Here is a 54,709-nt window from a genome sequence, read left to right as displayed (position 1 = left end):
CCCGCCTGCTCTGGATTCCCGCCTGCTCTGGCGAAATTCGCCGGGGCGGCGTTAGATGTGGTGAACAGGAGCGCCCCATGAGCCGCATCGAGATCAAGCCGCTGACCCCGACCCTCGGCGCCCTGGTGGAGGGGGCCGACCTGTCCCGCCCCCTGGACGATGAGGCCTTCGCCCAGGTCAAGGCGGCCTTCCTGAAGCACAAGGTCATCTTCTTCGAAGACCAGCACCTGACCCCGGTTCAGCACCGGGACTTCGCCGCCCGGTTCGGCGCCCTGCACACTCATCCGCTCTATCCCGGCGTGCCCGAGGCACCGGAACTGTTCATCCTGGACAACCACGCTGACAACCCGACCGACAACGACAGCTGGCACACCGACGTCACCTTCATCGAGACCCCGCCCATGGCCTCGATCCTCTACGCCAAGCATCTGCCGCCGGTCGGGGGCGACACCATCTGGTCGGACATGAAGGCGGCCTATGACGCTCTCTCGCCGGCTTTCCGCGAGTTCCTGAGCGGCCTGGACGCCGTGCACGACTTCGCCCGCGGCTTTCCCCAGCGCGGCATCGTCGCCAAGGGCGCTGGCGAGGACAAGCATGCCAAGGCCCTGGCCGAGCACCCGCCGGTCCTGCACCCCGTGGTCCGCACCCATCCGGAGACGGGCGAGGACGCCCTGTTCGTCAATTTCGGCTTCACCGAGCGGATCAAGGGCCTGCGCCGCAAGGAGAGCGACGCCATCCTGAACATGTTGTTCGAGCATGTGACCAAGCCGGAGTTCCTGGTCCGCTGGCGCTGGACGCCCAACGCCGTGGCCTTCTGGGACAATCGCATCACCCAGCACTACGCCGTGAACGACTACCTGCCCCACCGCCGGATCATGAACCGCGCCACCGTGCTGGGCGACCGGCCCTATCACCGCTCGCGCAAGCCCGCGGGCCTCAAGACGGCGGCGGAATAGACCCTCGCATGGACTGGGAAACTCAGAGCCCCTACCCGGACACCGGAATCCTGGCCGTGGGCGCGCGGCTGGCCTTCGGCGCGACCGTGCTCGCCATCGTCCTGGCGGTGATCGCGCCGGGCTGGCTGGTGCCCAAGATGCTGCGCTCCCACTACCTGGAGCATTTCGCGGCCTTCTACGTCGCCGCCCTGGCTGGGGCCGCGGCCATGCCGCGGATGCAGATCCGGCGGCTGGGTGTGGGCTATCTTCTTTTCGCCCTGGCGCTCGCAGGCCTGCAACTGCTGCACGGCGCGCCGTTCAACCTGGCCCTGAACAACTGGGTGGCGGACACCGGGGGCGTCACCGCCGCCCTCGCGCCCATCGTCGTCCAGCGCTTCCGCGCCCGCTTCGCGCCACGCTAGGAAGGCCGCCCGCATGCAAGACCCCAAGGCCCGGCTGGGCGTCATCGAGGGCTATTACGGCAAGCCCTGGTCCTGGGCCGACCGCGCCGCCCAGGTCACCGCCCTGAAGCCGCACGGCTATGGCTTCTTCACCTATGCGCCCAAGGCCGACCCCTTCCTGCGCAAGCGCTGGCGCGAGCCGCATCCGACCGAGACCCAGGCCGAGCTGACAACGTTCGGCGCCCACTGCGCCGCAGAAGGCGTCCGCTTCGGCGTCGGCCTGTCGCCCTTTGAGCTGTGGCTGGACTTCGGGCCTGAGGCCAAGGCCGCCCTCACCGACAAGCTGGCCGCCCTCGACGCCGCCGGCGTCCGCGACCTAGCCATCCTGTTCGACGACATGCGCGGCGATGTCGACGGCCTGGCCCGCATGCAGACCGAGATCGTCCACTGGATCGCCGAGCGGACCCGCGCCGACCGGCTGATCTTCTGTCCCACCTACTACAGCGACGACATCCTGCTGGAGGTGGTGTTCGGCAAGGCGCCGGGCGGCTATCTCGAAGACCTGGGCCGCGACCTCGATCCGCGCATCGAGATGTTTTGGACCGGCGAGGAGGTCTGTTCCCCCGCCTACAGCCCCGGCCACCTGGACCGGATCGCCGAGGCCATGCGACGCAAGCCGTTCCTGTGGGACAACTACCCGGTCAATGACGGCCCGCGCATGAGCCCCTTCCTGCACCTGCGCGGCATGACGGGCCGACCGGCCAGTCTCGCCCCGCGCCTGGCGGGCCACGCGGTCAACCCGGCCCTGCAGCCGATCCTGACCCGCATCCCGATGATCACCCAGGCCATGGCCTATGCGGAAGGCGACGCCTACGAGTACGGTCGCGCCACCCGCGCCGCCGCGCACCAGGTGCTGGGCCAGGAGCTCGGCGACCTCGTCGTCCGCAACCTGCTCTGGCTCCAGGACATCGGCCGCGAAAAGCTGGAACCCGCCGCCGAAGCCCGCCTCCGGGCCCGCTTCAGCGAACACGACCACCCCGGCGCCCGTGAGATCCTCGCCTGGCTGGACGGCTATTGGCGGGTCACGCGCGAGGACTTCGACGGGGCTTGAGGCCCGAGAAGCGGAAGTCGCTGATTTTCAGGAAGAAGTGGCGCGCCCGGAACGATTCGAACGTCCGACCCTCAGATTCGTAGTCTGATGCTCTATCCAGCTGAGCTACGGGCGCGCATTGCCTTACGGCGAGGGCGCAGTACCTAGTCGGGGCGCGCGGAAAGCGCAAGCGGGTCTGCGAGATTCTTTTTGCATCCGGTCACAGGTCCGACCAGGCGCGCACGCCCGGCCAAGCCGTCGCGGCGTGGACGCCGCGGGCCACGGCGCGGGCCAGGCAGTCGGCGGCGAGCGTTCCCAGACGGGCGACGGTGAAGTCGGCGGCCTCGCCCAGGGGCCGGCGGCCGGTGGACAGGGCGAAGACCACGTCGCCATCGAAGGGAGCGTGGATCGGGCGGATGGCGCGGGCCAGACCATCCTGGGCCATGATCGCCACACGCTTGGCCTGGGCCGGCGTCAGGATGGCGTCGGTGGCCACGCAGGCGATGGTGGTGTTCATCCGCTGGGCAGGGTCGGCCTTGGCCAGGCCCCAGTCGTCGGGGCCGGCGGCGAGGCCCGCAGCCCCCAGGCCGCCGAACTCGGCGTCCAGTTCAAAGGGCGCGGCCCAGAAGGTCCGCCCGCCGGGGGCCACGACGGAGCCGAAGCTGTTCACCGCCACCACGGCGCCCACCGTGTAGCCGTCGGCGGAGACGATGGAGGCCGAGCCGGTTCCGCCCTTCAGCCCACCCGCCATCGCGCCGTAGCCTGCGCCCGCCGTGCCCAAATCGAAGTCCAGCCCGGCGGCCGTCACCGCCGCGCGGCCCAGGTGGCGATAGGGCGGCTCTTCGCCCCAGTTGCGGTCGCCACCGTTGGCGACGTCATAGAGGATGGCGGCGGGAACCACCGGCGACGGCGGCACGCCCGGCCGCGCCACCAGGCCATAGCCCCGCCCCTGCGCGCCCAGCCAGCCCACGACGCCGTCGGCGGCGGCTAGGCCGTAGACCGAGCCGCCGGACAGGACGATAGCGTCGATGGCGTCCACCAGGTTCTCCGGCGCCAGGGCGTCGGTCTCGCGCGTGCCGGGTCCGCCGCCGCGCACATCACAGCCAGCGACCGCCCGGTCATCGGGCAGGATCACGGTCACGCCGGTGCGCGCCGCGGCGTCGTGGGCCTGGCCCACCTTCAGGCCGGGCACGTCGGTGATCAGGTTGCGCGTTCCGGGGGCGGCGGGCGGTCTTTCGGTCATGACCGAGCCAAGAGCACGAGCGGACGTTTGTTGTCCACGCGCGGCTCGCTATGGTGGGGCCATACTGTTCGAAAGGCTTATTGTCGTGTTGTCCTTCCGGTCCTTCGCCGCCCTCCTCGCGGCCGCCCTGCTCCCCCTGTCCGCCGCCGACGCCAAGACCCCGCCTGTCCAGGGCAAGGGCATGGTCGCAGCCGCCAATCCGCTGGCGGTGGAGGCGGGTCTGAACGTCCTGCGCAAGGGCGGGTCGGCGGTCGACGCCGCCGTCGCCGTCCAGGCGGTGCTGGGCCTGGTGGAGCCGCAGAGCTCCGGCATCGGCGGCGGGTCGTTCATGACCTACTACGACGCCAAGACCCGCAAGGTGACCGCCTATAACGGCCGCGAGACCGCGCCCAAGGCCGCCGGTCCGGACCTGTTCCTGGGGGCCGACGGCAAGCCCATGCCCTTCATGCAGGCGGTGACCAGCGGCCGGGCCACCGGCGTGCCCGGCGCCGTCGCCATGCTGCATCTGGCGCAAGGCCAGCACGGCAAGCTGGCCTGGAAGGACCTGTTCGTCGACGCCGAGCGCCTGGCGGATCAGGGCTTTGTGGTCAGCCCGCGCCTGGCCGGAATGATCGCTGGCCCTTTCCCGCAGGCCAGCCAGCCCGACGCCGTGGCCTATTTCACCAAGTCGGACGGCGCCAAGTACAAGGCCGGCGACCTGCTCAAGAACCCCGCCTACGCCGCCACCCTGCGCAAGATCGCCGCCGAAGGGCCCAAGGCCCTGCTGGAGGGCAAGATCGCCGAGGACATCGTCCGGCGCACCACGGACGGCCCCCTGCCGGGCGCCATGACCCTGGACGACCTGAAGGCCTATCAGCCCAAGGCCACCGAGGCGGTCTGCCGGCCCTATCGGGTCTATATCGTCTGCGTGCCGCCGGCGCCGTCGGGCGGCCCGGCCGTGCTGGAAGGCCTGGGCCTGCTGGCCAACACCAAGTTCGACAAGACCACCGCGACCTCGGTCGAGGGCTGGTACCTGTTCTCCCAGGCTCAGCGGCTGATGTACGCCGACCGTGATCGCTATTACGGCGACCCGGACTTCGTGGACGTGCCGATGGCCGGCCTGCTGGACGCCAAGTACCTGAAGGCCCGCGCCGCCCTGATCGCCCCGGACAAGGCCGGCCCCGCGCCGGGTCCCGGCAATCCCAAGGGCGCCGGCGTCCGCGCCCCCGACGCCACGGCCGAGCCCGGCGGCACCACCCACTTGGTGATCGTCGACGCCGACGGCAACGCGGTCTCCATGACCACCACGGTGGAGAGCATCTTCGGCACCGGCCGGATGGTCGACGGCTTCTTCCTGAACAACCAGCTCACCGACTTCTCCTTCGCCCCGAAGGACAAGGACGGCGCGCCCATGGCCAATGCGGTCGCCGGCGGCAAGCGGCCTCGCTCGTCCATGGCCCCGGCCATTGTGCTGGACAAGAAGAAGCAGCTGGTGGCCCTGGTCGGCTCCCCCGGCGGCTCCAACATCCTGGCCTATAACCTGAAGGCCCTGGTGGGCGTCATCGACTGGAAGCTGTCAATGCAGGAAGCGATCATGCTGCCGAACCTGATCGCGCGCGGCGACAACTACGCCTCGGAGGCCAACGGCTGGGCCCCTGGGGTGCTGGACGGCCTTGCGGCCAGGGGCGTGAAGATCTCGCCGGTCGGCGGCGAAGGCTCCGGCCTGCACGGCATCCTGGTTACGCCGCAGGGCCTGACGGGCGGCGCGGACCCCCGTCGCGAGGGGGTCGCGCGCCAGCCCTGATGCGCAAGGCCTAGGTTCCGTACTCAATAAACTTTCGCCAGATCGCCGTGAGGCGTCCTTCTCCCCTTGTGGGAGAAGGTGGCCCTGCGGAGCAGGGTCGGATGAGGGGTCTCTCAAACCTCTCCAGACGAGCGATGTGGGCAATTGCGGACAAGGTGGCGCGACCCCTCATCCGTCGGACTGTCGCCCGACACCTTCTCCCACAAGGGGAGAAGGAAACGGGAGGAGTTCCGCCGCCACGAACTCAATTGAGTCCGGACCCTAGGGCTTCAGGTACTTGGTCAGCCAGGCGTCGACCTCGCCGTAGAACTTGCGGCTGTCCTCGGGCTTGGTGATCCAGTGCCAGGCGTCCGGCCACACCAGCAGGCGGCTGGGCACCTGCTGGCGCTGCAGCACCGCCCAGGCCTCCAGCGTGTTGCCCAGCGGCACGCGATAGTCGCGCTCGCCGATCGACATCAGCATCGGGGTCTTCCAGTCGGCGCCGTGGGTGATCGGGCTCTGCTCGACCCAGATCGGCGAGCCGGCCCAGGGCGGGCCGCCATTGGTCAGTTCGCGGCCATAGTTGCCGTCGCTCTCGCCCCATTGGGTGAGCAGGTCCACCTCGCCGGCGTGGCTGATCAGGCAGCGATAGCGGGTGGAGGTGGCCTGGATCCAGTTGGTCAGGTGGCCGCCATAGGAGGCCCCGCCCGCGCACATCCGTGAGCCGTCCAGGAAGGCGTAGCGCTTCAGCGCCTCGTCGACGGCCTGGTCGATCTCCTCGGCTGGACCCTTAAGCGGGTCGAGCTTGATCGCCTGGCTGAACGTCTCGCCATAGCCGACCGAGCCCTTGTAGTCGCTCATCAGCACCACGACGCCCGAGGCGGCCAGCAGGTGATAGTTCCAGCGCAGGCCGATCTGGTCGGGGTTGGTGCTGGCCGGACCGCCGTGGATCAGCACCATGACCGGGTACTTCTTCTTCGGATCGAAGTTCGGCGGCGTCACCAGCATGGAGTGGATCGGCAGGCCGTCCTTGGCCGTAAAGGTGAAGTGGAGGGGCGAGCTCCAGTCGATGGCCTGGGCGGCGGCGACATTCACCGAGGTCAGGTTCACATGCCGCTTGGCGGCCGGGTCGATGCGCACGATCTCGGTCGGGTTCACCGAGCTGCCCCAGGCGCCGATCAGCATCGGCTTGGCGGCCTTTTCGGGGATCGCCAGGCTGGTGTAGCCGCCGGTCTTCGGGGCGATGACCAGCTCGGGCTTACCGCCGCTGGAGGCCACCTTGTAGAGGTTCTCCATCCCGGCCTCGGGGACCAGGACATAGGCCGTGCCGCCGTCCGGCGTCAGGGCGAATTCCGCCGGCTCGCGGTCGAAGTCGCGGGCCACGAGGGTGTGGGCGCCGCCGCCCGGCCAGGCCAGCCGGTTCAGGCGCGGCAGCTGGTAGATCTCCTGATCCTGCTCGGCGTAGGTGAAGTAGAGGAACTTGCCGTCCGGGCTGAAGGTCAGCTTGTCATAGTCGCCCTTGACCGGGCTGGCGGCGACCGGCTCGGCCCCGCCGGCGGCCGCCGTCCGATAGATCTGGTAGCCGACATTGGCGCGGACCGCGGTCCAGGCTTCGGTGGTGGCGATGAACACCACCTCCTTGCCGTCCGGGCTCCAGACCGGCTTCAGCGAGGGGGTCGCATCGCCGCCGAAGATCCCGGAAAAGCCATTGGTGGTGGCGAGCTTGGTCCCGGCCAGAATGTCCTTGGGCTTGGCGCCGGCCTCCAGGGACTGGACCAGTATGGTCGGCTGGCGGTCGTCCAGCCATTCGTTCCAGTAGCGGATCGGATAGCGCTCATAGATGCGCACATTGTACTTCAGCGCCTTCTTGTCGGCGGCGGCCTTGCGGTTGGCGTCATCGTCCGCCGCGCCCGGGAAGACCGAGCTCTCAAACAGGATCGCCCCGCCGTCCGGCCGCCACTGGGGCCGGGCCGCGCCGGTGGAGACGCTGGTCACCCGGCGGGCCTCGCCGCCATGGACGATGTCCAGCACATAGACCTGGCCCGCCTCGTCACCCTCACGCTTGGCGACAAAGGCGATGGAGGTGGAATCCGGCGACCAGACCGCATCGCTCTCGCCACCCTTGGTGTTGGTCAGCCGGCGCGGCGCGCCGCCGTCGGTTGAGACCAGCCACAGGTCGTTCACCGCCTTGTCGCCCTCATAGGCGGGCTCGTTGATGGCGTAGACCACCCACTTGCCGTCCGGACTGACCACGGGCGCGCCGACCCGCTTCATCATCCAGAGGGATTCGTGGGTGATCGGGGCCTTGGCGGGCGCGGTCGCGGCCAAGGCCTGGGTGCTCAGCCCGGCGCACAGGGCCAGGGCGAGCAGACGGGTCTTCTTCATGGGTGTCCCCCAAGTGCGAATGAACTGGGGGTTAAACTAGCGGCGCCCTGGGGGAATCACAGGCCCGGAGCGTCAGTTTTCCGCTTTCCGGCGTCGACGCGCCTTCTTGGGCGTCTCCAGGGCGGGCGCGGCGCCCGGCAGGCGCAGTTCGAACACGGCGCCCTCCGGCCCCGTCTCGGCCAGGCTCAGGTCGCCGCCGTGGCCCTGGGCCAGTTCACGGGCGATGGCCAGGCCAAGCCCCGCGCCGCCCGGCCGGCTGGAGCCGGCAAAGGGCTGGAACAGCCGCTCGCGCGCCCGCTCCGGCACGCCTGGCCCATCATCGGCCATCCGGATCACGGCCATGCCCGGCTCCTGGACGAAGCTCGCCCGCAGAACGCCGGGTCCGTCGCGGCCCGACTGTTGCTCGATGGCCTCGCGGGCGTTCTTCAACAGGTTGACCAGGATGCGGTGCAGCTGGTCGGGGTCGGCCATCACCTGTTCCGTCTCGGCCACCTCGTTGGAGAAGGCGTGGCCGCGGTCGAGGATGCGAGCTTCCTCGGCCGCCATCTCCAGGGCCTCAGCCAGGGGGGTGGGGCGCACGTCCGGCGCCGGCTCCTCGGTCTTGCCATAGGCCAGCACGTCCGAGGCCAGCTTGACCGCGCGGTCCAGGGCCCGTTCCAGGCGCGGCAGGGCCTGGGCCACCTGGGGGTCCTGCACCATGGCCAGGCGCTCGGAGGCGATCTGGGCGCTGGTCAGCATGTTGCGCAGGTCGTGATTGATCTTGGCCACCGCCTCGCCCAGGGCGGCCAGGCGGGCGCGGGCGTTCAGCGCCACCCTCAGGTCCGCCTGCATGCGGTCCAGCTCCACCTCGGCGCGGCCGATCTCGTCGCGGCGCCCGGAGGGCTCGAGGTGGGCCTCTGGGTCGTCGGGGTCGGCGCGGAACCGCTCCATGGCGAAGGTGATCCGCTGCATGGGCCGCACCAGGAACAGGTTCAGCGACAGAAAGACCAGCAGGCCCGCCAGCCCGGCGACAAAGGCGGTGACCAGGACCAGGCGGCCGACATAGGCGCCCAGGGCCTTCTTCAGCTCGGTGTCAGGGGCGACGATCTCGACGAAGTCGGCCTGGCGGAAGCGCGGCTCGGCGATCACCCGCACGGCGCGGCCCTCACCGCCGAACAGGGTCTGGAACGGCGCGGCGACCCAGGACAGGGGCGCCTGGTCGCGCAGGTCGACCAGATAGGGCGCGCGGGCCCGGCGCGGGCCCTGCAGCACCAGCCGGCGCAGGCCGTCGGCCTGGATGGCGATGGTCTCCACCCCTGCGCCCTTCAGGAGCTGGTCGGAGAGCTGCTGGTTCACCCCCCGGTCAGGCGCCACCTCGGTGGACAGCGAGGCGAGCTCGGCGGCCCGCACCCGGTCCAGCAGCCACTGCTCCTCGAAGGAGGCCATGGTGAGCGGCAGGGCCAGGGCGCCGGCCCCAGCGACAAACAGGGTGGTGAGAATCAGCAGGCGCGCCGACAGGCCGCCCGGCCAGAAGAAGCGCGTCCGGGACGGCTTCGCGGTCGCCTGAGGCTCAGGGGCGTCGGCCATGACCTGTCCCCGTTACGGCATAGCGCGGCCTTCGGCAACGCACCGCCGACTCGCGCGGGAGGCGAAGGTCCACGCCGGTCAGTTCGCGCCCACGGCGTCCGCCACGGCGCCGAAGCCGTCAGCGCGCAGCCGTGCGGCCAGGTCCCGGCGGATCCGGACCACCAGGCCCGGGCCGCCATAGACCAGGGCCGAATAGAGCTGGACCGCGCTGGCCCCGGCCCGGATGCGGGCGTAGGCGTCGGCGCCCGAGGCGATGCCGCCGGCCCCGATCAGGGCCACGCGCCCCGCCGCCGCCTGATGGAAGACGCCCATCATGGCCTGGGCCAGGTCGCGCAGGGGCGCGCCGGACAGGCCGCCGGTCTCGCCGGCATGCGGCGACTTCAGGGGCGGCCGGCTGATCGTGGTGTTGGAGACGATGATCCCCGACAGCCCGTGGGCCACCACGCTCTCGACGATGGCCTCCACCTCGCCGTCCTCAAGGTCGGGCGCGACCTTCAGGAACAGGGGAACCCGGCCCTCAGCGGGCAGGGCCTTGGCCGCCTCCATGGTCCGCCCCAGGAGTTCGTCCAAGGCCGCCTTGGTCTGCAGGGCGCGCAGGCCCGGCGTGTTGGGCGAGGAGATGTTGAGGGTGAAATAGCTGGCCAGACCCCACAGCCGGGTCAGGCCGGTGACATAGTCGCCGATCCGGTCCTCGGCGTCCTTGTTCGCGCCGATATTGGCGCCCACAACGCCCGGTCCGCGGCGGGCCAGGCGTCCGGCGAAGGCCTCCAGCCCGGCATTGTTGAAGCCCATGCGGTTGATCACCGCCTGGTCCTCCGACAGGCGGAAGAGGCGGGGCTTTGGATTACCCGCCTGGGGCAGCGGGGTGACCGTACCGCACTCCACGAAGCCGAAGCCCGAGGCCAGCATCGGCCCGAACACCTGGGCGTTCTTATCGTAGCCAGGCGCCAGGCCCACGCAGTTGGGCAGGGCGAGCCCTGCGACGGTGGTGGCCAGGATCGGTTCAGACGCCGGCGCGCGCGACCCCAGGCCCAGCTCCAGGGCGCTGATGCTGACCCCATGGGCCGTCTCGGCGTCCAGCAGGTGAAGAACGCGGGCGACGCCGTCGTGCAGCAGGCTCATGGCAGGATTCCGATCACCGGAGCGCCGTCGGGTCCAAGCGGCGCCTCATGCACGGCGCGGACATGGCGGGTCTCCAGCGGGACATAGAGGTGCGGAAAGAGATCGCCGCCGCGCGAGGGCTCCCAGCGCAGGGCGGGGCCGGCCAGGTCGTCGGCCTCGATCTCCAGCACCACCAGGCCGGACTGGCCGGCGAAGTGCTTGCGCGCCGTCTCCTGGGCCTGGGCGGCGGTGGAGAAGTGGATGAAGCCGTCGGCGTGGTCCACCGCCGAGCCGTCGAAGACGCCGGCCGCCCGGGCGTCTTCCCAGTCGGCGCGCGGCAGGATCTTGTAGATGCGTCCCAAGGGCTCAGGTCCGGTCGCGGGGATAGAAGAGGCCGTCATAGTGCGGCCGGCCGGCCGAATCGATCAGGAAGACCGCCGCCCCGCCGGTGGGAAATCCGGACTGGGCGCGCGACACCGGCCCGCCGCTGGTTCCGCCCTCCAGCATCATCCGCACCGCCAGCTCCTGCAGGCCCGGATTGTGCCCGACCACCAGCACCGTGCGGGCCGACGCGCCCGCCGCGTCCGCCAGCCGCCGGATCACCTCGGCCTCGGCCAGGTATAGCGGGTCCTCGAAGCGCGCTTCGGCGTTGGGAAAGGCCTGCGACATCGCCGCCCAGCTCTCGCGGGTCCGTACGGCGCCCGACACCAGGGCGAGGTCCGGGATCATGCCCAGCTCAGCCAGGGTCTCGCCCATGCGCGCCGACTCCTCGCATCCGCGGCTCGACAGCCGACGATCGAAATCGTCGCCCGTCGCGGAATCGCGTTCGGCGTCGCCGTGCCGTACGAGGATCAGCCGGTCCATGCGCTCTCCATCAGCCTGGAGAGGTACATAGCGGGCGAAATCCCGCGCGCGAAGCGCCTGAGCGCGATTAGGCCAGCCAGGAGGGCGGCGGCAGGCCCTGCAGGCGCCTCAGATCCACCCAGGTCAGGGCCAGCTCCCCGATCCCCATGAAGGCGACCACGATCAGCGGGGTCTCCTGGATGGCTCGCCAGTCGGCCACCCCGAGCACCGCGGCGGTGACCAGGCCGGACAGGGCCATGGCGGCGGAGAACCGCAGCTGGCCCTCCGTCGCCTCCTGGCGCGCGAGGTCGGCGATCCCCACCGCGATGGCTGCGAGGCCACAGAGCAGTTCCGCGCCGCCCATGGCCTAGAACGCCATCCGCACAGCGACCCGGGCGTCATAGGCCTGGTAGTCCTCGCGAACCTCGCCGCCGGCCTCGACCACCAGGTCGACATATTGGCCCTGGGCCCTCAGGGCCAGCCGCGCCACCGCGCCGCCGCCGTTCGCATCCGGCGCGGCGATGGAAAAGGCCGGGCCGCCGGCGACGAAGCGGGCGGTCGTGACCCCCGCCCCGTCGCCGGACACCTGCCGCCAGCCCAGGGTGAGCTCCGGCGACCAGATCAGGGCGCTCTCCTCGCTCCAGTCCGCGCCCAGGGTCACGCCTGCGAAGGCGGCGAGCTGCTCGCCCGTCCGGGCGTCCACCGTCAGGTCGACCGCCGCGCCGCCGCCGGTCTCGCGGCGGGCGTCCTCCTTGAGCAGGAAGTAGTCAGCGGTGAGCTGCGGCCGCGCATAGAGCCGGCCGGCCTCCAGCCGCCAGCCCAGGTCGGCGTGCACGGCCAGGGTCTTGCCCGACCAGTCAGACTTGGCGGTGCGCGACAGGCCAAGCGCCGCGTCGGAGACCGTGCGGTTGGACTTCATCCAGGCGTAGCCGCCATTGACCGAGACCGTCGCCGACAGGCCGTCCGAGCCGCCGCGCCAATAGGCGCCGACCTGGAGCAGGGAGCCGTCCAGCGACTCGGCCGCCGCGGCCCCCTTCTCATCGACATTCACCCCCAGGAAGCTGGTCTGCAGGCCCAGGACGCCCAGGTCGGTGGACGGGATCTCCGCCCCGCCGGCGACGCCGAAGCCGGTGGCGTCATAGGAACTGGTCCGGTCAAGATCGCGTCGGACGATGAAGGCCAGTTCCTGGGTCCAAAGCCGCACCCCGTCGCCGGCCAGGTTGGGCGCGTCCTGATCCACCGCCCGACCCGAGGCACGAGAGGCCTGGGCCATCACCTCGAACAGGCCGCCGGCATGGTCTGGCAGGAACTGGTCGTAGAGCCTGGCGAAGCCGGCGCCGTCGGTCTTGGCCAGCAGGGCGTCGCGCACCGCGACGTCGCGGTCGAAATTGGCGAACACCGCCTCGTAAGCCTTGGCCTCGGCGGCGTTCAGCCCGGCCTCGGCGGCGGTGCGGCGGCGCACATCGGCGACCACGGCGTTCTGCGGCTGGTCCACCCGCAAGGTCGCCTTGTAGAGCCATGGCGTCGTCCCCAGCAGGCTCTGGTCCAGCGTCCCCGCGGTCAGGGCGCCGGCCTTGATCAGCGTATAGCTCTGGGCCTCGGTCAGCTTGGAGGTCAGGCGCAAGCCGATCTTGGCCCCGGCGGCGAGCGTGGCGGCGCCGGCGACATCGAACCGGGTCGAGGCCTTGGCGGCGGGGTCAAGGCTCATCACCAGCTCTCCGCCCGCGCCAAGGTTGAGGCGGGTCAGGGCCACGGCCTGGGCGTTGGTGGCGGTCAGCCTGCCCTTGACGATCTCAACGCTCAGGCCTCCGCCGGCGTCAGTGAGGGCGCCGGTCAACTTCGCCCCGCCATCAATCACCAGCACGTCGGCGCCGGTCCCGAAGGCCACCGCGCCGTCCAGCTTGCCGGTCAGCAGCTCCAGCCGCGCGGCGCCCGCGCCGAACAGCACATCGCCTGTGATGGCCGGGGTGATGGTGCTGGCGGCGTTGGCGCTCTGGCGCACGGTCACGCCGGCGGTGTTGGCCCGCAGGTCCAAGGCGATGGCCCGGCCGGTCACGGGCTCGGCGCCGCTTGCGGTCACGCTGGCGGCGATCTGGTTGGTGTTGGTCAGGGTGCGGATCGCACCGGCCGCGTCGAGGATCGCGGTCGCATTGCCCTTGGAGCCGGCGACCCCCGCAGTGATGGCTCCGGTGTTGTTGAGCGCAGGCAGGACCGCGCCCGCCTCGATCCGTACCGCCTGCACGCTGGCCGCCTCGGTCGAGGTCGCCTTCAGGACCCCGCTGTTGGCGAGGATCGGCGCATTGGCGCCGGCCCCGAAGCGCAGGGCCGTGGCGTCCGCCTTGGCCGCCGCCGCGATGACCTGACCCGAGACCCGCAGACCGCCGTCGAGGATCACCGCCTGGCCCTGGCCGCCCAACTGGACGCCGGTAGCTGTCACGCCGTCATAGACGCCCTGGGCCTGGACGACGCCGCGGATATCGAGCCCGAAGCCCGCCGCGCCGGCGCCCAGCCGGACCGTACGGCTGGCGGACCCGACCGAGAGGGCCGGCGCCGCGCCATAGACCGTCAGGGTCCCGGTGGTCTCCTGGGCGTCGGGAACGCCGTCCTTGTCTTCGTCCGCGTCCTTGGGGTCCAGGTCGGCGGGCGGGGCGTCGATCAGTACGCCGCCCTTGATGTCGCCCTGGATGCGCACGGCGGGGCTGCCCTGCAGCAGGTCGTCGGCGTCGAGCTTGGAGGTGTCGGCGGGGCGGGTGGTGAAACGATAGCCGGTGGCGGTGATCGCATGGTCGATGACCAGCCGCCCGCCGACCGCATCCTCCAGCGACAGGCCGATCGCGTCCTTGCCGATCGCCTGGACATTGCCGTTGACCAGGACATCGCCGCCGATGGCGCCCCGCGCGCGAACCCCGAAGGACCGGTCCCCGGTCACCGCGACGCCGCCCGTCTTCAGCGCCCCGTCGATGGCGGTCTCAAGCAGGATGCCGGCGGACTCATTGCCCTCGACGGTGATGGCGCCCGTGCTGAGGATCGCGCCATGGAAGGCCTCCGCGCCCGTGACCCGGACGCCGTAGCGGCCCGTCCCCTTGGCGAAGGCGCCGTCCAGGTCGCCGTCCTTGTCCGCATCCGCAGGCTCGTAGGTCTCGTCCACCGTCAGGGCGCCGGATAGCTTGAGCTCGCCGGTTCGGCCGCCCTGGACCAGGACGGCGGTCGCGTTGTCGGCGTTCTGGATCGCCACGGCGCCTTCCACCGTCAGTCGGTTGTTGGAGTTGAGGGTGACGGCCGTCCCGCTGGTGGGCTTCACCGAGCCGGTGGCCGCCACCCTCAGATCGTCCGGGCCGCCATTGGCCGCCGTAGCGGTGGCGAGGGGCGTCGTCACCGCCGTGGTGATCACCGTCTCGGCGTGAGCCTTCGCCGCGGTCATGCAAAGGGGGGAGGCCGCGGCGAGGAGGAGAAGGCGAAGGCGCATGGGGGATCCGAACGAAAGCTGTGGCGGGATTGGAATTTCGGTCTATGTTGCGGCTGTCACGAGCTTTAAAACGTGATGTCGAAACTTGTGCAGTAATTACTATATACGATGTAGGCAGGCCGCAAGCCGCCTTGTCGTCGGAGCTCCGCACCCATGCCCAGACCTGCGGTCGACCCGGCCCGCGCCGCCGCCATCAAGTCCTTGCGCCAGGCCGCCGGGCGCTGGCTGAAGGCCGCGCGGGAGGCCGCCGGCCTGACCCAGGCGGAACTCGCAGAACGGGTAGGCTTGCGCTATTACACCTTCGTCAGCCAGGTGGAGAGCGGGCTGGGCCGGGTGCCGATCGAGTCCCAGGCCGCCTGGGCCCAGGCGGTGGGGCTGGAGGAAAGCGCCTTCGCCCGCACCCTGCTGCGCCACTATGAGCCCGAGCTCTATCGCCTGCTGTTCGGCGATGACGCCCACGAGGATCGCGCCAGCGCATGAGCAATATCGTCCCCTTCACGCCTGGCGCCCCGGTCGGCGACTGGACGTCGGGGGAGCGCGCGCGCCTGAGCGAGCTGGCCGAGCGGCTGATGGCGCGCGGGGCGCGGGTCGAGGTCGCCTATGGAGTCTCGGACGCCGGCGACCCCTGGTGCGTGATCCAGGACGAGCGGGACGAAGTGCTGATCCATATCGCCCGGATCGACGGCGAGTTCGTGATCCACGACGCGGCCCAGGACGCTGTGCGCCGGACCGACACCCTGTGGAGCGCGCTCAAGCGCCTGCTGGGCGCAGCGGAAGCCACCGTCGTGGACCTGCGCAAGGCCCAGGCCCTGCTGGCCCTGGTCATGGCCACCCTGTTCGTCGAGGAGGCCCTGCGCGGACACGGACCACCCCTGGATGTCCGCCCGCCGGCGCCGGAGCCGGACAGTGACACCCCCGCGCCCTCGGCCGAGACGCCCCTGCCTCACACATCGGCTAGCGCGGACATGGTGGCCGGAAACCCGCACGCCTTGCCCGACCACGCCACCTCTAGCGCCCTGCACAGCCTCGCTCCGTCAGAGATCGACCTGGTCGCCCACCTGCGTACGGCGGGCAGCCTGACCGGGGTCGCGGCGGCGACGGCCTCAGCGCCAGCCGCCGCGGCGGCGCCCGCGCAAGGCCCGGTGGCGGAGGTCGCTACCCCGGCGAGCGGGCCGGACTTCCAGGCCCCGCCCCGACCGGCCAATGATCAAGGGGGCGGCAGAATCGCGGTGGCTGACGGCGGCGTGGCCCGTGGCACCGCTGGCCAGGATCAGTTCGTGATTGAGGCCCGCGCGACAAGCGGCCCGAACTTCGGCCTGGCGGCGAGCGCGCAGCCTTCCGCGCCCGCGGGGGTGATCCTCGACTTCGGGGCCGGCGACAAGCTGGTGCTGGCCTCCGGCGCCGCGGCCTCAATCGTCAGTGTGACCGCTGTCGCCGACATCCTGTCCGAGCCCTCGAACCTGTCCATGCTGGCCAAGACGGCTGGTGGCCCGGCCGTGCGGGTCGGGGTGGATGTGAACGGCGACGGCGTCGAGGACGCCTATGTGCTGGTGACCGGGCCTGGCGTTGCGACCCTGTCGGCGGACCACGGCGCGCCTGCGCCGCAGGACACCCACGGCGAGGCGCCTATCGGCCTGGTCGCGCCCGCGCCGGCCGAACCGCCCTTGTTCGGTTGACGCGTTAGCCGGCGATAGCGGCGGCGTCGGTGTCGCCGGTGCGGATACGCATGGCCTTTTCCAGGTCGAGGACGAAGATCTTACCGTCACCGATCTTGCCGGTGTTGGCGGTGCGCGCCACGGCCTCGACCACCGCCTCGGCGATGTCGTCCGGCACGGCGATCTCCAGCTTCACCTTCGGCAGCAGCTTCACCTCGTATTCGGCGCCGCGATAGACCTCGGTCTTGCCGCGTTGGCGGCCATAGCCCCGCACCTCGGTGACCGTCAGGCCCGAGGCCCCCGCCTCGGTGACCGCCTCGAGCACCGCGTCGAGGCGGCTGGGCTTGATGACCGCGACGATCATTTTCATGGGGGATCTCCAACTGGAACGTCTGGGCCAAGGCTAGGGCGTTCCGTCGCCGACTCCAAGAGACTCGCGACGGCGGCATGGGTCGGCGCCCTGGAAACAGGCGCCCGCCCGGCCGGCAAGGGGTTGAGCACGGGCCGGGCCACCCGGGAGCGCACCCTCTGGGCCCGTGGCTTGACGGCGAAGGTCTGCTTCACCGCCTCCATCAGCAACAGGCCCGCAAAGCCGGGCCACAGGCGCGAGCCGGCCTGCTCGAACCCCTCGGCCCAGCCGGCCAGCATGCCCATCGGCGGCGCATAGAGGGCGCGGGTCCAGCCGGAGGGCTCCAGCTCGGCCTCGCGCAACAGCTCGCCCAGCTGGCCGCGGCTATAGGGCCGGCCATGACCGAAGGGCGTGGCCTCGGCGTTGGCCCACAGGCCATTGCGGGCCGCCACCACCACCACCACGCGGCCGGTGGGCGCCAGCACCCGCCAGACCTCGCGCATCAGGGCCAGGGGGTCGGGGCTTTCCTCCAGCGCATGGACCGCCAGGATGCGGTCGAACATGGCGTTGCGGAACGGCAGCGCGTCCTCGGGCGTCAGGCAGGCGAGATTGGCGCCGTGGGCCGGCCACAGCTCCACCCCCTGCTGGGCGGGCATGGCCGCCACCACCCGGCGCGCCGCGGGGCGAAGGGGCTCCAGGAAGGGGGTGGCATAGCCCAGGCCCAGCACGTCCTGGCCCTGCACCCCGCCCCAGGCCTCGACCACCTTGCGCGCGGCCATCTCCCGCGCCGCCCGGCCAAGGGACGAGGCGTAGAACTGGCGAAGCTCAAGGACGTCGCGGCGCATCGGGGAACAGTTTAGCCGGAAACCCGATCAAGGCGACCTCGACTTGGTCCGGTGGCCTGCCTAGATGGACAGAAGCCACAAAGGGGAGCCCCGGACATGCCGATCAAGATTCATCAGTTCCCCTGCCTGTCCGACAACTACGGCTTCCTGGTGCGCGACGAGGCCACCGGCCTTGCGGCCTGCATCGACACGCCCGAGGCCGCGCCGATCCTGGCGGCGCTCGACCAGCTGGGCTGGAAGCTGGACCTGATCCTCAACACCCACTGGCATCCGGACCACGCCGGCGGCGACGCCGAGATCAAGGCCGCCACCGGCGCGACCATCGTCGGCCCGGCCGAGGTGGAGCGGCTGACGCCCGTGGACCGCAAGGTCGTGGATGGCGACGAGGTGATGCTGGGCCAGACCCGGTTCCAGGTGATCGACACCGGCGGCCACACCCTGGGCCATGTGTCCTACTTCGCCCCCGCGGACAGGGTCGCCTTTGTCGGCGACACCCTGTTCACCCTGGGCTGCGGTCGGATGTTCGAGGGCGACGCCGCCCAGATGTGGGCCAGCCTGCAGCGGCTGGCCGCCCTGCCCGACGACACAGCCGTCTATTGCGCCCACGAATACACCGCCTCCAACGCCCGCTTCGCCCTGTCGGTGGACACAGATCCGGCCCTGGCGGCGCGGACCGCCGAGATCTTCGCGGCGCGGGAGCGGGGCGAGCCCACCGTGCCCACCACCATCGGGCTGGAAAAGGCCACCAACCCCTTCCTGCGCGCGCCCCTGCTGCGACCGAGCCTGGCGCCGCACGAGGCCTTCGGCGCGATCCGCGCCGCCAAGGACAGTTTCAAGGGCTAGGTCTGGCGCGCGGCCTTAAGGGCTCTAGCGCGTCACCACCGACATGATGCGCTCGCTGGACGGCCGACCGGCCAGGCCGTCGGCGGGGGCGATGGTGATCTGCATCACGCCCTGCTGCAGCTCGGCGCCAGGGCGATGGCCCTCCACCAGCCGCACCTTGCTGACCTTGCCCAGCATGGCCTTGCCGCCGTCGCGGCCGGCCAGGCGGACCACGGCCTCGGCGGTCACGGTGGCCGCATCAGCCATCAGGGCGAAGGAGCCGGGGCTGGCGTCGGCGTCGAAGGGGATCAGCCGCCGCGCTGCGCGGCTGGCGCGGGCGCTGGCCTGGGCCAGGCGTTCCAGCAGTTGCTGCGGCCCCATGGACGGCAGCCGGATCGGCGGGCCGCCGCCGGCCAGGGCCGCGGCCGTGCCGCCCGGCCGATCATCGGTGAACAGGGTCAGGCCGCCCAGCCGCGTGGCGCGCAACACCGGCTCGCCCAGGTCGTTCAGGTAGATCACGTCGCCCCGCGGGGCCATTTGGGGCTTCAGCGCCCAGACCTCGGGACTGTCGTCGAACTTCAGCAGGGCGCGGGGCTGGCTGCGGTCGAAGACGAAGGTCTCACCTTCCTGCGACACATACCGAGCGGTGGGCAGGGTCTGGCTGCGATCCGCCGGCGGCGGCCGCAGGCCTAACAGGCCTTCGCGCAGGATTTCCGCCCCGCCCGCCCAGGCCTGGCCGGTGAGTCCCAGCAGCGCCGCGGCGGCTACGGCCACGGCGAGGGCCGGCTTTCGGACGGGCTCCAGATAGGTGTCGATCATCAGGCTTATGCAGATGCCGCGCGAGTGGGGCGCATTTTTGACCCCACTCGCCCGACCAACGCCTTTTTGGAAACAGGCGGACCTTAGCCCGCCATGTACTGGCCGCCGTTCAGCGACAGGGTCGAGCCGGTGACATAGCCGGCATGCTCGCCGGCCAGGAAGGCCACCATGTCGGCGATCTCCTCGCCGCGGCCCAGCCGCCCGACCGGGATCTGGCCGATGATGCTGGCCAGCACGTTCTCCGGCACGGCCTGCACCATCTCGGTGTCGATATAGCCCGGGCAGACGCAGTTCACGGTCACGCCCTTCTTGGCGTTCTCCAGGGCGAGCGCCTTGGTGAAGCCGATCACCCCGGCCTTGGCGGCCGAATAGTTGGTCTGGCCCATCTGGCCCTTCTGGCCGTTGATGGAGGAGATGTTGATGATCCGGCCCCATCCGCGATCGCGCATCCCTTCGATGACCTGGCGGGTCATGTTGAACACCGAGTCCATATTGACCCGGATCACCTCGCTCCACTGCTCGGGCGTCATCTTGTGGAAGACGCCGTCGCGGGTGATGCCGGCGTTGTTCACCAGGACATCGATAGGGCCGAGTTCGGCCGCCACGGCCTCCGCGGCCCGGGCGCAGTCCTCATAGACCCCGACATTGCCCTTCACGACCATGACGCCCAGTTCCTGGGCGCAGGCGGCGGCCGCCGCCTCGTTTCCGGAATAGCCCGCCGCCACCAACATGCCGTCGGCCTTCAGCCGCTCGCAGATGGCGCGGCCGATGCCGCGAGTCCCGCCCGTGACAAACGCCACTCTGGCCATTCCTGTCTCTCCCGCCTGTCAGGTCACCGCCGCCGGTTTATCCGGCGGTCGGCCTGAATTGGATCACACCGCCTCGACGCACAGGGCCACGCCCATGCCGCCGCCGACGCACAGGGTCGCCAGGCCCTTCTTGGCCCCCGACCGCTTCATCTCATGCACCAGGGTGGTCAGGATCCGCGCGCCGGACGCGCCGATCGGGTGGCCGATGGCGATGGCGCCGCCGTTCACATTCACCTTCTCCGGATCGAGACCCAGGTCGCGCACGACGCAGATCGACTGGGCGGCGAAGGCTTCGTTGGATTCGACCAGGTCCAGGTCGGCCACGCTCCAGCCGGCCTTTTCCAGCGCCTTGCGGCTGGCCGGGATCGGGCCGGTGCCCATGATTTCCGGATCCACGCCGGCATTGGCCCAGGAGGCGATCCGGGCCAGCGGCTTCAGGCCGCGCTTCTTGGCCTCGTCGGCGCTCATCAGCACCACGGCCGCGGCGCCGTCATTGATGCCCGAGGCGTTGGCCGCGGTGACCGAGCCGTCCTTGGTGAAGGCCGGCCGCAGGCCCGAGACGCTTTCCAGGGTCGCGCCGTGGCGGATGTATTCGTCCTGGTCGACGACCGTGTCGCCCTTGCGGCCCTTGATGGTGACCGGCGCGATCTCGTCCTTGAACTTGCCGGCCTTCTGGGCGGCCTCGGCCTTGTTCTGGCTGGCGACGGCGAACTTGTCCTGCTCTTCGCGGGTGATCTGCCAGCGCGAGGCGATGTTCTCGGCCGTCTGGCCCATGTGATAGCCGTGGAAGGCGTCCCAGAGGCCGTCCTTCAGCATGGTGTCGACAAAGGCCAGCTCGCCCATCTTCTGGCCGGAGCGCAGGTTCTGGGCGTGGGGCGACTGGCTCATGCTCTCCTGGCCGCCGGCGATGACGATCTCGGCCGAGCCATCGGCGATCTGCTGGGCCCCGAGGGCGATGGCGCGCAGGCCCGAGCCGCACAGCTGGTTCAGGCTCCAGGCCGGCGCTTCCACGGGCACGCCGGCGTTCACCGAGGCCTGGCGGGCGGGACCCTGGCCGGCGCCGGCCTGCAGCACCTGGCCCAGGATCACTTCCTGGACATCGGCGGCGGCGATCCCGGCGCGCTCGATGGCGGCCTGGATGGCGACCTTGCCCAGCTCGTGGGCGGGAACGCCCGAGAGGGCTCCGTTGAACGATCCGACCGGGGTGCGGGCGGCCGAGACGATGACAACGTCGGTCATGGCGGAACTCCTTCCAAGGCAGCGTCTGCTATCTATCGGGAACGGACCGGCGAAGGGCAAGGGGGAGAAATCTCCCACCGATCAATCGCCTGTGCTTTGCGAACGCCCTCGCATCCGCGATACTGCGATGCGATAAGGAAGGCCGGCCGGGGGATCGGCCCCAAAGGGGTGAGGAATGGCTGACGCGCAAGGTGCTGGTGGCAAGGACGACCGGGTCGTCATCAAGAAGTACGCGAACCGGCGGCTCTACAATACGGCGTCCAGTTCCTATGTGACGCTCGAGCATCTGTCCGACATGGTCAAGCAAGGCGTGGACTTCGTGGTCTATGACGCCAAGACCAACGAGGACATCACCCGTACGGTCCTGACCCAGATCATCTTCGAGGAAGAGAGCCGCGAGGGGCAGAACCTTTTGCCCATCCAGTTCCTGCGCCAGTTGATCGGCTTCTACGGCAATTCGATGCAGGCCTTCCTGCCCAGCTATCTGGAGCTGTCGCTCGCCACCTTCGCCGAGCAGCAGGAGCGGATGCGCACCCAGCTGTCGGCGCTCGGCCACCACTCGGCCTATGACGAGACCATCCGCCAGAACCTGGCGATGTTCGACCGGGCCATGAAGATGTTCTCGCCGTTCAACTTCGTTCGCCCCGACGAGCCGGCCGCGAAACCCGCCGAGCCGGCCGCGCCCGCCGCCGACGACGCGCTCAGCGATCTGAAGAAGAAGATGGACGAGATGCAGGCCCAGATCGCGAAACTCGCCTCGAAGAGCTGAGTTTCTTAACCGGGGGCGGGGCAGGATTTGGCCATGTCCACGCCCATCGACCCGATCCGGAGAGCTCAGCGCGCGCGCAACGCCCGCCGCGCCATCGATGCGTCGTCCGAAGAGGTCTTCGAACCCGAAGATCGCAACCTGCCGGTCCCCGTGGGTCCGGTGGTCTCCCGGCCCAGCCCTGACCGACCCCAGGCCAACGCCTCGGCCTTCTCCGCCCACCTGATTGGCCAGGAGGGCCAGAAGCGCGGCCTGCGCGGCGGCCCTGAGACCCTGGACTCGGCCCGCTCGGCCTATGTCCGCACCGAATGGTCCGGCGCCTATGACCGCCGCGCCCGCCGCGGCGGCTCAACCAAGACCGAGATCTGACGGTTGCACCAACGCCCGGCCTTGGCGGCGTAGTTTTGGGCTAGCGCCCCTTCAACCGCCTCAGCTCCGCCTCCAGGGCCTCCACCCGCCGCTCCAACGCCGCGATCCGCTCAAGGGGATCCTCCACCGGAACAGGTGTCGATATCCCCGCATGCTCGGCGATCTCTGCCGGGCTCGCGCCCAACAGCTCGGCGAAAGCCGCCACCTCGGCCGCGCTCAGCTCTCTCTGGTCCTTGAACACCAGGGCGAGGTCGGCCTCGCTCATGCCGCTGACCGCCGCCAGGACCGCTCGGGACAGGCCCCGTTCGGCCAGTTTTGCGTCGAACCAGTCGGGATCGAAAAACAGCGCCATGGCTCAGCCGAGCTGGCGCCGGTCTTGCTTACCAGCCCGGTAACCAACCTGACCGGGACAGTTCATGACCGCCCTCGCCATCCGCATCTTCGACGTCGCCGTGGTCGCCTTGATCTTCACCGTCCTGACCTGAGACGGCCTCAGGCGCCGGCGTCGTTGAAGTCCAGGTCGCGCCGGGCCGAGACGATGGTGACGATGAAACCGGCCAGCACGTCCAGCAGCACCATGATGGTGAGCAGGAAGAAGGCCGAGGTGCCGCAGGCCGGGGCCAGCAGGAACTCCACCAGGCACAGGATGAACAGGATCATCGACAGCGAGTGATTGATGATCGCGATGCTGCGGCTGGTGGTCGATTTCAAGAGCTCGATGAACAGCACCACCAGGGAGGCGGCCAGCAGCAGGTCGCCCAGGCTGACCGGCCAGTCGACCTGGCTGGTCATGCGGATGGTGAACAGGGCCTCGGTCATCCGCTGGCTGGCGTCGATGGACTTCAGCCCCCCGTCCAGGGTCAGCGCAATCAGGTTGTAGACCAGCACCGGCAGCGCCAGCAGCGGAAACGCGGCGAACATCGGCAAGCCCCCCAGACAGCCTCGCGAGGACCGAGACGTCCTGCGTCACCCCAGGGTTAACCGCTTTGACCGGAGCCGTGAAGGCTTAGCAACCGGCAGGCGTCTGGACGGCCTCAGACCTCGTCGGCGCCGCCCGGATTGCGGGCCCGGGTCTGCAGCCACATGACGCCCAGGAGGTCGGACACCGAGGCCATCAGCCGGCCGAAGTTCGTGTACTTCGACGCGCCGGTCTGACGGTGGCGGTGGTTCACCGCCCGGAAGTCCACCTGGTAGCCCTCACGGATCATCAGGGCCGGGATGTAGCGGTGGATATGGTCGAAATAGGGAAGCCGCAGGAAGGCCTCGCGGCGGAAGGCCTTCAGCCCGCAGCCGGTGTCGTTGGCAGTATCCTTCAGCAGGCGCTTGCGCACCCCGTTGCCGAACTTGGACGCGATCTTCTTGGCCTGGCTGTCCTGACGCTTCACCCGCTCGCCGCCGACCAGGGCCAGCTCGGGCGGACCTGCGACCAGGGCGTCCACCAGCTTAGGGCCGTCGGCGGGGTCGTTCTGGCCGTCGCCGTCCAGGGTGACGATGATGTCGCCGCGGGCGCCCAGGATGCCGGTGCGGATCGCCCGGCTCTGCCCGGAATTGGCCCGGTGCTTCAGGATCCGAAGCTGCGGCAGCTCGGTCTTCAGGGCGCTCAGGGCCGCCACCGTGCCGTCGCGGCTCTTGTCGTCGACAAAGACCATTTCGAAGTTTCGGCCCGCGAAGGCGGCGGCGATTTCCCGGGCGAGCGCCGGCGCGGCGCCCTCCTCGTCGAACACGGGAACGACGACAGAGATGTCGGGAGCGGAATCGGAGGTCTTTGCGGGCGTCTTGGCCATGCCTCTACATAGCGGAAACGCGGGCGAGCGGAAGGATCGTGCTATTTAGCCGCCTATGAGTCTGGACGCCCTGATCGAACGCTGGAGCCGCGGATGGCGCGGGCCGGCCCTCGCCGCCCTCGTGGCCTTCCTCGCCGGCCTGCCCGGCGTCTTCGCCGTGCCGCCCCTGGACCGGGACGAATCCCGCTTCGCCCAGGCCACGGCCCAGATGCTGGAGCAGGAGGACTTCGTGGTCATCCGCTTCCAGGATCAGCCACGCTTCAAGAAGCCGGTGGGCATCCACTGGCTGCAGGCGGCCAGTGTGTCGACCTTCTCGGATCCCGAGACCCGGGCGATCTGGACCTATCGCCTACCCTCGCTGCTGGGCGCGATGCTGGCCGCCGCCGCCTGCGCCTGGGGGGCCGCGGCCCTGTTCGGCGCCCCGACCGGCCTGGTGGCCGGCGCGGTCCTGGGCGCGACCTTCCTGTTGTCCACCGAAGCCTTCATCGCCAAGACCGACGCGGTGCTGTGCGGGACCACGACCCTGGCCATAGCCGCCCTGGCCCGGATGTACGCAGAGGCCAATGGCGGCGCGCCGACGGGACGGTTGACCCGGTTGTTGTTCTGGCTGGGGCTTTCGACGGCGGTGCTGGTCAAGGGCCCGGTCGGCCTGCTGGTCGTGGCGCTGACCGCGCTCAGCCTCTGGGCCTGGGACCGCAAGGGCGGCTGGCTGACCCGGCTGGGCTGGGGCTGGGGCGTGATCCTGTTCTTCGCCATCGTCGGGCCCTGGGCCTGGGCGGTGACCGTGGCCACCGACGGCGGATTCTGGAGCACGGCCATCGCCGGCGACCTGGCCCCCAAGCTGGCCGGCGGTCAGGAAACCCACGGCGCCCCGCCCGGCTATCACACCATCGCCCTGCTGCTGCTGTTCTTCCCGGCCACCCTGATGCTGCCGGCGGCCCTGATGCTGGGCTGGCAGGGCCGCGTCGAGCCGGGGATCCGTTTCGCCCTGGCCTGGCTGGTCCCCTCCTGGCTGCTGTTCGAGCTGATGCCGACCAAGCTGGTCCACTACACCCTGCCGACCTATGGGGCTCTGGCCTGGCTGGTGGCCGCGGCCGCCATGAGCAAGCGGATGAGCCCCAGGCTGCGGGTGGCGGGCGCCGGCGTCTCGGCCTTTGCCGGCGTGCTGCTGGCGGCGGGCGTGGCTTACCTGTTCAAGGAATATGGCGAGGGCTCGGACCTGTTCGCCACGATTCTGACCGCCCTGCTGCTGGCGGGGGCGGGCCTGGCGGGCGCGATCCTGCTGCTGCGCAGCGTCCCCCTGACCGCCCTGGCGGTCGCCCTGGGCCTAGGCGTCCTGGGTCACGGAGCCCTGGCCGCCGGGCTGGCGCCGCGGCTGGAGCCCCTATGGCTGTCCGCCCGCACCGAGGCTGTCCTCGCCAAGGCCAGGCTCCTGCCGCGCCAGGGGATCACCCCGGCACCGGTGGCCGTGGCGGGCTATGCCGAGCCCAGCCTGGTCTTCGCGCTCGGCACGCCCACCGACCTGGGCGGCCCGGTGGAGGCCGCCACCGCCCTGGCCGACGCGCGCCCCGCCGTGGTCGAGGCGCGCGAGCAGGCCGCCTTCGAGGCGGCGGTGAAGGCCCTGGGCGTCAAGCCCCGGCTCATCGGAACCGTCAACGGGCTTGACTACTCCAACGGCGACAAGACCACCTTGCGCGTCTACGCCCCGCCGGCGGAGCCCAAGGAGACCAGTCGATGAGCCGCTTCATTCAGATCGTCGAGGTCGGCCCCCGCGACGGGCTGCAGAACGAGAAGACCCCGCTGGACGTGGGCCAGAAGCTCGACTTCATCCGCCGGCTCGAAGCCGCGGGCGCCCGACGGATCGAAACGGTGTCCTTCGTCAATCCCAAGCGCGTGCCGCAGATGGCCGGCGCCGAGGAGATCATGGCCGACCTGGCCCCCGTCCCCACCGGCGGCCGCATTGGCCTGGTGCTGAACATGCGCGGCTGGGACCGAGCGGTGGAGGCCCGCTGCGACGAGGCCAATGTGGTGGTCTGCGCCACCGACGGCTTCGGGATCCGCAACCAGGGCGCCTCGGTCGCCGAACAGATGCAGGCCCTGGCCGATATCGCCGCCCGCCGCGCCGCCGAGGGCGGTCCGCCGATCACCGCCACCTTCTCGGTCGCCTTCGGCTGCCCCTTCGATGGCGAGGTCAGCCAGGATCAGTTGGTCGCCCTGGCGCGGGACGCTGCGAAGCTGGGCATTGCCGAAATCGCCTTGGCCGACACCATTGGGGTCGCCGACCCCTGGACCGTGCGTCGCCGCGTCGAGGCGGTCGCCGCCGTCACGGGCGACATCCCCCTGCGCCTGCATTTCCACGACACCCGCAACACCGGCCTGGCCAACGCCTTTGCCGGCGTGGAGGCCGGTGTGAGCGTGCTGGACGCCAGCTGCGGCGGGCTTGGGGGCTGTCCCTTCGCCCCCGACGCCACCGGCAATATCGGCACCGAGGATCTGGTCTATATGCTGGAGCGAGCCGGGTTCGAGACCGGCTATGACCTGCAGGCGCTGATCGCCACCGCGAAATGGATGTCGGGTCTGCTGGGCAAGGCGCCCAGCGCCTCGGTCAGCCGGGCGGGCGGCTTTCCCGTCCCCGCAGCCTAGGCCTTAGCGGCCGGCGCGCATCCGCCACATGACCGGTCGCGCCACCGCCGTGCAGACGATGATCGGCGACAGGAGCCAGGCGAGCAGGGTCTCGGAGACGTTCTCCGCGCGCTTGCGGAAATAGCGGGCCAGGCCGACGCCCTTGTGGAACTCCACCTTGATCGGGCTGGCGCGGCTGGTGTGGCCCAGATGGACAACCTCGGCCTTGGGCTGGAACAGGACCACGCCGCCCGCCTGGCGCACCCGCCAGCACAGGTCGACGTCCTCGACATGCAGGAAGTAGCCCTCGTCGAAGCCGGCCACGGCGTCGAAGTCCTCGCGGCGCATGCAGAAGCAGGCGCCGGAAATGGTCGGGACCGCCGCCACGTCCTCGGGCGGGGCTTCGCTTTCCCAATGCACCTCGTAGCGGCGCCAGGCCGGAACCCGGCGGGCCAGCTGGCTGAGGCTCATCAGGGCGCTCATCGGGGTGATGTCGCCCCGGCGGGCGCCGCGCTGCTCGGTGCGGTCGGCGTTCAGCACCCGGCCGCCGACGATGCAGGGCACCGGCTTGTCGTCGATGGCGCGCACCAGCTCGTCAAGGCAGCCGGGCTGCAGGAAGGCGTCGGGATTGAGGAAGACCAGCACCTCGCCAGAGGCCCGGCGGGCGCCGAGATTCGCGCCGCGCGCGAACCCGACATTGCCCTGACCCTGGATCAGCACCACGCGCCGATCGCGCTCTGCGAGCCCGTTCAGACCCAGCGCCTCGGTGCAGCTCGAGCCGTTGTCGACGATGATGAACTCATCGACCATCGGATCGGCCAGCACACAGGACACGCTTTCCTGAAGCGCGTCGCCGGTCATGTAGACGACCATGACCACCGACACCTTGCGGCGCTTAGCGATAAAGCTGGGCGTCGGCGCGGGCTCGTAGGCGACGATCGGTGCGGCGATGCCGTTCATCCAGCCTCCATCACCTCGGCCGAAACAGTGGCCGAAGCAGCCGCCGCCCCCGCGACGCCACGGGCAACATCGGGCGGGCACGCTTCGCTGGCAAGAGTCTTCGCGGCCTGGGCGAGCGAAAGGATGTTTTGCCCATCCGAGCCCAGTCGACGCAAGGCCACCTTGCCCTCCTCCGCCTCCCGGCGACCGACCACCGCGATCACCGGTGTCTTGGCCAGGCTGTGCTCGCGGATCTTGTAGTTGATCTTCTCATTGCGCAGGTCGATCTCGACCCGGAGTCCCGCGGCGCGAAGCGTGCGGGCCACCTCGTGAGCATAGTCGTCGGCGTCTGACGTAATTGTGGCGACCACGACCTGGGTCGGGGCGAGCCACAGGGGGAAGGCCCCGGCGAAGTTCTCGATCATCACGCCCAGGAAGCGTTCCATCGAGCCGCAGATCGCCCGGTGCAGCATGACCGGACGCTGCTTGGAGCCATCCTCGGCCACGTACTCGGCTTCCAGGCGCTCGGGCAGCACATAGTCGAGCTGCAGGGTGCCGCACTGCCAGGTGCGGCCGATGGCGTCGCGCAGGTGGAACTCGAGCTTCGGACCATAGAAGGCGCCCTCGCCCGGCAGCATCTCCACCGTCTCGACCCCGGCGGCCAGGGCGGCGCGCTCGAGCTTGGCCTCGGCCACGTCCCAGACCTCGTCGGTGCCAAAGCGCAGTTCAGGACGCAGGGCGAGCTTCACCGAGTGCAGCTCCAGGCCGCAGTCGGCGTAGACGCTTTCCAGGAGCCGGATGAACTTGGTGCTCTCCGCCTCGATCTGGTCCTCGCGGCAGAAGATGTGGGCGTCGTCCTGGGTGAAGGCGCGCAGGCGCATGATGCCGTGCAGGGCGCCCGACGGTTCATACCGGTGGCAGGCCCCGAACTCGGCCATCCGCAGCGGCAGGTCGCGATAGCTCTTCTGGCCATGGTTGAAAATCTGCACGTGCCCCGGACAGTTCATGGGTTTAACGGCCAGGATCTCGCCTTCCGTCGTTTCGCACGTGAACATGTTCTGGCCGAACTTCTGCCAGTGGCCGGACTTCTCCCAGAGCACCCGATCCATGATCTGGGGCGCCTTGACCTCCACGTAGCCGTCCTCGTCCAGGCGGCGGCGCATATAGGCCTCCACCGTCCGGTACAGGGTCCAGCCCTTGGGGTGCCAGAAAATCATCCCCTTGCCCTCTTCCTGCAGGTGGAAGAGGTCCATGGCCCGGCCGATCTTGCGGTGGTCGCGCTTCTCGGCTTCCTCCAGACGCGTCAGGTGCGCCTCAAGGTCGGCCTCGCTGGCCCAGGCCGTGCCGTAGATCCGCTGGAGCTGGGCGTTGCGGTGGTCGCCGCGCCAGTAGGCGCCGGCCAGCTTCATCAGCTTGAACGCCTTGCCCACATGCTTGGTCGAGGGCAGGTGCGGGCCCAGGCACAGGTCCTTCCACTGGCCCTGGCGATAGACCGTGATGGTCTCGTCGGCCGGCAGGTCGGAGATGATCTCGGCCTTGTAGGCCTCGCCGATGGACTTGAAGTGGCTGATGGCCTCGTCGCGGTCCCAGACCTCGCGCACGATCTTCTCGTCGCGGTCGACGATCTCCTTCATTCGCTGCTCGATCTTGGCCAGGTCGTCCAGGCTGAACGGCGTCTCGCGGGCGAAGTCGTAGTAGAAGCCGTCCTCGATCGCCGGGCCGATGGTCACCTGGGTGCCGGGGAACAGCTCCTGCACCGCCTCGGCCATCACGTGGCTGGCGTCGTGGCGGATGACCTCCAGCGCCTCGGCGCTGTCACGGGTCAGGATCTCGAAGGCGCCGCCGCCCGGCAGGGGCCGGTCGAGGTCGAGCAGCTGGCCGTCCAGCTTCACCAGCAGGGCCTTCTTCTCCAGCGACTTGGCGATGGAGGCGGCCACGTCGCGGCCGGAGGCGCCCTCAGCGAACTCGCGCTTCGAGCCGTCGGGAAAAATCAGTTCGATCATGTTTCACACGTCCAGTTCCGAGCCTTGCTCGGCGGAGGCGGCGGGTCATAGCCCGATCCGCCCCACGGATTGCATCGGCAGACCCGCTTGGCGGCGAGCCATCCGCCGCGCCAGGGGCCATGACTGATCAGGGCTTGAGCCGCATACTCCGAACAGGTCGGCAGAAAGCGGCATTGGCGTCCGATCAGCGGTGAAAGCGTCAGCTTGTAGGCGCGCAACGCGCCCCTGACGCAGTGTTCATAGAAGCTCATGCCGGCTCGCAGCCTTGCGATTCAATCGCCGCGATTATCCCGTGTGGATTCAGGGATCAAGCCGCGCCGGCGCGGCTAGTTCGCTCCATGGCGCGGCGGACGGCTTCGGCCGTGGCCTCGAACGCGAGCAGCGTGGAGGCGTGACGGGCGGGATAGTCCTTCACCGGGGCGAGCATGGAGAGGTCCGAGAAACGTCCAGTCGGCGCGGGCGCGCCGTCCTTCAACATGGCACGAAACTGGTCCCGGGCCAACTCGATCTCGGCCAGGCTGGCTCCCAGGACATGGGCGCCCAGCACGGCGGCGGAGGCCTGGCCCAGCGCGCAGGCCTGCACATCCTGGGCGAAATCGGTGACGACGTTGTCTTTGACGTCAACATGGACGACCACCTTGCTGCCGCAGAGCAAGGCCACCTTTTCGGACACGCCCTGGGGATCGGCCAGCCGCCCGATATGCGGAATATTCGCGGCCAGTTTCAACAGCTTGGCGGAATACAGGTCGTCGATCATGACTCTGACTTAGGCGCCCCGCCCTGCTCGCGCCAGCGGGCCTCGGCGCGGGCGGCCAGGGCCTCGCCCATCTCGGTGAAGCCGCGGCGGATAGACTTGCGCAGCCGGCCCACCACCAGCCCGCCCAGCAAGCCCGTGAAGATCTCGCCGTTGGAGACGATGCAGTTTCCGGGGCCGAGCGCCTCGATCTCGATATAGCGCACCGAGGTGACCATTCCGCCCAGCATGGACAGCCGCCAGTGCAGCTGTTCCAGGGGCACCCATTCCATGACCACCGGATTGATCATCCGGTCCGGCTGGCCCGGCAGGGCCAGGCGCAGGGTCAGGACCGAGCCGATCCGGATCTCTCCGGCGGCTTCGGGGTAGAGCGGGTTCCACGCCGACCAGGACGGCAGGTCGGCGAGGATCTCCCAGATGATCTCGGCCGGCGCCTGGACGCCGATCCGATGCTCGATCTTGGGCGGGCCGGAGCCCGCCTGACCGCCCCCGCCGCCGAACACGAAGCCGGCGGAGGGCTTGAACATCTCCCCAGGTTGGAAGGGCATCAGGCCTGCTCCCGGATGCGCCAGGTCGCGCCGGTCGGCCCGTCCATGACCTCGACGTTCAACGCCGTGAGCGCATCGCGGATGCGGTCCGCGGCGGCCCAGTCCTTGGCGGCGCGGGCGGCGACGCGCTCGGCGATCAGGGCCTCGACCTTCTCGCGCAGCTCGTCGGTCACGCCCGCCTGGAACCAGGCTTCCGGATCGCCCGCCAGGAAGCCCATCACCTGGGCCGAGGCCAGCAGCTCGCCCTTGGCCTTGGCGCGGCCAGGCCCCTTGGCGGTCTCCAGCGCCGTGGCCAGACCGAACAGCTCGGCCATGGCGGCCGGGGTGTTCAGGTCATCTTCCAAGGCGGCCATGAACTTGGCGCTCGGCCCGGTGTCCTCGGCCTCGACCTCGCTGGAGCGCCGCAGGGCGCCATACAGCCGGTCCAGCGCCTTCTTCGACTGCTCGATCAGGTCGCCGGTCCAGTCCAGCGGCGCACGGTAGTGGCCGACCAGCAGCGCCCAGCGCAGGGCCTCGCCCGGGGCCTGGGCCACCAGGTCGTGGACCAGGGCCACATTGCCCAGGCTCTTGGACATCTTCTCGGCGCCCATGTTCAGGAAGCCGTTATGCAGCCAGTAGTTGGCGTAGCCGACCTTGTGGTCGCCATCATGGTGGCCGTGCGCGCAGACGCCCTGGGCCATCTCGTTCTCATGGTGCGGGAACAGCAGGTCGATGCCGCCGCCGTGGATGTCGATGGGCAGGCCCAGGCTCTGCTCGATCATGGCCGAGCACTCAATGTGCCAGCCGGGCCGGCCCGGCCCCCAGGGGCTGTCCCAGACCGGCTCGTTTTCCTTGGACGGCTTCCACAGCACGAAGTCGGCGGGGTGCCGCTTGTAGGGGGCCACGTCCACCCGCGCGCCGGCGATCATGTCCTCCATGGGATGACCGCTGAGCTTGCCGTAGTCGGGATAGGCCTGGGTGTTGAACAGCACATGGCCCTCGGCGGCATAGGCCGAGCCGTTGTCGACCAGCCGGCCGATCATGGCGATGATGGCGCCCATGGTCTGGGTCGCCCGCGGCTGGTGCGTGGGGCGCAAGGCGCCCAGCTCCGCCATGTCGGCGTTGTAGACCCCCAGATAGCGGTCGGTGATCGTCGAGATCGGCACGCCTTCCTCGGCGGCCTTCTTGTTGATCTTGTCGTCCACGTCCGTGACGTTGGCCGCATAGATCACGTGCTCAGCCCCATAGAGGTGGCGCAGCAGGCGGAACAGCACGTCGAACACCACCACCGGGCGGGCGTTGCCGATATGGGCGTAATTGTAGACCGTCGGCCCACAGACATACATCGTCACCCGGCTCGGATCGCGGGGGACGAAGGGCCGCTTGGCGCGGTCCATGGAGTCGTAGAGGGCGAGGGTCATAGGCTCTTCGATTGTCTCTTCAGGAAAACTACGTAGCGTCACAGTTGCCGCTTGCCGGCTTCGTCCCATATACAGACGACCCAAGCGGTAAGCCACGGGAACGCAACCTTGCGGCCCGAGCTTACGTAGACAGGGTGGCACGCGTCATTTCCGGGACCCTCGTCCCGGCGCAACTCAGCCCGGAAAGAACCTCAAGCACATGGACGCTCCTATTCGCGACCGAACCCTGGTCGGTGTTTCCGATCTTGATCTTGAAGCCGTGAAGCGCCCGACGCGCGAAGAGGCGATGGAGGCGGTTCGCACCCTGATCGCCTGGGCCGGCGATGATCCGCGCCGCGAAGGCGTGATCGACACCCCCAAGCGCGTGGTCGACGCCTATGCCGAATGGTTCGAGGGCTACAAGCTCGACCCGGCCAAGGAACTGTCGCGCACCTTCGAGGACGTGCAGGGCTATGACGACATCGTCATGCTGCGCGACATCGAGGTGGAGAGCCACTGCGAGCACCACATGGCGCCGTTCCTGGGCAAGGCCTATGTCGCCTACATGCCGACCAACCGCGTGGTGGGCATCTCCAAGCTGGCCAAGGTGGTCGAGATCTTCGCCCGCCGTCTCCAGACCCAGGAGACCATGACCCAGCAGATCGCCGACGCCATCACCGACAGCCTGCGCCCGGCGGGCGTGGCCGTGCTGATCGACGCCGCGCACCAGTGCATGACCACCCGCGGCGTGCACCACCGCCACGTCTCGACCATCACCACCCAGTTCACTGGCGTCTTCAAGACCGACCCGACCCTGCGTCAGCGGTTCCTGGACTTCGTCAACAAGCGCTGATCTCCCCGGTGTCATCCCGGAAGGCGCGCAGCGCCTGTCCGGGACCCAGACGCGCGGGGACTTCCGGATAGATCAGTGTCTATGGGTCCCGGTCTTCGGCTTCGCCGAAACCGGGATGACAGCGGTGGGCGCTTCCGGCCGGTGCACCAGGCTGACCAGCACGAAGCTCAGCATCATCAAGAGATACCAGGATCCCAGCTTGGCCAGCGGGACCATGCTCCAGCCATGCTTCTGGTCGGGATAGATCCAGGTCCGGGTGAAGGTGCCGACGTTCTCGGCGATCCAGATGAACAGGGCCACCAGGATGAAGCCCAGAAGCATGGGCATGCGCCGCGCCTTCAGGTCCGGCGTGAACAGGAACGACCGGCCCCAGAAGATCAGTCCTGACAGGGCGAACAGGCCCCAGCGGATATCGACCCCGTAGTGGTCGGTGAAGAAATTCAGGTAGCTGAGCAGGGCCAGCAGCCAGGGCGCCCAGAGGGGCGGATAGCGCTCGAAGCGGATGTCAAACAGCCGCCAGGCGCGGGCGATATAGCTGCCGATCGCGCCATACATGAAGCCTGAGAACAGCGGCACGCCGCCGATCCGCAGCAGCGAATCCTCCGGATAGATCCACGAGCCGGTCGCGGTCTTGAACACCTCCATCGCCGTGCCGACCACGTGGAAGATGAAGATCACCAGGGCCTCGTCCCAGCGCTCCAGCCGGGTGGCCAGCAACAGCACCTGGATCAGCAGGGCGTAGACCACCAGGGCGTCATAGCGGCTGACCGGCGAGGCGTCCGGCCACCACAGGCTCGTGCCGATCAGGGCCGCGACCATCGCCCCGCCATAGAGGCAGGCCCAGGCCTGTTTCAGGCCGAACAGCAGGAACTCGTAGAGGAAGGCGTTGAGGCGCGAGCGCGCCGCCCAGGGGCGAACGGCGGCGTCCATGGCCGCCACCCGGCCCTTGATCCAGTCCTTGAGACTCATGCGCTCTGAGGCTAGGCGGCGGAGCCTTATCGCGCCATAGGGTTGAGCATGACTGAGTTCCCCACCGCCCCCGACAAGACCGCCCTGGAGCGCGGCGAGGTGCTCGCCCCGCGCTTTGACGCCAATGGCCTGATGGCGGTGGTGACCACCCATGCCGAGACCGGCGAGGTGCTGATGTTCGCCTGGATGAACGCCGAGGCGCTGGCCCGCACCCTGGAGCTTGGCGAGGCGGTCTATTTCAGCCGGTCTCGCAACGAGATCTGGCACAAGGGCGCGACCTCCGGCCAGATCCAGAAGATCGTCGAGATGCGCATCGATTGCGACCAGGACTGCCTGTGGCTGAAGGTCCTGCCCCAGGGCGATGGCGGCGCCTGCCATGTGGGCTTCCGCTCCTGCTTCTACCGGGTGGTGGAGGACGGCAAGCTGGTAGAGCGGCCGTGACCCTTATCCAGTCCCTGTCGGCCTTCACCCTGGCCGCGACCCTGCTGACCCTGACGCCCGGCCTGGACACCGCCCTGGTGCTGCGCACCGCCGCCGCCGAAGGGCCAAAGCGCGCCGCCCTGGCCGGGGCCGGAATCCTGCTGGGATGCCTGGCCTGGGGGGCCGCGGCCGCCGTGGGCCTGGGGGCGCTGCTTGCAGCCTCCAGCCTGGCTTTCACGGCGCTGAAGTGGGCCGGGGCGGCCTATCTGGTCTGGATGGGGATCAACCTGCTGCGCAAACCCCGGGACAGCTTTGAGAGCGAGACTGCGCCCAGCGTCTCGGGCGGCGGCTGGCTGTGGCGGGGCCTGTTCACCAACCTGCTGAACCCCAAGGTGGGCGTGTTCTACGTCTCGTTCCTGCCCCAGTTCCTGGTCGAGGGCGTCCCCGCCGGCCCCTACATGTTCGGCCTGGCCGCCATCCATGCGTTGCTGGGGGCGATCTGGTTCGCCGCCCTGATCGCCGCGACCCAGCCGATCTCGCGCGCCCTGCGCCGGCCGGCGGTGGTCGGCTGGATGGACCGCACCACCGGCGCGGTCTTCATCGGCTTTGGCCTGAAGCTGGCCCTGGCCCGCCGCTAGATCTCCGTCAGGCCGGAGACGCCGCGCGGCTCGGGGGTCAGGCGGAAGGTCTTGTCCACGCTCACCTCATAGGTCGGCTGGACGATGGTCGAGACCTTGATCATCTCGCCCTTGGCCTCGGTCGGCGTCAGGGTCAGCAGCACGAAGCCCTTGGCCGACTGGTTGTTGTAGACGACCTCCTTGTTGGCCTTGGCGTAGATCTCGCCCACCGGAAGGGTCGTCAGGGCGTCGCCGCCGCCGGGGCTGGTGATCCCGGTCGTGCCGAACTCGGCGGCCACGCGGGCGCCGGCGGCGTCATAGAGCTCATTGGCCCAGAAGGCGTGGCTGTCGCCGGAGACGACGATGGTCCGCGCGCCGGCCGCCTTGATGGCGTCGTACAGCCGCTCGCGGTCCACCGGATAGCCGTCCCACATGTCCAGGCCATAGGGCAGGCCCAGGCCCGCGATCAGCTCCAGCCGGTCCAGGCGGGCCTTGCCGGCCGCCGAAAGGCCCTTGGTCGCCTTGGCGTAGTCGGCGGGGGCCATCTCCTTCTTGAAGCTGGCCACATTAACCTTGGCCATGACCACCTCATTGCCCAGCACCTGCCAGGTGCGGCCGGACTTCACCGAGGCGTCCAGCTCGCCGGCCAGCCAGGCCAGCTGATCCTCGCCCATCATCCGCCGATAGGGATCGTAGAGCTTGGCCTTGAAGGCCTTCAGGTCCGGCTTGCCGTCCATGCCGTTCAAGTCGCGGTCATAGACCAGCTGCTTGTCGCGGGCGGTCAGCCGGGTCTCCAACATGAACAGGCTGACGAGGTCGCCGAAGTGGAAGGTCCGGTTGATGGCGAAGCCGCCGTCCGCCGGCTCGCGGATCGGCATCCACTCGAAATAGGCCTTGATGGCGCGGGCCTTGCGCTCGTTCCACGGACCTTCGTCGATGGGGGTGTGATTCTGGGCGCCGTCCTTGAAGCTGTCATTGGCGGTTTCGTGGTCGTCCCAGACCACGATCCAGGGCGCCTTGGCGTGGGCCGCCTGCAGCATGGGGTCAGTCTTGTACTGGGCGTGACGGCGCCGGTAGTCCTCCAGGCTCTCGCACTCGTGCGGCGGATCGTGCGGCCGGAAATAGGCCACCTTCGAGTCCATGCCGTAGGAGCCCGGCCCGCCGTATTCGTAGATGTAGTCGCCCAGATGCAGGACCACGTCGACGCGCGGCTGGGCGGCGATGGCGCCGTAGGCGTGGAAGTAGCCGTTGGGATAGAGGCTGCAGCTGGCCACGGCCATGACCACGTCATTGACCTTGCCCTGGGGTAGGGTCCGCGTGCGACCCGGCCGTGAGCTGACCCCGTTGGCCTCGAACCAGAAGTCATAGTCGACGCCGGGCTTCAGGCCGGTGACGTCGACCTTGACCGTGAAGTCGCGGGCGGCGCTGGTCGTCCCCTGGCCGGACTTGGCCAGCTTGCGGGTGCGCCAGTTCCGGACGACCGGGGTCAGCCACCAGCGATAGGCGATCTCGCCTGTCGTCGCCTCGGCCGGGGTGATGCGGGTCCACAGGATCACCCGGTCCTGCAGCGGATCGCCCGAGGCGACGCCGTGGTCGAAGCGCACGGCGCCGGCATAGGCGGCCGATTGGCCAAGGGCGGGGGTGGCGGCGCCCAGGCCCAGCAGGGCCAAGGCCCGGCGACGATCAATCTGCATCGGGGACTCCTGTTCGCGCGCGCCGCCCAGGCGTGCCATACACCTGACGCTCCCATACGGCGGGAGCATGATAGTTCCATGTCCGCAAGAGGCCACGCCCCTGTCCACCCCCGACCAGATGCCTGACGACGAGGACGAGGCGCCGGCGGGCGAGGTGCTGCGCCTGAGCCTGGCGCCGGATCAGGCGGGCGGGCGGCTGGACAAGACCCTGGCCGAAGCGGTTCCGGACCTGTCGCGCGGCCGCATCCAGGCCCTGCTGGCGGCGGGCCGCATCCGCCTGGACGGCGCGGCGCTGACCGACGCCTCGGCTAAGGCCAGGGCCGGCGACTACGAAATCCTCATCCCGCCGCCCGAGCCGGCCACGCCGGAACCGGAGGCCATTCCGCTCACGGTGCTCTACGAAGACGCCCACCTGATCGTGGTCGACAAGCCGGCCGGCATGGCGGTGCATCCGGCCCCCGGCAGCGAGCGCGGCACCCTGGTCAACGCCCTGCTGCACCATTGCGGCGACAGCCTGTCAGGCGTCGGCGGGGTGGCCCGCCCGGGTATCGTCCACCGCATCGACAAGGACACCTCCGGCGTGCTGGTGGTCGCCAAGACCGACGCCGCCCACAAGGGCCTGTCGGCCCTGTTCGCCGCCCACGACCTGGACCGCGTCTATGTGGCCCTGACCCGCGGCGCGCCCCGGCCCGAGCGCGGGACCATCGAGACCCGCATCGGCCGCTCGCCCCATGACCGCAAGAAGATGGCCGTGCTGCGCACGGGCGGCCGCGAGGCGATCACCCACTACGCCGTCGAGAAGACCTTCGGCGCCCAGGACAAGCCGGTGGCGGCCCGCATCGCCTGTCGACTGGAGACCGGCCGCACCCATCAGATCCGCGTGCACCTGGCCTCCAAGGGCGCCCCCTGCCTGGGCGATCCCATCTATGGGGCGGGGGCGCCGACGAACGCTGTGAAGGACGCGCTGGCCAGGTCCGGGCTGAAGCGCCAGGCCCTGCACGCCCAGGTCCTGGGCTTCGTTCACCCGGTCACCGGCGAGACCCTGAGGTTCGAGTCCCCCCTGCCCGAAGACATGGCCAGCCTGGAAGGCCTGCTGTCAGGCCTGTGAGAAAGACTGGGCGGCGACCGCCTTGTTGCGGCCCATTTCCGGGACTACAAATACCTGAGTAGAGCACTCGGACTTTCGGGCCGTCCTCCCAAGCTTGGCCCTCTTACGCTCCCCAGGATCGATACCTATCTAAGGTCTGGAGGGGGCGAACGGCTCCGCGCGGCTTGTCGCGCGCCGACCCGAAGTCCGTTCGAGGGAAGGGGATATACACATGGCTGGAACGACCGCGCTGTCGGTGATGTCGCCTGATGGCGGCCTGAGCCGGTACCTGACCGAAATCCGCAAGTTCCCGATGCTGGCCAAGGACGAAGAGTTCATGCTGGCCAAGCGTTGGCGCGAGCACGAAGACCCCGAGGCGGCCCACCGCCTCGTGACCAGCCACCTGCGCCTCGTGGCCAAGATCGCCATGGGCTATCGCGGCTACGGCCTGCCGATCGGGGAAGTGATCTCCGAGGGCAATGTCGGCCTGATGCAGGCGGTGAAGAAGTTTGAGCCGGACAAGGGCTTCCGCCTGGCGACCTACGCCATGTGGTGGATCCGCGCCTCGATCCAGGAATACATCCTGCGCTCCTGGAGCCTGGTGAAGATGGGCACGACCGCGGCCCAGAAGAAGCTGTTCTTCAACCTGCGCAAGGCCAAGAGCCAGATCAGCGCCTTCGAGGAAGGCGACCTGCGTCCCGAACAGGTCTCGCAGATCGCCACCAAGCTGGGCGTTCTGGACGAGGAAGTCATCTCGATGAACCGGCGGCTGTCCGGTCCGGACGCCTCGCTGAACGCGCCCCTGCGCGCCGACGGCGAAAGCGAATGGCAGGACTGGCTGGCCGACGAGAACACGCCGAGCCAGGAAGCCGTTCTGGCCGACTCTGAGGAACGCTCGATCCGCATGAGCCTGCTTGAGACGGCGATGACCGAGCTGTCGGACCGCGAGCGTCACATCCTGACCGAGCGCCGGCTGAAGGACGAGCCCACGACCCTGGAAGACCTGGCCTCGCAGTACGGCGTCAGCCGCGAGCGGGTGCGCCAGATCGAGGTTCGCGCCTTCGAGAAGCTGCAGAAGTCCATGAAGGCGGCCGCCGAGGCCAAGAACCTCGTCGACGCCTGATCGCTGAGATCATCTGAACGACAGAGCCCTTCCAGCGTCCGCCGGGAGGGCTTTTTCCTGGGCGTGATAGCCAAAAGTGGCGGCCGGTTTCGGCGGCCATCACGCGCCAGAACCAAGAGCTAGAGCATCACCACTTGGTCGCGGCCACGGGCGGCGCCGTCGTCCTTGGGCAGGCGCGCCAGCAGGGGCAGGGACGCCTTGGCGATGGCCGGGGGGTCAAGCACCCCGGTCTCGGCGGCGTCACGCAGGATGCGCTGCAGCTCGGCGGCCTCGGTGACCAGGGCCACGTCGCTCATGCCCACCCCGACCTTCTGCAGGTCGGCGGCCTGGGCGCGCAGGGCGCGAAGCGCCTGGGCGGAGTCGCTGGACAGGGCCGGCAGGGCCGACTTGATGATCCGGATCGCCTGCAGGACCCGTTGGGAATCGCTGGACTCGCGCACGTCGGACTTGCGCTTCAGCGGGCCGGTATAGTCCTCGGAATTGAAGCGGCGGCGGTCGGGGCCGATGTACTGCACCGCCTCGATCCAGTCCCGCGGCCGCAGGATCACCGCCTCGAGCCGGCGAACCAGCTCCTTGTTGGTGTAGGGCTTACGCAGGAACTCGTGCACGCCGGCGTCGCGGGCGGCCAGGATCGACTGGGCCGTGGCGGTGGAGGTCACGACGATAATCGGCGCCTGGCGGCACATCATGTCGCCGCGACGCACCTTACGGGCGAAGTCGACGCCATCGACGCCGGCCCCCGACAGCTCGACGAACATGATCTGCGGGTCGATCTGGCTGGCGATCTCCAGGCCACGCTTGTTGGTCTGGGCGGTGAACACCTGACCCTGGCTGATATTGCGCAACAGGTCGCCGAGCAGCCGGGCGCTCGCCGGCGTCGGATCAACGATCAGCGCCTTGCGGAGCCGCGGCGCCATCTTGGCGATCAGCTTGGCTTCGTCAGTAAACACGGAAATGCACCTGGACTCGGAAGTCTTCGGGCGCACCATGAGCCGAGAGCGTAAAGAACCGCTTTAAGTGCGACTTTTCGCCGCAGTAATTCCTCAGTCCTGGAAGGGATCGCGCACCATGATGGTGTCGTCCCGCTGCGGACTGGTGGAGACCATCGCCGCCGGCGCGCCGATCAGCTCCTCCACCCGGCGGACATACTTCACCGCATTGGCGGGGAGGTCCTTCCAGGAAGTGGCGCCGGCGGTGCTTTCGCTCCAGCCGTCCATTTCCTCATAGATCGGCTCCAGCGCCGCCTGGGCCTTCAGGCCGGCGGGCAGGTAGTCAAAGGTCTGGTCGCCCAGCCGATAGCCCACGCAGATCTTCAGCTTGGGCAGGCCGTCCAGGACGTCCAACTTGGTCAGGGCGATGCCTTCAATGCCGTTCAGGGCCACCGACTGGCGCACCAGGGCGGCGTCGAACCAGCCGCAGCGGCGCGGGCGGCCGGTGACCACCCCGAACTCGCGGCCGACCGTGCCCAGGTGCTGGCCAATCTCGTCGAACAGTTCGGTGGGGAACGGGCCTTCGCCCACGCGGGTGGTGTAGGCCTTGACGATGCCCAGCACATAGCCGGGACCGCGCGGACCCAGGCCTGAGCCGGCCGCAGCCTGGCCGGCCACGGTGTTGGACGAGGTCACATAAGGGTAGGTGCCGTGGTCGACGTCCAGCAGGGCGCCCTGGGCGCCTTCGAACAGCACCCGCTTGCCCGACTTCACCACCTCGTCCAGCAGCCGCCAGGCGGGGCGGGCGAAGGGCAGCACCTTGGGCGCGATCTCTTCCAGCAGGGCGAGCAGGCCGTCGGCGTCATAGTCCGGCAGGCCCAGGCCCTTGCGCAGGGGCGCGTGGTGGGCGAGCAGGCGGTCGATCTTGACCTTCAGGGCCTCGCGGTCGGCGAGGTCGCCGACCCGGATGGCGCGGCGACCGACCTTGTCCTCATAGGCCGGGCCGATGCCGCGGCCGGTGGTGCCGATCTTGGCGGTGGTGGCGGCCTCGCGCGCCTTGTCCAGGTCGGCGTGCAGGGGAAGGATCAGGGTGGCGTTGTCGGCCAGGACCAGCAGGTCCGGCGTGATGGTCACGCCCTGGCCGGCCAGCTTGGCGATCTCCTCGATCAGGTGCCAGGGATCGACCACGACCCCGTTGCCGATCACCGACAGCTTGCCCTGAACCACGCCCGACGGCAGCAGGCTGAGCTTGTAGACCTGATCGCCCACCACCAGGGTGTGGCCCGCGTTGTGGCCGCCCTGAAAGCGCACCACCACATCGGCCCGGTTGGACAGCCAGTCCACCAGCTTGCCCTTGCCTTCGTCACCCCACTGGGCGCCGATCACCGTCACATTGGCCATGAGATACGAGTCCGCCGCCTGCCGCGCGGATCCACATCGCCCTTCGACAGGACTCGACGAGTGGACTTGCTCGATTTTGGGTGACCGGGCGAGCGCCTCTGGGGCGCCTCAGGTCCGGTCGTCGGGTGTAGACCCCGAGGCGCTTGCGCCGTCAAGCCCCCGCGTTATGAGGGAAGCCATGACCATGCCCCGCTTCCACCTCGCCTTTCCCGTCCGCGATCTTGCGGAGGCCCGCGCCTTCTATGGCGAGCTGCTCGGCTGCCCTGAGGGCCGATCCAGTGCAGACTGGGTGGATTTCGACTTCTACGGCCACCAGATCGTCGCCCACCTGGCGCCGGACGAGGTCGGCCATCGGCACACCAGCGCCGTCGACGGCGAGCAGGTGCCGGTCCGCCATTTCGGGGCCATCCTGACCCTGCCGGCCTGGGAGGCCCTTGCTGAGAAGCTGAAGGCGGCGGGCACGAAGTTCATCATCGAGCCGCAGATCCGCTTCAAGGGTCAGCCCGGGGAGCAGGCGACCCTGTTCTTCCTGGACCCTTGCGGCAACGCCCTGGAGTTCAAGGCCTTCGCCGACGACGCCATGGTCTTCGCCAAATGAGCGTCAGCTTCGCCGACATCGAGGCGGCCGCGGCCAGGCTGGCCGGCCACGCGGCCGAGACGCCGCTGATCGAGAGCCCGGCGCTGAACGACCGGCTGGGCTGTCGCGTGCTGATCAAGGCTGAGACCCTGCAGCGGGCCGGGGCCTTCAAGTTCCGCGGCGCCTATAACCGGCTGGTCCAGCTTGAGGGTGAGGAGAAGCGGCGCGGGGTTGTCGCCTTCTCGTCTGGCAACCACGCCCAGGGGGTCGCCCTGGCGGCCAAGCTGCTGGGCATGCCGGCCCTGATCGTCATGCCGTCTGACGCCCCGGCGGTGAAGGTCGCCGCGACGCGGGGCTATGGCGCCGACGTCCTGCTCTATGACCGCCTGACCGAGGACCGCGAGGCCATCGCCGCCAAGGTCGCCGCCGAGCGCGCGGCCGTGGTGGTCCCGGCCTTCGATGATCCGCACATCATCGCCGGACAGGGCACCGCGGGGATCGAGCTGGTGCGCCAGGCCAAGGCCCTGGGTGCGAACCTCGACCTGTTCATGGCCCCGGTCAGCGGCGGCGGCCTGCTGGCGGGAACCTCGCTGGCCGTGCGCCATCTGTCGCCGAGCACCGATGTGGTGGGGGTCGAGCCTACAGGTTTCGACGACACCGCCCAGTCCCTGGCCAATGGCGAACGGCTGGAGATCAAGCCGACCGGCCGGTCCTATTGCGACGCCCTGGAGAGCCCGGCGCCCGGCAAGATCGTCTTCCCGATCCTGCGAAAGACGGTGAGCGGCATGGCCGACGTCACCGACGCCGAGGTGGCCGAGGCCATGCGCTACGCCTACACGACCCTGAAGCTGGTGGTGGAGCCCGGTGGCTCGGTCTGCCTGGCGGCCCTGTTGGCCGGCAAGGTTCCGCTGGCGCGCCCCGGAAGCACGGTGGCGATCGTCCTGTCCGGGGCCAATGTGGACCCGGCCTTCTATGCCCAGGTGCTGGCCGGCGAGGCCTGAGCCTCGTCGCCGGCGGTGAGCTGGCGATAGACGTCGATGAACGGGGCCGCCATCAGGGTCTGCAGCACCGCCGCCAGCATGCCGTAAAGGATCAGGCCCAGGACGGCCCAGGGGGCGAGCTGGGCCGCCCAGGCTTCCGGCGGCTGGGCCGCCAGGGCCTGGAGATGCGCGCCGATCCCGGCCAGGCTGCCGGCGACGCCGCCGACCACGGCCAGGATCACCGCGACGATCACCACAGCGACCTCGATCAGCAGCAGGAGCGCGACCAGGGCCACGGCCAGGCCGAACAGCTTCCAGCCATGGCCGCGGGTCAGGCTCCAGGACTCCAGCAGTCGGAAGCGCCCCTCGGTGACGGTCATCGGCATGGCCATGGACAGGCGCAGGGCCGCCCAGCCGAACAGGATCATGCCCACCAAGGCGACCCCGAAGGTCGCCAGGCCGCGGACATCGCCCCCCTGGCCGCCGGCCGCCAGGGTGATCCCCAGCACGATGAAGGTTCCCAGGATCAGGGCCGCGACCACGGTCAGGATGATGATCCCGATGATCGCCAGCTGGACCAGAACGAGCTGGAGCTCAGGCCGGCCGAACCGCAGATAGGCGAACCGCCGGTCGGAGGGCGTCAGCACCGCCCGGCAGACGGCGGCGAAAAAGATGCTCTGCCCGGCCAGGGCCAGCGGGAACTGAAGCAGTTGCCAGGGCAGCATGCGCTGCTGCAGGGCCACCAGGGCCGGCCCCTCGGGATCCGGATCCAGCCCGGCGGCAAGGTCGCGCATCACCGGCGTGTAGGCGGCCAGCAGGTCCGGCCACAGGACCAGATAGCCCAGGACCTGGGGCAGGATGCCCAGGACCAGCCAGGCCAGGCCCCAGGCGGGGATCAGGCCGGGCCGCGCCCGGAACAGGCGGAACCCCGCGCCCAGCGCCGTGCCGATCGAAACCTTCGCCATGCCCGCTCCTGGGATCCCGTTCCGCTGGACCTTAACCTCAAGGTTGCGGCCCTGAACAGCCGCAGGCTCAGCGGACGGTGGACTCCTGGCCCTCGCGGTCCTCGGCCGGGGCCTCGCGCGGGGTGATCAGCTTGGCGAGCTTGGGCCGCAGCCAGGTCTCGAAGTCGTCGACGAACTCGTAGACCACCGGCACCAGGACCAGGGACAGCAGGGTCGAGGTGATCAGGCCGCCGATCACCGCCACGGCCATGGGCTGGCGGAACTCGGCGCCCTTTTCCAGGGCGAGCGCGGTCGGCAGCATGCCGGCGGCCATAGCCACCGTGGTCATGACGATGGGACGCGCCCGCTCGCGGCAGGCCTCCAGCAGCGCCTGGCGTTGCTCCACCCCTTCGCGTTCCCGCTCGATGGCGTACTCGACCAGCAGGATCGAGTTCTTGGCGGCCAGGCCCATCAGCATCAGGAAGCCGATCAGGGACGGCACGCTGAGCGACAGGTTGAAGGCCAAGAGGCCCACAAAGGCGCCGCCGAAGGACAGGGGCAGGGCCGTCAGGATCACCGCCGGCTTGAAGAAGCTGCGGAACAGCAGCACCAGCACGCCATAGATCATCAGCACGCCCGAAATCAGGGCCAGGCCGAAGGAGCTGAACAGCTCCACCATGGCTTCCAGCTGGCCGGTCTCGGCCGGCGCGACGCCCGGGATCTTCTTGTCCTTGATCTGCTGCATGATCGGCAGCTTCTGGATCTCCGCATAGGCGGGACCCTGGACGGTGCCGTTCAGCTCGGCCTGGACGGTCAGCTGGCGCTTGCGGTTCAGGCGCTCGATCCGGGCGGGACCGGCCTGGAAGCTGACATCGGCGACGGCGTCCAGGGTGGTCATGCCGCCCGAGGCGGTGGGCACGCGCAGGGACTTGATCCGCTCCAGGTCGGCGCGGGCGTCGGCGGGCATGCGGATGCGGATCGGGATCCGCCGTTCGCCCGAGGTCAGCTTGGCGACGTTGGCGTCGATGTCGCCGACCGTCGCGACGCGGGCGATCTGGGCGATGGTGTCCACCGAGACGCCCAGGCGGGCGGCCTCATCGGCCCGGGGCCGGATCACCAGCTCAGGGCCGGTGGGCGGGACGGACGGCTTGGGATCGGCGATCAGCCGCACGGTGCGCATCTGCTTTTCCAGCTCCAGCGCCGCACGCTGCAGAGCGGCCGGGTCATCGCTGGTCAGCACCTGCTGGATGCCGGCGCCGCCCTGGAAGTCCAGGAAGGAGACGCGGGCGTCGGGCACTTCGCGCAGGGCCTGGCGGGTCGCGTTCTTCAGCTCATCGCCCGTGATGCTGCGCTTGGTGTTGAGCAGCACGATCACGGTGCCGTCGCGCAGGTCGCTGCCGCCGCCCCCGCCGCCAAAGCCGGGGCCGCCGGTCGCGGCGGTGGAGCCGACCTGGGTGAAGACGCCGCGGACGCCTTCGCGACCCTGGAAGATGTTGGAGACGCGGGCGGCCACGTCCTCCATGTCCTTGGCCGTGGCGCCGGGCGGACCCTGGAGGTTCACATAGATGTAGTCAGGGTCGCCGGCCGGCTGGAAGCCCTGGGGCAGCAGGGGGACCATGAGCAGCGAGGCCACGAACAGCACGCCGCCGGCGATGCAGGCGATGATCCGGTGGTCCAGCGCCCATTCAAGGGCGTTGCGGTAAAAGCCTTCGAAGGGCTTGCGCTCGTGGGCTGTCTTGGCCGGCTTGAGCAGATAGGCCGCCATCAGCGGGGTGAGCAGGCGCGCCACCACCAGCGAGAACAGCACCGCCACGCAGACGGTCAGGCCGAATTCGCGGAAGAACTGGCCGGCCATGCCGGTCATGAACGACACCGGAGCGAACACCACCACGATGGCCATGGTGGTGGCCACCACCGCCAGGCCGATGGCGTCGGCGCCGATCATCGAGGCCTCCCACGGGCGCATGCCCTGGGCGACGCGCTTCTCGATGTTTTCGATCTCGACGATGGCGTCATCGACCAGGATGCCGATGACCAGGGTGAGGGCCAGCAGGGTGACCACGTTCAGGCTGAACCCGAACATGTTCATCACAAAGAAGGTGGGGATCAGCGAGATCGGCATGGCCGCTGCGGTGATCATGGTCGAGCGCCAGTCGCGCAGGAAGATGAACACCACGAGCGCGGCCAGGATCATGCCTTCGAGCAGCACGTGCTGGGTCGCCTCAAAGGAGGCGCGGGTCTCGTCCACCGAGGAGAAGATGCGGGTGAAGGTCACGCCCGGATGGGCCTTGGCCAGGGTGTCCAGGGCCTTGACCACCTCGTCGTCCACGCGGACGTCGCTGGAGTCGCGGGTCTTCATGACCTGGAAGCCGACCACCGGGCGGTTGTTGAAGCGCGCAAAGCCGCGCACCTCGGACGAGCCGTCGCCGACCTCGGCCACCTCGGTCAGCTTCACATAGCGGCCGCCGCCGGTGGGGATGGTCAGGTCGCGCAGGGCGTCCAGGGTGTTGGCGGCGCCAAGAACCCGCACGGTCTGCTCGCGACCACCGACCGAGGTCCGGCCGCCGGCGGCGTCCTGGTCAAAGCTGCGCAGGGCGGTGTTGACCGCCGCCGCCGTAAGCCCACGGGCCGCCAGCTTGTCAGGGTCGATGATGACATTGATCTCGCGGTTAACGCCGCCGACGCGGGAGATCTGCGAGACCCCCTTGGCCGACTGCAGGGCGCGGGAGACGGTGTCGTCGATGAACCAGGAGAGTTCGGTGTCCGACATCGCCGGCGCCTCGACCGAATAGGTCAGGATCGGCGAGCTATCGAGCTCCACGCGGGTGACGGTCGGCTCGTCGATCTCGCGCGGCAGGACCGCGCGGGTCTGGTCGATCTTGGAGCGGACGTCGTCGGTCTTCTTCTGCAGGTCCTGGCCGAGCTCAAACTCGATATTGGTCGTCGAGACGCCCTGGCTGACCGTGGAATAGATGTTCTTGACGTCAGAGATGCCCGCCAGCGCGTCCTCGACCGGACGCGTGACCTGGGTCTCCATTTCCGCCGGGGCCGCGCCGTTCTGGGTGACGGTGACCGACACCATCGGGAACTGCACGTTGGGGAACTGTTTGATGGGCAGGCCGGTGTAGGCGACCATGCCGGCCAGGACCATGGCGATGAACAGCACCGCCACGGGAACCGGGTTCTTGATCGCCCAGGCGGAGATGCGCAGGCCGCCCTCCCCCTCGCCGGCGTAAGGATCCGAGCCGCTCATTACTTCACACTCGCGGGCTTGCCGGCGTCACCGAACACGGGGCGCACCAGGTCGCCGTCGAGCAGGAAGGCCGCGGCATTCTGGATGACCACGGCGCCGGGCGCTGGGCCCTGGGTCAGGGCGACGAGCCCGCCGCCGCGGGCGCCGGTCTTCACCACCACGCGCTTCACCCGGTTGTCCGAGCCCACGACCATCACGCTGGCGCCATCGGCGTCGTAGCGGATCGCGGTCTCGGGCACGGCCAGGCTCTGGCCGGCGGCGTCCTCGAACAGGGCGCGGCCGAAGCCGCCGGCCCGGATGTCGCTGCGCACCGGCAGGCGCACCCGAACCACGCCGAGCTTGGTCTGGCTGTTCACCTGGGGCGAGACGAGCCGCACGGTCCCCTGGGCGCTGGAGCCGGTGGGCAGGACCACGGTGACCCGTTGGCCCGGACGGACCCGGGCGATGTCTTCTTCAGACAGCTCGGCGCGCAGCTCGATCTCGCCGCCCTGGGCGATCCGGTACCAGGCGGAGCCGCCGGCCGACAGATCGCCGGGGCGGACATTGCGTTCCAGCACCAGGCCGGAGACCGGGGCCGAGACGTTCAGCTTGCCGGCCCGGGTCTGGGCGTCCTTCAGCGCGGCGGCCTGGGCGTTGGCGGTGGCGCGGGCGGCGCGGGCCTGGAAGCGGCGCTGTTCCAGCGCCTCCTGGGACAGGACGCCCTGGCCGTCGAGGCCGCTCACCCGGCTGGCCTGGGCCTCGGCCTGCTCGGCCTGGACCGCGGCCTGGGCGGCGAGCGCCCGCTGCTGGTCGACCTGGGCGGAGATCAGGGCCCCATCCAGCTGCACCAGGGTCTGGCCGGCGCGGACATACTGCCCCTCATCCACCAGCACCTTGGCGACGCGATAGCCGGTCACTTCGGGCAGGACCGCGGCCTCCTCGCGGGGCTGCAGGACGCCGGTGGCCGACAGGGCGCCGGTGATGGCGCGGGCCTCGACCTTGACGACCCGCACGGCGCGGGCGCGCTGGGCCTCGGTCTCGGTGACAGCCGCCTTACGGCCGCAGGCGGCCAGGGGCGCCGCCGCCAGGGCGACGCTGACGGAGATCATGGCGATCCGCGAGGCGGACTTGAAAAGCGGGGTGTTGGAGTTCGTCACGTCTAGCGCGCCTCTTTCACGGAGCGGTCGGCGGAGGACGGCCAGCCGCCGCCCAGCGCCTTGTAGGATTGAACCGTGCGCCGCAGGGCCTGGACCTGGGCGCTGGTCAGTTGGGAGCGGACCGAGCGCCAGGCCTGTTCGGCGCTGAGCGCGGTCGTCAGATCATCGATGCCGGCGGCGTAGCGGACGCGGGCGGCCTCATAGGCCCGGCCGGCCCGGCGTTCGCCCTCGGTCAGGTCCGCCACCCCGCGGCGGTCGGCCTCGAGCCGGACCAGGGCGGTGTCGGCCTCGCCATAGGCGGTCTGCACCGCCTTCTCATAGGCGATGACCGCCTGTTCGGTGCGGGCGTTCTGGGCCTTCAGCTCGGCCAGCAGGCGCGGGATCGACAGCACCGGCTGGGTCACCGAGGCGCCGATCGACCAGTTGCGGGTGGTCGAGCGGTAGCCCGGCTGCTCGCTGTTCGACAGGCCGACGCCGGGCGTCAGGGTGAAGGTCGGGAAGAAGGCCAGCTGGGCGTAGGTGGTGCGGCCGGCGGCGGAGCGGACGCGGGCCTCGGCCTCGCGAACGTCAGGCCGGCGGGCGAGCAGGGCGCCAGGCACCGTGGCCGGAACCTCGGGGACCGCCCCAACGGTGGCGTCCACCGGCAGGTTGGCTAGGGGCTCGATCCCCCGCCCGACCAGCACCAGCAGGGTCCGCCGCGTGGCCCTCAATTCGGCTTCAAGGCTCGCAACCTGGGCCTGGGCCTGGGCGAGGTCGCCGGCCACCCGGTCGGCGTCGGCGCCGGAGCCGAGACCGCGCTTGGCCTTCACCTCGGCCACCTGCTGCAGGCCCTGCTGGATCCGCAGGGTCTCGCGGGCGTCGGCCAGCTGGATCGCCAGGCCGCGGGCCTGGAAATAGGTGTCGGCGACATTGGCGGCGAGGCTGGAGCGCGCGCCTTCATAGACGAAGCGGGCCGCCGTGGTGTCGCCCTTGGCCGCCTTGGCCACCGCGAAGATCCGGCCGAACAGGTCCACTTCCCAGCTGACGTTGAGGCTGGCGCTTTCGGAGGTGGATTTGCCGCTGGACGAGAAGCCGGGGATGCTGACCGGCGTGCCGTAGGTCTGGGTGGTGTGGGTCTCCTTGTGGGAGGCCGCGCCATCGCCCTGGGGCAGGAAGGCCAAGAGGCCGGTGGTGGCGGTGGCGCGCGCCTCGGCCAGCCGGGCCGCGGCGGCCCGGGCGTCGGGCGCGGTCTTCAGCGCCTGCTCGATCAGGCCGGTCAGCTCGGGGTCGCCGAACTGGGTCCACCAGGCGTCCAGCACCGCGGCGTCCGCCGCCTGGGCCGCAACGGGGGCTTCATAGGCCGCGGGCAGGCGCACGTCCGGCTTGCGCGCGGAAGCGCAGGCGCCGAGCGCAAGGCAAGCCAGGCCGGCTGCGGTAAGGACTGCGGGTCGCATCATCTCTTCTGTTCGTCGTCGGACCAGCGAATCAGGGCCGAGCACACCGGCAATGAAACGCTGAAATCTGAGGTCAAGCTCGCGTCGCCTTCACATGGGTAGACGACGCCAGGATTGCAGGGCGGATACAAACCGTGCTCGCAGCCGTAACGTAACCGCCGCGCCACGTCCCTAGCCGAGGCCGCGCCGAATGACTAGGGTTCGGCGCAATCCCCCTCCCCTGTTCGAGTGTGATCATGAAACGTTTTCTGCTGGCCACCGCCCTGAGCTGGGCTGTTTTCGCCCAAGGCGCCCAGGCCGCCGCCATCGACCCCGCCCTGCTGGCCGACCACATCAAGGTCCTGTCCTCCGACGCCTTTGAAGGCCGCGGCCCGGCGACCGAAGGCGAGAAGAAGACGGTCCAGTACATGACCGAGCAGTTCAAGGCGGTGGGCCTGCAGCCGGGCGGCGACCTCGGCAAGGACGGCAAACGCGCCTGGACCCAGGATGTGCCCCTGGCCAAGTTCGACATCGAAGGGCCCGTCGCCGTCGGCGTGAAGGTCAAGGGCCAGGCCCAGGCCTGGACCCAGGGCGAACAGATCGCCATCCGCGCCGCCCAGACCGGCGCCAACCGGGTCACCGTCAAGGACGCGCCGGTGGTGTTCGTGGGCTATGGCGTCAAGGCGCCGGAGCGGAACTGGGACGACTTCAAGGGCGTCGACCTGAAGGGCAAGATCGCCCTGGTGCTGGTCAATGACCCCGACTTCGAGACCGGCGAAGGCGACTTCGGCGGCAAGGCCATGACCTATTACGGCCGCTGGACCTACAAGTACGAAGAAGCCGCCCGCCAGGGCGCCGTGGGCTTCATCGTCATCCACGAAACCGCCCCGGCGTCCTACGGCTGGGCGACGGTGAAGAACTCCAACACCAACACCGTCTTCGACATCATCCGCGCCGATCCCGCCAAGAGCCACGCGCCGGTGGAGGCTTGGGTGCAGCGCGACGTCACGGTGGAGATGTTCAAGGCCGCCGGCCTGGACTTCGAGGCCCTGAAGAAGCAGGCCCAGACCCGCGACTTCAAGCCGGTGACCCTGAGCGGCGTCACCTTCTCGGCCGACTATGCGGTCAAGGCCGAGAAGATCGTGTCCAAGAACATCGTCGGACTGCTGCCCGGGACCACCCGTCCGAACGAGACCGTCATCTACACCGCCCACTGGGACCACCTGGGCGTCGGCCTGCCGGACGCCAAGGGCGACAAGATCTATAACGGCGCCCTCGACAACGCCTCGGGCTCCTCGATGCTGATCGAGATCGCCCGCCAGTTCGCGCAGGCCCCGCGCACCGCCCGCTCGGTGGTGTTCCTGTCGGTGACCGCCGAGGAAAAGGGCCTGCTGGGCTCGGAATACTACGCCGCTAACCCGCTCTATCCGCTGGCGACCACGGTGGGCGACATTAATATGGACGGCGTCTCGGCCTATGGTCCGGCCAAGGACTTCACCACCTCCGGCGATGCGCCCCTGACCCTGCAGGACGACCTGATCGCCTTGGCCGCGGCCCGCGGCAAGTCCTACAGCCCCGACCCGCGTCCGGGCGCGGGCAGCTTCTTCCGCTCGGACCACTTCCCCTTCGCCAAGCGTGGCGTGCCGGCCATCTCCTTCGGCGCCGGCCAGGACCTGGTGGACGGCGGCAAGGCCCGAGGCGAAGCCCTGGCCAAGGCCTTTGTCACCGACCGCTATCACCAGCCGGCGGACGAGTACTCGCCGGACTGGAACCTGACGGGCGCGGCCCAGGACGCCGCCCTGCTGTTCGACTTCGGCCAACAGCTGGCCAATTCGACCACCTGGCCGGAATGGAAGGCGGGCTCCGAGTTCAAGGCCGAGCGGGACAAGTCCGCCGGCCAGCGCAAGTAGGCGCCCGCCATGACTGAAGCCGGCGTCATCCGGTCGGGCATGGGCGGCTTCACCTTCGAGCCCTGGCGCGGGACCTTCTATCCGGAGGGCCTGCGCCAGGCCGATGAGCTGGCCTACGCCACCCGCCACGTGACCTCGATCGAGATCAACGGCACCTACTATTCCAGCCAGAAGCCGGAGACCTTCGCCAAGTGGGCGGCCACCGCCCCCGACGGCTTCGTCTTCTCGCTGAAGGCCTCGCGGTTCTGCACGAACCGCAAGGTGCTGGCGGGGGCCGGGGACTCCATCGCCAAGTTCCTGGGCCAGGGGATCGTCGAGCTGGGCGACCGGCTGGGGCCGATCCTGTGGCAGTTCATGGCCACCAAGGCCTTCGACCCCGCCGACTTCGAGGCCTTCCTCGACCTGTTGCCCCAGACCTATGAGGGCCTTCGCCTGCGCCACTGTGTCGAGGTCCGGCACATGAGCTTCTTCGATCCGGCCTTCATCGAGATGTGCCGGGCCCGCGGGGTGGCGATCAGCCTTTCCGAAAACGAGGGCGCGCCCTTCATTCCCGACGTCACCGCCGACTTTGTCTATGCGCGGCTGATGGCGGGGTCGGAGGACAATCCCGCCTGCTACACGCCGCAGGACCTGGACGCCTGGGCCGGCCGGTTCAGGACCTTTGCCGCGGGCGGCGCGCCGGACGACCTGTCCGCCGTCTCGCCCAAGCCGGCCGATGCCCGGCCGCGCGACGTGTTCGCCTACTTCATCCGCGAGGGTAAGACCCGCGCGCCCCTGGGGGCGATGGCCCTGCTGGAGCGGCTCAAGGCCTCGTCCTGAAACGCAAAACGCCCCCCGGCCGGAGCCGAGGGGCGTGAAGCTATAAGAACCGTTGGTTCCTGGTGGCTTCGGCTCAGCCGCCGCCGGGGAAGCGCATCGGCACCTTCACGACGCCGGTCTTCGCACCCATCGGCAGCGCTTCTGCGACGCACAGGGCCGCCTTGTCGAAGCCCTTGTTCGGCTGGCTGTTGTCGAGGACCTTGCAGCCCGTCAGCTTGCCCGCATCGGCCGTGCATTCAAGCATCACCACAGCCGCGTCGCGGGTGTTGGCGTTCTTGGTCAGGCACTTGCCCATGCTGTCTTCAAATGACCCGGCGGACGCCTGAGAGACGCAAGCCAGAGCCAGGGCGAAACCGCCCGCGATTTTGAGGATATTGTTCACCGCCCCACTCCTTTCTAGATTTGAGCGCGAGGGGACGGTCGCCCATTCAGGTTAAGGGAATCTGAGTCGCCGCAACATTTGCGTGTGCGCTGCAGCGCAGATTCCGCCTCAGAGGTGGTATCGCGACGAATTGACGCAGCACAACCCCCGGCTGACCGAAACTTTCGTCCTCACCCGCTGCGGTGACATTTGGTTAGCAAAGCCTGCGGCATGGTGACCGGGACGCTAACCGTACTTCTCTCGCGGGGGATATTGTTGTGAACCGCTTCCGGCTCGTGGATACGCCGCTGATCATAAAGATCGGCTTCGCGCCCGCCTTCGCCCTGGTGATGCTGGCCCTCATGGCCACCGGCGCCATCGTCCTGCAACGCGGCCAATCGGCCGAGCTGAAGCAGGTCGTCCAGGTCGACATGCCCAACAGCCTTCGAATGCAGAAGGTCTCGGAACGGATCACCGCCGTTCACGGGCAGCTCTACTTCCTGCTGACCCACCAGGGCGCCTCGATCGAGGTCGAGAAGATCCCGGAACAGAGCCAGGCTCTGCTGACCGAGATCGACTCGATCACCAAGGAGGTTCAGACCGCGCGGGCCTCGGCGCCGGCCGATCAGAAGCAGGCCTATGACGCCCTGCTGAAGGATCTGAAGAACACCCGCGACGCCCTCGACGTGATCGCCGCGATGATCACCGTCGACTTCGGCACCGCCGCCGGCTTCGCCGCGCCGTTCGAAGAAGAATACGCCAAGATGAGCAGCAACCTGCACAAGATCGTGCAGGCAGGTCAGGCCGAGACCGACAAGAACGCCGCCGCCAGCGCCAAGCGGGCCGCGACCGCCCAGGCCCTGACCGTGGTCGGCGCCCTGGGCACCCTGGTGATCGCCGGCGCCCTGGCCCTGCTGCTGACCCTGACCCTGCGCCGGGACGTCAACAAGATCGCCGGCGCCACCGCCTCCCTGGCCCGCGGCGACAACAACATCGACCTGGACGGCATGAGCCGGAAGGACGAGCTGGGCGCCATCGTCACCTCGCTGAAGGTGTTCCGCGACAACCAGCTTCACCTGGAGCAGCTGCGTAAGGAACAGGAGGCCGCCGAGGCCGCCGCCGACGCCGCCCGCCGCCAGAACGCCGACGCCGCGGCCGCCATCGCCGAGGAACAGGCCCTGGTGGTCAACTCCCTGGCCAGCGCCCTCGACGCCCTGGCCTCCGGCGACCTGACCTTCCGCCTGGAACGCGAGTTCCCGGGCGACTACCGCAAGCTCCGCGACGACTTCAACGCCGCCGTGGCCAAGCTGGAAGAGGCCATGCGGGCCATCGCCTCGGCCACCGCCTCCATCCAGTCGGGCGCCGGCGAGATCAGCCATTCGGCCGACGACCTGTCGCGCCGCACCGAGCACCAGGCCGCGACCCTGGAAGAGACCGCCGCGGCCCTCGACGAGATCACCGCCACGGTCAACAAGACCTCGGAAGGCGCCAGCCATGGCCGCGAGGCCACCGCCTCGGCCAAGAACGACGCCGAAGCCTCGGGCGAGGTGGTGCGCAAGGCCATCGCCGCCATGAGCCAGATCGAAGCCTCGTCCAGCCAGATCGGCCAGATCATCGGCGTCATCGACGAGATCGCCTTCCAGACCAACCTCCTGGCCCTGAACGCCGGCGTCGAAGCCGCCCGGGCCGGTGACGCCGGCAAGGGCTTCGCCGTGGTCGCCTCCGAAGTG

Annotated in this window: 52 protein-coding genes and 1 tRNA gene; 21 read left to right on the top strand and 32 right to left on the bottom strand. The window is 69.5% G+C overall.

Features of this window, described 5'->3' with window-relative positions:
- Positions 1 to 77: 77 nt before the first annotated feature.
- The 3 genes from tauD to ACFQ27_RS11615 are packed head-to-tail and all read left to right on the top strand — an operon-like array spanning position 78 to position 2,447.
- The gene (gene tauD / locus ACFQ27_RS11625; RefSeq protein WP_374343046.1) at positions 78 to 956 is read left to right on the top strand and encodes a taurine dioxygenase; all 879 of its coding nucleotides are present in this window, start codon (positions 78 to 80) and stop codon (positions 954 to 956) included.
- 8 nt (positions 957 to 964) lie between these two features.
- Positions 965 to 1,357 (top strand): hypothetical protein, encoded by a 393-nt coding sequence (locus ACFQ27_RS11620; RefSeq protein ID WP_374343048.1) that lies wholly within the window; start codon positions 965 to 967, stop codon positions 1,355 to 1,357.
- Positions 1,358 to 1,370: 13 nt separating this feature from the next.
- Positions 1,371 to 2,447: a beta-N-acetylglucosaminidase domain-containing protein gene (locus ACFQ27_RS11615; protein ID WP_377353699.1), complete on the top strand. Its 1,077-nt coding sequence runs from the start codon at positions 1,371 to 1,373 to the stop codon at positions 2,445 to 2,447.
- Between the two features lie 38 nt (positions 2,448 to 2,485).
- Here the strand turns inward: ACFQ27_RS11615 and ACFQ27_RS11610 are convergent.
- Together ACFQ27_RS11610 and ACFQ27_RS11605 are read right to left on the bottom strand one after the other, a co-directional pair.
- Positions 2,486 to 2,562 (bottom strand) — tRNA-Arg (locus ACFQ27_RS11610).
- 84 nt (positions 2,563 to 2,646) lie between these two features.
- A complete protein-coding gene (locus tag ACFQ27_RS11605; RefSeq protein ID WP_377353698.1) occupies positions 2,647 to 3,669 on the bottom strand; it encodes a P1 family peptidase in 1,023 nt (340 codons plus the stop codon).
- Between the two features lie 85 nt (positions 3,670 to 3,754).
- Between ACFQ27_RS11605 and ggt the strand changes: the two genes are divergently transcribed.
- A complete protein-coding gene (gene ggt, locus ACFQ27_RS11600) occupies positions 3,755 to 5,452 on the top strand; it encodes a gamma-glutamyltransferase (protein WP_377353697.1) in 1,698 nt (565 codons plus the stop codon).
- 261 nt (positions 5,453 to 5,713) lie between these two features.
- Here the strand turns inward: ggt and ACFQ27_RS11595 are convergent, their stop codons facing one another.
- From ACFQ27_RS11595 to ACFQ27_RS11565, 7 genes are all read right to left on the bottom strand, one after another.
- Positions 5,714 to 7,816, bottom strand: a complete 2,103-nt coding sequence (locus ACFQ27_RS11595; protein WP_377353696.1) for a S9 family peptidase — start codon at positions 7,814 to 7,816, stop codon at positions 5,714 to 5,716.
- 72 nt (positions 7,817 to 7,888) lie between these two features.
- The gene (locus tag ACFQ27_RS11590) at positions 7,889 to 9,382 is read right to left on the bottom strand and encodes a sensor histidine kinase (RefSeq protein WP_377353695.1); all 1,494 of its coding nucleotides are present in this window, start codon (positions 9,380 to 9,382) and stop codon (positions 7,889 to 7,891) included.
- A gap of 78 nt (positions 9,383 to 9,460) precedes the next feature.
- Positions 9,461 to 10,504: a quinone-dependent dihydroorotate dehydrogenase gene (locus tag ACFQ27_RS11585; protein ID WP_377353694.1), complete on the bottom strand. Its 1,044-nt coding sequence runs from the start codon at positions 10,502 to 10,504 to the stop codon at positions 9,461 to 9,463.
- Positions 10,501 to 10,845 carry a DUF952 domain-containing protein gene (locus ACFQ27_RS11580; RefSeq protein ID WP_374343062.1) on the bottom strand — a complete coding sequence of 115 codons (345 nt, stop codon included), beginning with the start codon at positions 10,843 to 10,845 and terminating at the stop codon, positions 10,501 to 10,503. The genes ACFQ27_RS11585 and ACFQ27_RS11580 overlap by 4 nt, the downstream gene beginning before the upstream one ends.
- Positions 10,846 to 10,849: 4 nt before the next feature.
- The gene (locus ACFQ27_RS11575) at positions 10,850 to 11,347 is read right to left on the bottom strand and encodes a SixA phosphatase family protein (protein ID WP_374343064.1); all 498 of its coding nucleotides are present in this window, start codon (positions 11,345 to 11,347) and stop codon (positions 10,850 to 10,852) included.
- A 67-nt stretch (positions 11,348 to 11,414) separates the two neighbouring features.
- Positions 11,415 to 11,690, bottom strand: coding sequence for a hypothetical protein (locus ACFQ27_RS11570; protein WP_374343066.1), 276 nt, complete (start codon positions 11,688 to 11,690; stop codon positions 11,415 to 11,417).
- Positions 11,691 to 11,693: 3 nt separating this feature from the next.
- A complete protein-coding gene (locus tag ACFQ27_RS11565) occupies positions 11,694 to 14,792 on the bottom strand; it encodes an autotransporter domain-containing protein (RefSeq protein ID WP_377353693.1) in 3,099 nt (1,032 codons plus the stop codon).
- A gap of 153 nt (positions 14,793 to 14,945) precedes the next feature.
- On the opposite strand from ACFQ27_RS11565, the gene ACFQ27_RS11560 reads away from it, so the two are divergent.
- The gene (locus ACFQ27_RS11560; RefSeq protein ID WP_377353692.1) at positions 14,946 to 15,272 is read left to right on the top strand and encodes a helix-turn-helix domain-containing protein; all 327 of its coding nucleotides are present in this window, start codon (positions 14,946 to 14,948) and stop codon (positions 15,270 to 15,272) included.
- Entirely contained in the window at positions 15,269 to 16,468 is a 1,200-nt protein-coding gene (locus tag ACFQ27_RS11555; protein ID WP_377353691.1) for a hypothetical protein, read from the top strand. Before ACFQ27_RS11560 ends, ACFQ27_RS11555 begins: the two co-directional genes overlap by 4 nt.
- A gap of 4 nt (positions 16,469 to 16,472) precedes the next feature.
- Here ACFQ27_RS11555 and ACFQ27_RS11550 read toward each other — a convergent pair whose 3' ends face one another.
- Both ACFQ27_RS11550 and ACFQ27_RS11545 read right to left on the bottom strand, forming a co-directional pair.
- On the bottom strand, positions 16,473 to 16,817 hold the full coding sequence (locus ACFQ27_RS11550; RefSeq protein ID WP_374343074.1) for a P-II family nitrogen regulator: 345 nt from the start codon (positions 16,815 to 16,817) through the stop codon (positions 16,473 to 16,475).
- The gene (locus ACFQ27_RS11545) at positions 16,814 to 17,641 is read right to left on the bottom strand and encodes a class I SAM-dependent methyltransferase (protein WP_374343077.1); all 828 of its coding nucleotides are present in this window, start codon (positions 17,639 to 17,641) and stop codon (positions 16,814 to 16,816) included. The genes ACFQ27_RS11550 and ACFQ27_RS11545 overlap by 4 nt, the downstream gene beginning before the upstream one ends.
- A gap of 96 nt (positions 17,642 to 17,737) precedes the next feature.
- On the opposite strand from ACFQ27_RS11545, the gene gloB reads away from it, so the two are divergent.
- Positions 17,738 to 18,484 (top strand): hydroxyacylglutathione hydrolase, encoded by a 747-nt coding sequence (gene gloB / locus ACFQ27_RS11540; protein WP_377353689.1) that lies wholly within the window; start codon positions 17,738 to 17,740, stop codon positions 18,482 to 18,484.
- Between the two features lie 24 nt (positions 18,485 to 18,508).
- Here the strand turns inward: gloB and ACFQ27_RS11535 are convergent, their stop codons facing one another.
- The 3 genes from ACFQ27_RS11535 to ACFQ27_RS11525 all read right to left on the bottom strand — a co-directional run bounded on the left by ACFQ27_RS11535 (position 18,509) and on the right by ACFQ27_RS11525 (position 21,330).
- A complete protein-coding gene (locus ACFQ27_RS11535) occupies positions 18,509 to 19,282 on the bottom strand; it encodes a DUF4908 domain-containing protein (protein ID WP_377353688.1) in 774 nt (257 codons plus the stop codon).
- Between the two features lie 83 nt (positions 19,283 to 19,365).
- A complete protein-coding gene (phbB, locus tag ACFQ27_RS11530; protein ID WP_374343082.1) occupies positions 19,366 to 20,091 on the bottom strand; it encodes a beta-ketoacyl-ACP reductase in 726 nt (241 codons plus the stop codon).
- Between the two features lie 63 nt (positions 20,092 to 20,154).
- The gene (locus ACFQ27_RS11525) at positions 20,155 to 21,330 is read right to left on the bottom strand and encodes an acetyl-CoA C-acetyltransferase (RefSeq protein WP_374343086.1); all 1,176 of its coding nucleotides are present in this window, start codon (positions 21,328 to 21,330) and stop codon (positions 20,155 to 20,157) included.
- 175 nt (positions 21,331 to 21,505) lie between these two features.
- On the opposite strand from ACFQ27_RS11525, the gene phaR reads away from it, so the two are divergent.
- Together phaR and ACFQ27_RS11515 are read left to right on the top strand one after the other, a co-directional pair.
- The gene (gene phaR / locus ACFQ27_RS11520) at positions 21,506 to 22,099 is read left to right on the top strand and encodes a polyhydroxyalkanoate synthesis repressor PhaR (protein ID WP_377353687.1); all 594 of its coding nucleotides are present in this window, start codon (positions 21,506 to 21,508) and stop codon (positions 22,097 to 22,099) included.
- 33 nt (positions 22,100 to 22,132) lie between these two features.
- The gene (locus tag ACFQ27_RS11515) at positions 22,133 to 22,465 is read left to right on the top strand and encodes a hypothetical protein (protein ID WP_377353686.1); all 333 of its coding nucleotides are present in this window, start codon (positions 22,133 to 22,135) and stop codon (positions 22,463 to 22,465) included.
- Between the two features lie 40 nt (positions 22,466 to 22,505).
- Here the strand turns inward: ACFQ27_RS11515 and ACFQ27_RS11510 are convergent, their stop codons facing one another.
- From ACFQ27_RS11510 to ACFQ27_RS11500, 3 genes are all read right to left on the bottom strand, one after another.
- Positions 22,506 to 22,817, bottom strand: a complete 312-nt coding sequence (locus ACFQ27_RS11510; protein WP_377353685.1) for a helix-turn-helix domain-containing protein — start codon at positions 22,815 to 22,817, stop codon at positions 22,506 to 22,508.
- A gap of 140 nt (positions 22,818 to 22,957) precedes the next feature.
- Entirely contained in the window at positions 22,958 to 23,386 is a 429-nt protein-coding gene (locus ACFQ27_RS11505; RefSeq protein WP_374343094.1) for a hypothetical protein, read from the bottom strand.
- Positions 23,387 to 23,499: 113 nt separating this feature from the next.
- Complete coding sequence (locus tag ACFQ27_RS11500) at positions 23,500 to 24,249, bottom strand: glycosyltransferase family 2 protein (RefSeq protein WP_377353684.1); 750 nt, start codon at positions 24,247 to 24,249, stop codon at positions 23,500 to 23,502.
- A gap of 55 nt (positions 24,250 to 24,304) precedes the next feature.
- Between ACFQ27_RS11500 and ACFQ27_RS11495 the strand changes: the two genes are divergently transcribed.
- Both ACFQ27_RS11495 and ACFQ27_RS11490 read left to right on the top strand, forming a co-directional pair.
- On the top strand, positions 24,305 to 25,987 hold the full coding sequence (locus ACFQ27_RS11495; RefSeq protein ID WP_377353683.1) for an ArnT family glycosyltransferase: 1,683 nt from the start codon (positions 24,305 to 24,307) through the stop codon (positions 25,985 to 25,987).
- The gene (locus tag ACFQ27_RS11490) at positions 25,984 to 26,892 is read left to right on the top strand and encodes a hydroxymethylglutaryl-CoA lyase (protein WP_377353682.1); all 909 of its coding nucleotides are present in this window, start codon (positions 25,984 to 25,986) and stop codon (positions 26,890 to 26,892) included. The genes ACFQ27_RS11495 and ACFQ27_RS11490 overlap by 4 nt, the downstream gene beginning before the upstream one ends.
- 3 nt (positions 26,893 to 26,895) lie before the next feature.
- On the opposite strand, the gene ACFQ27_RS11485 is transcribed toward ACFQ27_RS11490, so the two are convergent.
- The 6 genes from ACFQ27_RS11485 to cysS are packed head-to-tail and all read right to left on the bottom strand — an operon-like array spanning position 26,896 to position 32,515.
- Entirely contained in the window at positions 26,896 to 27,831 is a 936-nt protein-coding gene (locus ACFQ27_RS11485) for a glycosyltransferase family 2 protein (protein WP_377353681.1), read from the bottom strand.
- Positions 27,828 to 29,813, bottom strand: coding sequence for a threonine--tRNA ligase (gene thrS, locus ACFQ27_RS11480; protein ID WP_374343105.1), 1,986 nt, complete (start codon positions 29,811 to 29,813; stop codon positions 27,828 to 27,830). Before thrS ends, ACFQ27_RS11485 begins: the two co-directional genes overlap by 4 nt.
- On the bottom strand, positions 29,810 to 30,064 hold the full coding sequence (gene yidD / locus ACFQ27_RS11475) for a membrane protein insertion efficiency factor YidD (RefSeq protein ID WP_374343107.1): 255 nt from the start codon (positions 30,062 to 30,064) through the stop codon (positions 29,810 to 29,812). The genes thrS and yidD overlap by 4 nt, the downstream gene beginning before the upstream one ends.
- Before the next feature lie 56 nt (positions 30,065 to 30,120).
- The gene (locus tag ACFQ27_RS11470; RefSeq protein WP_377353680.1) at positions 30,121 to 30,570 is read right to left on the bottom strand and encodes an iron-sulfur cluster assembly scaffold protein; all 450 of its coding nucleotides are present in this window, start codon (positions 30,568 to 30,570) and stop codon (positions 30,121 to 30,123) included.
- Positions 30,567 to 31,115: an SRPBCC family protein gene (locus ACFQ27_RS11465; protein WP_374343111.1), complete on the bottom strand. Its 549-nt coding sequence runs from the start codon at positions 31,113 to 31,115 to the stop codon at positions 30,567 to 30,569. Before ACFQ27_RS11465 ends, ACFQ27_RS11470 begins: the two co-directional genes overlap by 4 nt.
- Positions 31,115 to 32,515 (bottom strand): cysteine--tRNA ligase, encoded by a 1,401-nt coding sequence (gene cysS / locus ACFQ27_RS11460; RefSeq protein WP_377353679.1) that lies wholly within the window; start codon positions 32,513 to 32,515, stop codon positions 31,115 to 31,117. The genes ACFQ27_RS11465 and cysS overlap by 1 nt, the downstream gene beginning before the upstream one ends.
- 199 nt (positions 32,516 to 32,714) lie before the next feature.
- On the opposite strand from cysS, the gene folE reads away from it, so the two are divergent.
- Positions 32,715 to 33,347 (top strand): GTP cyclohydrolase I FolE, encoded by a 633-nt coding sequence (folE, locus tag ACFQ27_RS11455; protein WP_374343115.1) that lies wholly within the window; start codon positions 32,715 to 32,717, stop codon positions 33,345 to 33,347.
- 72 nt (positions 33,348 to 33,419) lie between these two features.
- Here the strand turns inward: folE and ACFQ27_RS11450 are convergent, their stop codons facing one another.
- Positions 33,420 to 34,316, bottom strand: a complete 897-nt coding sequence (locus tag ACFQ27_RS11450) for a DUF817 domain-containing protein (protein WP_377353678.1) — start codon at positions 34,314 to 34,316, stop codon at positions 33,420 to 33,422.
- A gap of 42 nt (positions 34,317 to 34,358) precedes the next feature.
- Between ACFQ27_RS11450 and hisI the strand changes: the two genes are divergently transcribed.
- Positions 34,359 to 34,757, top strand: a complete 399-nt coding sequence (hisI, locus tag ACFQ27_RS11445) for a phosphoribosyl-AMP cyclohydrolase (protein WP_374343120.1) — start codon at positions 34,359 to 34,361, stop codon at positions 34,755 to 34,757.
- Entirely contained in the window at positions 34,754 to 35,374 is a 621-nt protein-coding gene (locus ACFQ27_RS11440; protein WP_377353677.1) for a LysE family translocator, read from the top strand. The genes hisI and ACFQ27_RS11440 overlap by 4 nt, the downstream gene beginning before the upstream one ends.
- Here the strand turns inward: ACFQ27_RS11440 and ACFQ27_RS11435 are convergent.
- Positions 35,371 to 37,047, bottom strand: a complete 1,677-nt coding sequence (locus ACFQ27_RS11435) for an alkaline phosphatase D family protein (RefSeq protein WP_377353676.1) — start codon at positions 37,045 to 37,047, stop codon at positions 35,371 to 35,373. The two genes, ACFQ27_RS11440 and ACFQ27_RS11435, sit on opposite strands and share 4 nt — an antisense overlap.
- Before the next feature lie 67 nt (positions 37,048 to 37,114).
- Here ACFQ27_RS11435 and ACFQ27_RS11430 point away from each other — a divergent pair, with 67 nt between their 5' ends.
- Complete coding sequence (locus ACFQ27_RS11430; protein ID WP_377353675.1) at positions 37,115 to 38,155, top strand: RluA family pseudouridine synthase; 1,041 nt, start codon at positions 37,115 to 37,117, stop codon at positions 38,153 to 38,155.
- 211 nt (positions 38,156 to 38,366) lie between these two features.
- Positions 38,367 to 39,257 carry an RNA polymerase sigma factor RpoH gene (gene rpoH, locus ACFQ27_RS11425; RefSeq protein ID WP_374343128.1) on the top strand — a complete coding sequence of 297 codons (891 nt, stop codon included), beginning with the start codon at positions 38,367 to 38,369 and terminating at the stop codon, positions 39,255 to 39,257.
- A gap of 119 nt (positions 39,258 to 39,376) precedes the next feature.
- On the opposite strand, the gene ACFQ27_RS11420 is transcribed toward rpoH, so the two are convergent.
- Together ACFQ27_RS11420 and ACFQ27_RS11415 are read right to left on the bottom strand one after the other, a co-directional pair.
- Positions 39,377 to 40,207 (bottom strand): response regulator, encoded by an 831-nt coding sequence (locus ACFQ27_RS11420; protein ID WP_377353674.1) that lies wholly within the window; start codon positions 40,205 to 40,207, stop codon positions 39,377 to 39,379.
- Between the two features lie 93 nt (positions 40,208 to 40,300).
- Positions 40,301 to 41,587, bottom strand: coding sequence for an adenylosuccinate synthase (locus ACFQ27_RS11415; RefSeq protein ID WP_374343132.1), 1,287 nt, complete (start codon positions 41,585 to 41,587; stop codon positions 40,301 to 40,303).
- Positions 41,588 to 41,765: 178 nt separating this feature from the next.
- Here ACFQ27_RS11415 and ACFQ27_RS11410 point away from each other — a divergent pair, with 178 nt between their 5' ends.
- Entirely contained in the window at positions 41,766 to 42,185 is a 420-nt protein-coding gene (locus ACFQ27_RS11410) for a VOC family protein (RefSeq protein ID WP_374343134.1), read from the top strand.
- The gene (locus tag ACFQ27_RS11405) at positions 42,182 to 43,165 is read left to right on the top strand and encodes a threonine/serine dehydratase (RefSeq protein ID WP_377353673.1); all 984 of its coding nucleotides are present in this window, start codon (positions 42,182 to 42,184) and stop codon (positions 43,163 to 43,165) included. The genes ACFQ27_RS11410 and ACFQ27_RS11405 overlap by 4 nt, the downstream gene beginning before the upstream one ends.
- Here the strand turns inward: ACFQ27_RS11405 and ACFQ27_RS11400 are convergent.
- The 4 genes from ACFQ27_RS11400 to ACFQ27_RS11385 all read right to left on the bottom strand — a co-directional run bounded on the left by ACFQ27_RS11400 (position 43,135) and on the right by ACFQ27_RS11385 (position 49,910).
- Entirely contained in the window at positions 43,135 to 44,109 is a 975-nt protein-coding gene (locus ACFQ27_RS11400) for a hypothetical protein (RefSeq protein WP_377353672.1), read from the bottom strand. The two genes, ACFQ27_RS11405 and ACFQ27_RS11400, sit on opposite strands and share 31 nt — an antisense overlap.
- A 67-nt stretch (positions 44,110 to 44,176) precedes the next feature.
- Positions 44,177 to 47,341, bottom strand: coding sequence for an efflux RND transporter permease subunit (locus tag ACFQ27_RS11395; RefSeq protein WP_377353671.1), 3,165 nt, complete (start codon positions 47,339 to 47,341; stop codon positions 44,177 to 44,179).
- Positions 47,341 to 48,477, bottom strand: a complete 1,137-nt coding sequence (locus ACFQ27_RS11390) for an efflux RND transporter periplasmic adaptor subunit (protein ID WP_377353670.1) — start codon at positions 48,475 to 48,477, stop codon at positions 47,341 to 47,343. Before ACFQ27_RS11390 ends, ACFQ27_RS11395 begins: the two co-directional genes overlap by 1 nt.
- A gap of 2 nt (positions 48,478 to 48,479) precedes the next feature.
- Positions 48,480 to 49,910 (bottom strand): TolC family protein, encoded by a 1,431-nt coding sequence (locus ACFQ27_RS11385; protein ID WP_377353669.1) that lies wholly within the window; start codon positions 49,908 to 49,910, stop codon positions 48,480 to 48,482.
- Between the two features lie 236 nt (positions 49,911 to 50,146).
- On the opposite strand from ACFQ27_RS11385, the gene ACFQ27_RS11380 reads away from it, so the two are divergent.
- Together ACFQ27_RS11380 and ACFQ27_RS11375 are read left to right on the top strand one after the other, a co-directional pair.
- Positions 50,147 to 51,799 (top strand): M28 family metallopeptidase, encoded by a 1,653-nt coding sequence (locus tag ACFQ27_RS11380; protein ID WP_374343146.1) that lies wholly within the window; start codon positions 50,147 to 50,149, stop codon positions 51,797 to 51,799.
- A gap of 9 nt (positions 51,800 to 51,808) precedes the next feature.
- On the top strand, positions 51,809 to 52,618 hold the full coding sequence (locus ACFQ27_RS11375) for a DUF72 domain-containing protein (protein WP_374343148.1): 810 nt from the start codon (positions 51,809 to 51,811) through the stop codon (positions 52,616 to 52,618).
- Between the two features lie 73 nt (positions 52,619 to 52,691).
- Here ACFQ27_RS11375 and ACFQ27_RS11370 read toward each other — a convergent pair whose 3' ends face one another.
- Positions 52,692 to 53,000: an energy transducer TonB family protein gene (locus tag ACFQ27_RS11370; RefSeq protein ID WP_374343150.1), complete on the bottom strand. Its 309-nt coding sequence runs from the start codon at positions 52,998 to 53,000 to the stop codon at positions 52,692 to 52,694.
- 257 nt (positions 53,001 to 53,257) lie between these two features.
- Between ACFQ27_RS11370 and ACFQ27_RS11365 the strand changes: the two genes are divergently transcribed.
- A partial coding sequence (locus ACFQ27_RS11365; RefSeq protein WP_377353668.1) for a methyl-accepting chemotaxis protein occupies positions 53,258 to 54,709 on the top strand: 1,452 nt, incomplete at its 3' end.

Origin of the sequence: Phenylobacterium conjunctum, assembly GCF_042679085.1 — a bacterium.
Lineage (GTDB): Bacteria > Pseudomonadota > Alphaproteobacteria > Caulobacterales > Caulobacteraceae > Phenylobacterium > Phenylobacterium conjunctum.
Note: the sequence above shows the minus strand (reverse complement) of the source record. Positions and strands in the feature narration are given on the sequence as shown.

Excerpts from the sequence above, each read along its gene's own strand:
- tauD (WP_374343046.1), top strand. The coding sequence starts at position 78 with ATGAGCCGCATCGAGATCAAGCCGCTGACCCCGACCCTCGGCGCCCTG.
- ACFQ27_RS11620 (WP_374343048.1), top strand. The coding sequence starts at position 965 with ATGGACTGGGAAACTCAGAGCCCCTACCCGGACACCGGAATCCTGGCC.
- ACFQ27_RS11615 (WP_377353699.1), top strand. The coding sequence starts at position 1,371 with ATGCAAGACCCCAAGGCCCGGCTGGGCGTCATCGAGGGCTATTACGGC.
- ACFQ27_RS11605 (WP_377353698.1), bottom strand. The coding sequence starts at position 3,669 with ATGACCGAAAGACCGCCCGCCGCCCCCGGAACGCGCAACCTGATCACC.
- ACFQ27_RS11595 (WP_377353696.1), bottom strand. The coding sequence starts at position 7,816 with ATGAAGAAGACCCGTCTGCTCGCCCTGGCCCTGTGCGCCGGGCTGAGC.
- ACFQ27_RS11590 (WP_377353695.1), bottom strand. The coding sequence starts at position 9,382 with ATGGCCGACGCCCCTGAGCCTCAGGCGACCGCGAAGCCGTCCCGGACG.
- ACFQ27_RS11585 (WP_377353694.1), bottom strand. The coding sequence starts at position 10,504 with ATGAGCCTGCTGCACGACGGCGTCGCCCGCGTTCTTCACCTGCTGGAC.
- ACFQ27_RS11575 (WP_374343064.1), bottom strand. The coding sequence starts at position 11,347 with ATGGACCGGCTGATCCTCGTACGGCACGGCGACGCCGAACGCGATTCC.
- ACFQ27_RS11570 (WP_374343066.1), bottom strand. The coding sequence starts at position 11,690 with ATGGGCGGCGCGGAACTGCTCTGTGGCCTCGCAGCCATCGCGGTGGGG.
- ACFQ27_RS11565 (WP_377353693.1), bottom strand. The coding sequence starts at position 14,792 with ATGCGCCTTCGCCTTCTCCTCCTCGCCGCGGCCTCCCCCCTTTGCATG.
- ACFQ27_RS11560 (WP_377353692.1), top strand. The coding sequence starts at position 14,946 with ATGCCCAGACCTGCGGTCGACCCGGCCCGCGCCGCCGCCATCAAGTCC.
- ACFQ27_RS11555 (WP_377353691.1), top strand. The coding sequence starts at position 15,269 with ATGAGCAATATCGTCCCCTTCACGCCTGGCGCCCCGGTCGGCGACTGG.
- ACFQ27_RS11550 (WP_374343074.1), bottom strand. The coding sequence starts at position 16,817 with ATGAAAATGATCGTCGCGGTCATCAAGCCCAGCCGCCTCGACGCGGTG.
- ACFQ27_RS11545 (WP_374343077.1), bottom strand. The coding sequence starts at position 17,641 with ATGCGCCGCGACGTCCTTGAGCTTCGCCAGTTCTACGCCTCGTCCCTT.
- gloB (WP_377353689.1), top strand. The coding sequence starts at position 17,738 with ATGCCGATCAAGATTCATCAGTTCCCCTGCCTGTCCGACAACTACGGC.
- ACFQ27_RS11535 (WP_377353688.1), bottom strand. The coding sequence starts at position 19,282 with ATGATCGACACCTATCTGGAGCCCGTCCGAAAGCCGGCCCTCGCCGTG.
- phbB (WP_374343082.1), bottom strand. The coding sequence starts at position 20,091 with ATGGCCAGAGTGGCGTTTGTCACGGGCGGGACTCGCGGCATCGGCCGC.
- ACFQ27_RS11525 (WP_374343086.1), bottom strand. The coding sequence starts at position 21,330 with ATGACCGACGTTGTCATCGTCTCGGCCGCCCGCACCCCGGTCGGATCG.
- phaR (WP_377353687.1), top strand. The coding sequence starts at position 21,506 with ATGGCTGACGCGCAAGGTGCTGGTGGCAAGGACGACCGGGTCGTCATC.
- ACFQ27_RS11515 (WP_377353686.1), top strand. The coding sequence starts at position 22,133 with ATGTCCACGCCCATCGACCCGATCCGGAGAGCTCAGCGCGCGCGCAAC.
- ACFQ27_RS11510 (WP_377353685.1), bottom strand. The coding sequence starts at position 22,817 with ATGGCGCTGTTTTTCGATCCCGACTGGTTCGACGCAAAACTGGCCGAA.
- ACFQ27_RS11505 (WP_374343094.1), bottom strand. The coding sequence starts at position 23,386 with ATGTTCGCCGCGTTTCCGCTGCTGGCGCTGCCGGTGCTGGTCTACAAC.
- ACFQ27_RS11500 (WP_377353684.1), bottom strand. The coding sequence starts at position 24,249 with ATGGCCAAGACGCCCGCAAAGACCTCCGATTCCGCTCCCGACATCTCT.
- ACFQ27_RS11495 (WP_377353683.1), top strand. The coding sequence starts at position 24,305 with ATGAGTCTGGACGCCCTGATCGAACGCTGGAGCCGCGGATGGCGCGGG.
- ACFQ27_RS11490 (WP_377353682.1), top strand. The coding sequence starts at position 25,984 with ATGAGCCGCTTCATTCAGATCGTCGAGGTCGGCCCCCGCGACGGGCTG.
- ACFQ27_RS11485 (WP_377353681.1), bottom strand. The coding sequence starts at position 27,831 with ATGAACGGCATCGCCGCACCGATCGTCGCCTACGAGCCCGCGCCGACG.
- thrS (WP_374343105.1), bottom strand. The coding sequence starts at position 29,813 with ATGATCGAACTGATTTTTCCCGACGGCTCGAAGCGCGAGTTCGCTGAG.
- yidD (WP_374343107.1), bottom strand. The coding sequence starts at position 30,064 with ATGAGCTTCTATGAACACTGCGTCAGGGGCGCGTTGCGCGCCTACAAG.
- ACFQ27_RS11470 (WP_377353680.1), bottom strand. The coding sequence starts at position 30,570 with ATGATCGACGACCTGTATTCCGCCAAGCTGTTGAAACTGGCCGCGAAT.
- ACFQ27_RS11465 (WP_374343111.1), bottom strand. The coding sequence starts at position 31,115 with ATGCCCTTCCAACCTGGGGAGATGTTCAAGCCCTCCGCCGGCTTCGTG.
- cysS (WP_377353679.1), bottom strand. The coding sequence starts at position 32,515 with ATGACCCTCGCCCTCTACGACTCCATGGACCGCGCCAAGCGGCCCTTC.
- folE (WP_374343115.1), top strand. The coding sequence starts at position 32,715 with ATGGACGCTCCTATTCGCGACCGAACCCTGGTCGGTGTTTCCGATCTT.
- ACFQ27_RS11450 (WP_377353678.1), bottom strand. The coding sequence starts at position 34,316 with ATGAGTCTCAAGGACTGGATCAAGGGCCGGGTGGCGGCCATGGACGCC.
- ACFQ27_RS11435 (WP_377353676.1), bottom strand. The coding sequence starts at position 37,047 with ATGCAGATTGATCGTCGCCGGGCCTTGGCCCTGCTGGGCCTGGGCGCC.
- ACFQ27_RS11430 (WP_377353675.1), top strand. The coding sequence starts at position 37,115 with ATGATAGTTCCATGTCCGCAAGAGGCCACGCCCCTGTCCACCCCCGAC.
- rpoH (WP_374343128.1), top strand. The coding sequence starts at position 38,367 with ATGGCTGGAACGACCGCGCTGTCGGTGATGTCGCCTGATGGCGGCCTG.
- ACFQ27_RS11415 (WP_374343132.1), bottom strand. The coding sequence starts at position 41,587 with ATGGCCAATGTGACGGTGATCGGCGCCCAGTGGGGTGACGAAGGCAAG.
- ACFQ27_RS11410 (WP_374343134.1), top strand. The coding sequence starts at position 41,766 with ATGACCATGCCCCGCTTCCACCTCGCCTTTCCCGTCCGCGATCTTGCG.
- ACFQ27_RS11405 (WP_377353673.1), top strand. The coding sequence starts at position 42,182 with ATGAGCGTCAGCTTCGCCGACATCGAGGCGGCCGCGGCCAGGCTGGCC.
- ACFQ27_RS11400 (WP_377353672.1), bottom strand. The coding sequence starts at position 44,109 with ATGGCGAAGGTTTCGATCGGCACGGCGCTGGGCGCGGGGTTCCGCCTG.
- ACFQ27_RS11395 (WP_377353671.1), bottom strand. The coding sequence starts at position 47,341 with ATGAGCGGCTCGGATCCTTACGCCGGCGAGGGGGAGGGCGGCCTGCGC.
- ACFQ27_RS11385 (WP_377353669.1), bottom strand. The coding sequence starts at position 49,910 with ATGCGACCCGCAGTCCTTACCGCAGCCGGCCTGGCTTGCCTTGCGCTC.
- ACFQ27_RS11380 (WP_374343146.1), top strand. The coding sequence starts at position 50,147 with ATGAAACGTTTTCTGCTGGCCACCGCCCTGAGCTGGGCTGTTTTCGCC.
- ACFQ27_RS11375 (WP_374343148.1), top strand. The coding sequence starts at position 51,809 with ATGACTGAAGCCGGCGTCATCCGGTCGGGCATGGGCGGCTTCACCTTC.